Consider the following 56,464-nt stretch of genomic DNA (forward strand, 5'->3'; position numbering starts at 1 on the left):
AATATAGCAATTTTGGAGCTCCTAACCAAGTAATTTTTAACTCCGTAAAGTAGTAAAAGTCTCATTAAACGTCCTGCTAGTTATTTTTGTTATTTCATTCCATTCGGATTTAACCAGCCTACTAGGAGATAAACTTGTCCTTATCGCGACCCCTTTGGTCGTCTCGATTTGTTACCCATTTATTCAAATGGGCACAACCACCCGTTTTTCGCTGAAGTTGTTTTTTGGTTTTCTATTGTTTTTTACGACCTTTTACCTGATTTTAAATCTAAACTGGCCAACTTTCAACCTCCCCTATTTCATGATTTCCGTCCTTTTGTCGGTTCCTTACGTGGTCTTGATGGAAAGGATATTCCCCCCCATCCCGCAAAAAGCCGAGTAGTATAATCGCACCCCTACCCTTTGCATAATATGGTGGCGAATGCTTCGGCGATATATTGAGTTATGTTTATGAGGTGAGGCTCGCTTCGGATTCGCCGTTTTGGTGAGGAGGGATGGTAAATTCCACGAATCTTAAATCTTATGTCTAACGTCTTATGTCTAACATCTCACGTCTCACATCTAATTATCCTCCCACATAGGCCATTTCGGCGATTATTGGGTATACTTGTAAGACCAATTCTTTTTCCTTATGATACCTTCCTTCCAAATGGTTTACAGACGCCTTTTGCTTACCCACCTATTGCTGTTCTTTCTTTTGCTGGTTGCTGTGGCTCAGAACGAGCCTAAGGGGATTTTCCTGACCTGGCAGCAGGATCCTAGTACAACCATCACGATTGACTGGCATACCGAACCTTCTGAACCAAGCGAATCCCTGCTTCAGGTAAGACCGCTCGGAGGTGAGTGGAAGGACGCTAGCGGGATGCAGTTTCCATTTCCCCATAGCGACCGTACCATCCATCGGGTCGAACTGAATCAATTGATCCCCTATTCCACCTATGAGTTTAGGTTCAAAGGTTACGATCGCATATACTCCTTCCGCACCCTGCCTTTGCACAACTTCCAGCCGGTACGGTTTGCAGCTGGTGGCGATACCTCCCACGGAGATATGTTTCGGCAAATGAACGAGGCTGTCATGCGTTATGACCTGGATTTCATTGTCTGGGGAGGTGATTTGGCCTATGCCAACGGTTTGGCGGAAAACGTGGATCTCTGGCACCGTTGGTTTGACCGCATTAAAACAGACCTAATCTCCTCGGAAGGTCGGGTGATTCCCATCGTCGTGGGCATTGGCAACCACGATGTGCTAGACCATCACTACCCCGGATCGGAGTCTCAGATTGACAACAAGGGATCTGGCATGCCCGGTTTTATCGCCAAGGTAAAGCAGGGCCGCATGGAGGAAGCTACCGACGAGTCGCGCCTGGCCAAAGGCCCCTTTTTTTATCGGTTGTTTGCATTTCCCGGACAGCCCGGCTATGGCGTGCTGGATTTTGGTGATTACCTTTCCTTGATTATTCTGGACAGTTCGCACAGCAATCTGATCAGCGGTACACAGACCGCATGGCTAAAGCAGGTATTGGCGAACAGGACACATGTCCCCCATCTCCTACCCGTGTACCACAAGCCTGCCTACCCCTCGTCTAGGGTACAGCCGGGTGGAAAAAGAAACCAGTTTTGGTCAGAGGAGGTACTTCGCAATTGGGTGCCGCTATTTGAAACTCATGGGGTTCGGGTGGCCCTCGAAAACGATGACCATACTTACAAGCGTACCTTTCCGATCCGTGGTGACCAAGTAGATCCTCAAGGTATTGTCTATATCGGGGACGGTTCCTGGGGGGTGTCCAAGCGGAACCCCAAGACTCCAGAGGAAGTTTGGTACCTGCAGAAGTCTGCTCAGGAAAATTCGGCGATCATCGTAACCTTACATGGACCCCACCAGCATTTTTTGATGATCAATGAAAACGGGGATGTCATTGATGAGTATCCGGAATCCGTGAAATAGGGTTGGGAACTACCGGTTGATACCCTATTAAAACAGCGAAGAGCTGCCTCAAGGATGAAGCAGCTCTTTACTATTTATTGGTGGTTTTAGATGATACCGGTTTACCTACTCGCCGTCTGCGTATTCCGGTTTTCCAACGGATGTTGTTGCAATAGCTCGGTAGGCGAATAGAAGCCTGATTTGCCCTTGGTTGCTTCCCGAACCTCTTTTACTTTGGCAGGAGAAATGGCAGAAGCACTATTTCCGAACGAATTCCTCACGTAGGTGGCTACCGATGCGATGTCTTCATCGTTTAGCATACCTCCATAGGGCGTCATGGGAACCTGACCTGGGTAGGATTTGCCCAATACTTCTATCGGGCCCATCAAACCGTTTAGTATGATTTTTATCAGGCGCTCTTCACTACCCAGTACCCAACGCGTTCCGGCAAGTGGCGGAAAGCCAGAGGCTGCCAACCCTTTACCATCTTCCTGATGGCAGGTAATACAAAAGCCCTCTTTACCATAAATCACTTTTCCTTTTTCATACAATGCCATTTCAGCTCCGGATAAGTTATTTACAGCCTTAGGAGCCTCCGTGGGGGCGTCCGGTGTCTTGCTCTTGAATTCAATGCTCCCACTTGCACTGATGATAACGTCACTAACAGAGAAACCATTCAGGTGTGCCAAGGATGTCTCAAATGCTTTGATCATCCAGTCATCTTTCGGATGCTCGTTAGCTACCTGTAGAATTTCAAGTCCACTATCTTTATCCAACCAAGAAGCGGCTACGATCGCTTCTAGACGGACTCTTCCGTGTTCGTCTGCGGCGGCCTGCTTCAACAGGTCAATTTGATCGGCCACTTGATGTCCCGTGTATCGCAATACTCGGGTAGCAGCAGCCCTCGCATGGAAATCCTTGGAGTTTAACATTTGCTTTAACAGGTCTTGATCCACCTTATTTAGACCCCAGGTAACCCAAAGCGCTTCCAATACATGATGTTCATATTTTGGGTCGTTCTTGTCCAGATTGCCTACCCAAGCTTTTATTTTGGAGGTAACCTCGTTTGCATCTCGGCCTCGTAACTCAGTTCTTGTGCGGTAGCGAGCCCTAAACTCAGGTAATTTGAGGTTTTCAAGCAATTCATCAATAGATGCCCCGTGAATCTTTGGAGGTGTTACCAATGGACGGGATGGATAGGTGATTCGGTATACTCTTCCGTGCACGTGATCTCTTAGCGGATCGCGGGCGTTGTGCTGCATATGGCCTACAAGGATATTATGCCAATCGATGAAATACAACGATCCGTCCGGAGCAAACTCCATATCTACCGGCCTGAAATTTCGGTCGTCACTTTTTACCAGATCCAATCGATGGCGGCTGTGGTAGCCGGTGCCGTCGTCTTCGATTGCATGCTGTTTCATTCCCAAGAAACCAATGGTGTTGTTGATCAACAGATCACCCTGATGCTCGTCGGGAAAGTGGCGGCTAGATACAAATTCCAATCCAGAGGTAGGTCTCACTCGGTGGGCATCTTCTATTAGGTTGAACCCTTTGTGGGTAGCCACCCCATAGCGCGGCTTTACCGAACCTGGCATCATCCAGCGAACGTCCGGCCCGGAGGTTTCGGCGAAGAAATTCTGGCCCCAGTCATCAAATGCAATCCCCCATGGGTTTGGTATGGGTAATTGGGCGGTGCGCTCCAAGTGTTTTCTAGCAGGGTTGTATCTATAAAACCCCCCATTTGTAGCGCGTACCGGTCCATAGGGAGTTTCTACATTGGTATGTAAGAATACGCCTTCTCCCATGTAGATTGCACCCGAAGGGTCTGTCACAAAGGCACTGATGTTATGGTGGGTATCGTGATCGTCGAAACCACTTAATAGAATTTCTTTGGTATCGGCGTGGTCATCGCCGTCCAGGTCTTTGAGGATAACCAGATTGATTCCCTGAGATACATAGACTCCTTCAGGAGCAATTTCCAATCCAATGGGAAGGTGCAGGCCATCTGCAAAAACAGTCTGCTTGTCTGCCTTTCCATCGTTGTTCGTGTCCTCTAGTATGAGTATCTTATCGTTTGGCTTTGGATCTCCCGGTTTATAATGAGGATAGCTGGGCATTACGGCTACCCAAAGCCGTCCTTTGTTGTCAAAAGTCATCTGAACGGGGTTAGCCAAATCCGGAAATTCAACCTCTGAGGCAAACAATTCCAATTTATACCCCTCAGGTACATGGATTTGATCCAACGCATCTTGACCATAAAGGTATTCCAGACTACCGTTTCGCTCTGGATTGTAATTGGTTTCGATTTCCGGCAATTCGCGGGTGGTGGCATCCGCTGCCACAAGATCAAACTGCTCTCCCTTACTTGCCGCCCAAATGGCTTGGTCCCTGTTTGCGGTCATCTGTCGAATTTTCTCCAATTCATATGGGTAGTTATCCGGTCCGAATGGATTGTACCTGCGGCCAAAGACATGTACCCCATTGGGGATTTTGTAGTCGTTATGCCACATCCAGTTTTTTTCCATAACGGCCTCGTGGATCGATGCCCTGTATTTCTCAGCCTTTGCTTTGTTTTTGCCAAACAGCTTATCTGCCAAGAAAACAGAAAACTTTTTGTAGCCTTCTTCATTTAACTGGAATCCATCTATCGTCAAGGGTTCCTTACTTGAGTCATACCACTTCTTAGAAGGCTCAAAGGCATCTACAAAGAATACCTGATTTCTCTCAGCCACTTCTTTCATGGCGTCCGTATAAAGCTTTATATTATCGTTTTCCTTCACCCCGTCAGGCAGATCGTACAGCGCGGAGAGGTCCTCGAAAGCAATGGGTGAAACCAGCGCCAATTGAGGTGGAAGGTTACCGTTGTAACTCTGTCCTTTGGTATGGTCAATAAAGGCTTGAAGCTCTTCTTTCCACATTTCCAGCGCATCTAGGCCACCAAAACTCTCGTTATATCCAAAAAAGCCTACAATCACATCTGCCTTATGGTTTGTCAGCCATTCGTCAGGGTATTCCAAGTGACCCTCACTACCAGAGGGCGTAGCTAACTCCGTCTGGAATTTTTCAGCACCCGGAAAAGCCCAAGGGGTTTTTCTTCCTGAGTGAGCTCTAAATCCAGGTGTATCACCCGGGTCACACATGTTTCGGATATACAACAGTGAATCCGGATAGCGTACATGCATTTCAGTTTCAAACAGCCCATAGTCCATCATTCTGGAGCCCAGGTTATTGCCAATCAGCATGATGTGCTGACTTTTTCGGAGATCCAAGGTTTCCTCTTCCGGTCCACAGCTGAACATGAAAGCCGCAATGAGCAGGTAGGCCAATCCCCTGGCCAGGTTAGTTCGTTTTTTCATTTGGTGGTGTATTGGGATATATTTTAAGTTAACGAGTTCGGTGAAAACACCGATCAATTATGGAGATAAAAGATTTGCGGTTTATAAACGATTTGCCGAATAAGCTCGAAATTCCGGAAAATACCATCCTGTACTTACCTGCAATAAAGAAATCATATTCGCACCAAGTTCAATACTAAAATAAATTTTAGTCTTTTCCAAAGGCTATTATGTGGTCGGCTTTGAAAAGATCCATGGTATTTACCTTTGATTTATCAAGAAAAGTGGTTATTCTTAATTTTTAAACAACTATGAGTATATCACGTATTGGGCTCTTTTTGGGCCCTCTCCTCTTCTCAGCGATCTTATTGCTTGTAAAGCCAGCCGATCTTTCCACAGAAGGCGTATCCTTGATTGCGATAACTGCTTGGATTGCAGTTTGGTGGATTACAGAAGCTATTCCTATTGCGGCCACCGCTCTGCTACCTCTGGTCTTATTTCCGTTAACCGGTGTTTTAGGCATAAAGGAAACGTCTGTAGCCTATTCGGATCCCATGGTACTCCTTTACATGGGTGGATTTATGATTGCAGTTACCATCGAGCGTTGGAATCTACATAAGCGGATCGCGTTAAATATCATTGCCCTGATGGGTACCGATATGAAACGAATTATTTTTGGTTTTATGTTGGCGACAGGTTTTCTGTCCATGTGGATATCAAACACAGCAACTTCATTGATGATGCTTCCCATAGCAGTGGCAGTCATTACCCAAATGGGAAGCCAACTGATGGATGCAAATTACACACAAAATACCGTTGGAAGGGCGTTGATGTTGGGAATTGCCTATTCAGCCAGTATAGGGGGTATGGCAACCATCATTGGGACACCAACCAACATTATCCTGGTAGGGGTAATCAGAAAGACATACGGTATCGAAATTGGGTTTAGCGAGTGGATGATGATAGGGCTGCCTGTTGCCATTGTCTTGCTGGTGGTGTGTTGGTATTTTTTAGTCAATGTGGCATTTGATCTATCCCTAGCTAGACAAGCGACCGGAGGCAAAGAAGAAATTATCCAACAGCTAAAAGCACTGGGAAGAATATCCCGTGAGGAAATGCGCGTTTTGATCGTGTTTATGTTAGTTTCTGTGGCATGGATTAGCCGAACATTTCTCCTTCAGAAGCTCATCCCCATACTGGACGATACCATCATTGCTTTGCTGGGGGTGCTCGTGCTGTTTGTACTACCTTCAGGAGGACCTAAGGGCGAACGCTTGCTAAGCTGGGAAGTAGCTGAAAAAATTCCGTGGGGAATTCTGATCCTTTTTGGAGGTGGATTGGCACTAGCCATTGGTTTTCAACAGACCGGTCTGGCACAGTGGATTGGTCAACAATTTGTTTTATTACAAGATGTGAGTTTCTGGCTATTTCTGTTACTGGTAATTGCTGCTGTTAACTTCCTCACCGAAATTACCTCCAATGTGGCTACTGCTTCCATGCTATTACCAATTTTATCGGCAGTGGCATTGGCTATGAACGTACATCCCTTTGGACTGATGATAGCCGCAACTCTAGCCGCTAGCTGTGCATTTATGCTTCCTGTGGCCACTCCGCCCAATGCCGTGGTCTTTGGTTCAGGTTACTTGACCATTCCCGCTATGATGCGCACGGGATTTTGGATGAACTTGGTGTCTATAGCGTGCATTTTATTACTGATTCTGTTTTTTCTTCCCTTCGTTTGGGGTATTGACTTAGCTGGATTTCCTTCTGAATTACGCTAAGCGCCCGTGAAGATGCATGGCAATGATCTCGGAATACCGAAATAAAAAAGGGAAGCCCTTTGAATTACCGAATTCAAAGGGCTTCCTTTTTGTAGTAAGAGACTTTGTTGTAGGAAACTGATTATCTTTCCAACCAATTTGGACCGAGTAATTCACTCAACTTCTTGTCGTATTCCTCTATCTTCGCTTCGTTTTTAAGGCGGGTATGGATCTGATATAAGATCTCCATGATGTCGGTATTATCAGGCTTTAGATTAGAAGCTCGCGTGAAATAAGGAAGCGCTTCTGCATAAAGGTCATCAGCCTCTTTTACCATAATCGGAGACTTTTCCTCCCACTCCTCATCGGAGAGATTATTGACTTCAGTGATGATATTTCTGGCCTTTTCAAGATACAAGGCCCCAGCATAGTAATTGCCTTCAAAGAAATCTGAATCTACCGCTACCGTCTTTTTGTATTCAGCAAGTGCACCGTCAATATCTCCGGATTTTTCCTTCAGGTATCCGTATCTCAACAAAATGGCGGTGTTTTCCGGATCATTTTTAAGTGCAGATTCTATTGAGGTCATTGCCTCATCCATCTTATCAAGCTGTAACAATAACTGGATTTCGAATTCAGCTAAGCCTTTGTCATCTGGATAGATGTCTCTTGCCTGAGATACAAGTCGATAGGCCTCCTCCGGATTATTATCTTCGGCAGAAGCGATTTGAATCAAGAAGTAATAGGCATTCAATTTATTATACTCCTCAATGTCCAAAAGCGAAGTGAAATATTTTTTAGCACGCTGGGACTCTCCTACCATATTGCCGGTATACCCTGCATTAAATACGATCGACGTATCCTTTGGATCCAAATCTGCGGCAAGAGCAAAAAATTCAAAGGCCATTTCCATGTCATCGTCTTCGTAGCGGTCTATCGCCTTATTGAAGGAAGCATTCTTCAACCGATAGATTCCCTGCCCCTGAAAGTTTTCCGGCATATCCGGTACCACTTCTTTAAACAGGTCTTTCGAAACCTTCGTGGTCGAGTCCATTCCTTCCATTTCGAAAGTCTTGAAGAAACTTTCCTTCGCCGATTGACCATAATCCAACGTCTGCATGGTGTTTGAAGAATCGCCTTCAAACATCATCGTCTCTATTTTACCTTTTAATAGGTAAGTGTCCGATAGCCCCCCAGTCTCGGGGTCCTGAAGCGCTGATTGAATCTCCGTGTACGCTTCTTCCAAGGCGCCCCGCTTCATATTCTTTTCGGCAGATTTGACGACTTTCTTTTGACCAAATGCTAGCGTAGTGGCTATTCCAACCAAAGCTAATGATAAAATTAACTTTTTCATGTTTGTAGTTTTTAATCTAATTCGATTGGTTCTTATGTTAAATTAACTAAATAAAGGTTATTGATTTTTCTATTCATTGGATTCGGTAGCTACATCGTCAGAAGCCAACCCACCGGATCCACCGGAAGGATTCGAGTCGGAATCCCCCTCTTCCTGGTTCTCCATGATGTTTTCGATTTTCTCGATGGATGATATCTCGTCGTTGTCATTCAAGCGAATAAGCTTCACCCCTTGTGTCGCCCTCCCCATGACCCGGACACCGGATACCGGAGTGCGTATGGCTATACCAGATTTGTTAATGATCATCAAATCATCAGTATCTGCTACTTCTTTGATAGCTACCAACCCTCCTGTCTTTTCGGTGATATTCATGGCCTTTACCCCTTTTCCCCCTCGGTTGGTGATTCGATATTCCGAAAGGTAAGAGCGCTTTCCATAGCCTTTTTCCGAAACAACTAACAGCGTTGCATCCTCTCTAGAAACACAAACCATGCCAATTACATGGTAATTGCCATCCTCTAGGTTGATCGCTTTTACGCCTGTCGCTGTCCTTCCCATGGGGCGAACCGTTGATTCGTGGAAGTGTACAGCCCTTCCCGAACTGGCAGCGATGACAATATGGGAGTCCCCATTCGTAAGCTCTACATTTACCAGTTGATCTTCATCCCGGATATTCAATGCGATGATTCCATTAGAACGAGGTCGGGAGTATTGCTCCAAGGTAGTCTTCTTGATGACACCGTTCTTGGTAATCATCACAATATAGTTATTGTTGATATAATCTGCATCATCCAGATCAGAAACCTGAATAATAGAGCGGATTTTATCGTCACTTTCTATGTTTATTAGATTTTGAATGGGCCTTCCCTTTGAGGTCTTACCCCCTTCCGGTATACCATACGTCTTCAGCCAAAACAATTTGCCCTTATCCGTGAAAATCAGCAGGTAATTGTGGGTCATGGCGGTGAAGAGGTATTCGGTAAAATCATCATCCTTGGTCGACACCCCCTTGGATCCTACGCCTCCTCGGCTTTGGGTTTTGTACTCCGTCAGCACGGTACGCTTGATGTACCCCTGATGGCTTACTGTGATAACCACCTCCTCGTTGGGAATCATGTCTTCGTAATTGAAATCCTCGGCATTGTGCTCGATCGCAGTCCTGCGTTCGTCTCCATACCGGTCTCTCATCTCAGCAAGCTCTGTTTTGATGATGTCCATTCTTCGGTCCTCGTTGGCCAGGATTTCCTTGAGGTCTTCGATAAGTAGGATCAACTCATCGTATTCCTTTTGGATCTTTTCCCGTTCCATTCCGGTCAAACGTTGCAAACGCATGTCGAGGATTGCTCGCGCCTGAATTTCGGATAGTGAAAACCGCTCCATCAACCCGGTTCGGGCGGTCTCTGGATCCCTGGAATTCCGGATAAGGGTTATTACCTCATCCAAATGATCCAGCGCTATAAGGTAACCTTCCAAAATATGCGCTCGCTTTTCAGCTTCTTTTAGCTCATACTCCGTTCTCCTGACAACCACTTCGTGCCGATGGCTCACATAGTGCACGATAAGGTCCTTTAGGTTGAGCGTGTAAGGTCTGCCTTTCACCAGCGCCACGTTATTTACACTGAAGGAGGTCTGTAATTGGGTATGCTTGTATAGGTTATTCAATACGACATTGGGCACCGCATCTTTTTTCAGTTCATATACGATCCGCATCCCTTGTCGATCCGACTCATCCCGGATGGCCGAGATGCCGTCTAACTTTTTCTCGTTGATAAGCTGGGCTGTTTTTTCTACCATGCCCGCTTTGTTTACCATATAGGGGATTTCGGAAATGATGATCATCTCCTTGCCATTGTCTTTTTGCTCCACATTGGCTTTGCCTCGTACGATGATCCGGCCCCTACCGGTTTCAAACGCCGATTTTACACCGTTATACCCGTAAATAATCCCTCCTGTGGGAAAATCAGGCGCAGTGATGTACTGCATCAATTCCGACACGGTGATATCCCGATTATCCACGTATGCAATGATGCCGTTTATCACTTCGGTAAGGTTGTGGGGTGCCATGTTGGTAGCCATCCCTACCGCAATACCGGAGGCACCATTAAGTAGCAGTGCGGGTATTTTGGCTGGTAAAACCACCGGCTCCTTTAGACTGTCGTCAAAGTTGAGTTGAAAGTCAACGGTTTCTTTGTTGATATCGATAAGCAACTCTTCGGCGATCCGCCGCAGACGGGCCTCGGTATACCTCATCGCCGCCGCATTGTCCCCGTCTATGGATCCAAAGTTACCCTGAGGGTCTACCAAGGGATACCTAAGAGACCAAGGCTGTGCCATCCGCACGAGGGTTTCGTATACCGCCGAATCGCCATGGGGGTGGTATTTACCCAAAACCTCACCGACAATTCTAGCGGATTTCTTGTAAGGCTTATTATGGGTGACACCCAACTCCTGCATTCCAAAAAGTATTCGCCTGTGTACTGGCTTTAACCCATCTCTGACATCTGGGAGGGCTCGGGAAACAATCACTGACATCGAATAATCGATGTAAGCTCCGCGCATTTCCTCCTCAATATTGATTGGTATGATGTTCTCGTTTTCTCCTTGAGCCATATTCAAAATTATTCTCAATAATAAATGGCAATATACGCAAAACCGGCGGTTTTAGAAAAAGATAATTTTACCTAAACGAAAAAACCATGGTATTTAATTTATATTCATGCAGTTACTTTAGTTTGTTTTTAAGAAACCTCTAGGCCACATTGACCAAATGTACTACCATTGGCCCACTTTGCGGTGTTGCATATTCCAAATGGAACTTCCGCGGTACTCTACCCCATTGTGCAAATGCTTCATTACCACGCCGCATCCTGGCACTTTACAGCGCTTGGTGGCCGGCAACCGCAGCGCTACACCCAACTGAACAGTAAAGAGCTGTTGTTTGATTTGCTGAACCTCTGTTGGCTCCATGCCTTGAATGTACGTAAACTCCCTAAATGTAACTGAGGGACGGACAAACATCTTCGTGTATTCCGAAAACTCCCTTTCAATCCGAAACCCTATGGAATAAAATGGTTTATCAATATTCAGTCTACCGTCATAAGCTTGTCGAAGAAATAACTGTCCAAATTCGGCGTCAACCAGAAATCGCCAGGGATAGTCCTGTTCCATGCGAAGCTTACGCTCAGATTGCATGTAATGATTGGAACCGGCGTATTTTCGGTATTTTAAGTTTAGAAAAGACTGTCGCTTTCCTGCATCGTAAAGTATCAAGCCCACGGAACCATAGAGCTTGTCAAAGGTGTAGGTGTTACTTCCAAAATTAAATCGGAAATCTTCCACACGAAGCGCATCCATATTGCCCCATTCACGCCCGTATCCACCGCCAATTTCGATTAGATCAACTAGATTTAACTTTATCCCCATCTGAAATGGAAATCCAAGATTGCCTCCGCGAAAACCAAGCGTGTCACCTTGATTGATATCAGATACTGTCTCGGTGATTACAGAAGTGATGGGATAGGTGGTTGGATCCATACTGGCAAAACTCATCGAATTGGTATGATAGCCAACGCCTCCTCCAACTTCAAAAGAAAATCCTCCCAGGACGTTTCGAAATACATTTCCCAGCTCACTATCACTTTTTCTCGTGCGGTTTTTCAGTTTACGCTCAATTCCGAAAATATCTTCGTCTTGCGCCGGCGCCGGAAGGACAAATAATAAAACCAACCCCAGCTGAATCCACCAAACTCTGCCTTTGCTTCTTCCCATAATCGCTTATTTTGTCGGATAACAACTTTTCATAACCAAACGTTTTGTTTGCATCGCTATTACCTAACGAAGATAAATAAAAAAACCCTCCAAATATAGAGGGCTTTTGGTTGATTTTTCAACTGAAACAAGGCTTAACTATCTGCACTGACGCCATCTTGCTCGGATGTGCGCTTCTCTTTAAGTTCTGCCTGTAGGCTATCGACTTTTTCTTTGATTTCAGGATTTTCCTTCATGGCTTTGTTCACCTTGTTGAAAGTCGCCACACCAAGGACTTCATCATTTTTGATCAGATCTATTTTAAATTCCCGGACTTCATCCTGCACAGAACTCATAAAAGCAAGAATTCCTTCATAGGCGGCTTTCTCTTCTTCGGTGATTTTGATTTCAGCCAATTTGTCTGCATCGTCCCAAGCCGATTTGATTTCATTGTACCTGCCGGCACCGTCAATCACTTCGTTGTTACGGATGAGGTCAATCAACTCGTCGTTTTTCTGTTCGAAAAATGCCATCACAGAGTCTTCCATTACCGCAAATTTCATTAATTCCTCTTCTGTTATTTCCTCCGCCTCATCTTGGGCGAACGCCTGGAAACTCATGAAACCTACAAATAGGAGTGCTAAGAACCGTAATTTTTTCATATAGCTATCTTTTTTGATTAAACTTATTTACTAATTTCGATCTTTTCAATTAGTATCACAAATTTTACCGCAAGAAATGCGCCAAAAGTTTCTTTTCTCCCCTTAATTTTGACTTTAAGCAATATTTTTTAGGTTATTAATGGTTTCGATTGGATTTTTAGAAGTAAAAATAAAATTTCCCGCTACCAGGATATCTGCGCCGGCCTCAATCAACGCCGATGCATTCGACATGCTAACGCCCCCGTCAATCTCAATCTGGGCCTTAGACCCGGTCTGCACTATCAACTTTTTCAGGTTTTCGATTTTGGTGTAGGTATGTTCGATAAACTTTTGTCCCCCAAACCCCGGATTGACTGACATGAGACAAACCAAGTCCACTTCGTGAATGATGTCCTTCAGCAACTCTACAGGCGTATGGGGATTCAATGCTACCCCTGCTTTGCAATTCAACCTTCGAATCTCGTCCAAGGTGCGGTGTAGATGATTACAGGCCTCATAGTGCACTGTAATGTGGGCGGCGCCTGCTTCTTTGAAGCGCTGTAAGTACTTATCTGGATCAATAATCATCAAATGCACGTCTAAAGGCTTCTCGGCATGCCGATGAATGGCTTCCACGACCGGGATACCTAAAGAAATGTTGGGTACGAATATTCCATCCATCACGTCTACATGCACGTATGAAGCATCCGATTGATTTATCATTTCTATTTCTTGCTGTAGATTTGCAAAATCTGCGGCCAACACGGAAGGGGCAATAAAAGGTCTCATAGCTTTTCGGGTTAGGAGATTACGGTTTTTTCATCGGGCACGATACTGTAGATTCAAATGAATCTAGCAGCAAAAAACGGGAAATTGAAGACCAAATCCTTACCTTTTTAGCAACTTATATCGCTCTGACCAGTTAGTAGCTTGAAATTCAATTATGTACAATCCAGGCACTACGTCGTTCATTTGAAATTCCAATGGTTGCTTCTCCTGATTAGATGCCAATAGCCATTCGTTGATCAGGTTTCCTGAACTGGAAATCAGGCGAACACAACAGGTGTTCGTTGGTACATTTTTCACAAACAATCTATCCCCTTCCAGTGGGTTGGGATAGAGACGGAGTTTCTGTTCGGCTAGGATTTCTTCTTCCTTTCCCTGCACCACACCATACATGGCTCTTTCGTAGTTTGGAATTCCATAGCCAAGTTCCATATTTGGGTTAGCCGCTAGGTGTCCACTTAGCATCAGCTTTTCTTTCAGTTGTGCCATCCGAAGGGTGGGATTTGCCTGCCACAATCCTGCTGCCAACGCGGCAATCTGAGGTGCCGAAAAAGAAGTTCCACTGGAAAAGCTGGGCCCCGTAGCATAGCGCCACAAATTTACGCCGGTTCCGTAGGCCACCAAATCTGGTTTGACCCTTCCATCTGCGGTGGGGCCTACCGAACTAAAACTCGCTTTTTCCAGGCTGTTTGATATAGCCCCTACGGCGAGAACACCAGCCGCATCAGCCGGTGCTGTCATGGTACGCCAGCTAAGGTTCCCTTCGTTTCCATTGCTGGTCACTACTAGGATTCCCTTTTGGGCGGCCATTGAGGCACCTCTGCTAATGGTAGCCGTAAGGCCATCCATATCCTCTTTCCCGTAGTTCATGTCTACATCGTCAAACTGGTTATAACCAAGTGAGCTGTTGATAATATCCACACCCAAGCTGTCAGAATATTCAGCTGCTCTGACCCAATTGTATTCTTCAATCCTAAATTCAGACGCTACATCTTCAGTAATACATAAAATAAACGACGCATCATAGGCACCTGCAAGGAGTTGTTCGTGATTGGATGCTATAAGCGATAAGGCACCGGTTCCATGGGTATCGTCTTTAAAAACATCCGATGATGCTGGAATAACAAAATCCCTCGTGCCAAGTATTTTGCCGCCCTCAAAAAGGTGCTTGAATGCCGGAATCACATCTACATGTTGAAATCCTGCATCAAAAACGGCAATACGTATCCCACTACCGGTGTATCCATCCAAGTGCATTTGCGGAATTCCAAGCAATTCGTTTTGAAAATCATATGGCTGGGATTGTTCTTCCACCTTACGAAGGGATCGTGGGGTTTCTGAACTCATTTTCCCACTTTCTACACTCCCTTTTCCGGATCCTCTACCTATCAGCAAAACTTCGGACACAAATGGTAGTTTGCGGATTTCTGAGATTACCGGTTCTTCAGCTACTACCACCGAGGCGTTTAGCCAATTTGTGTGGTAAAGGATTTTTGTTACCTTGGGCTCGACTATACTCACATATTTGGGGGAAACCGGCAAATCTGTACTATCTAAGCGGATTCCCTCCCGCTCCCGTCTCGCCAAGGCCTCGGATGTCATTAATTCTCCAGGCCGATCCAAGCTATAGTGTTCCGTGGGCTTATATCGGTAGTGGATGGCATACCGATCCTGTGCATCCGTTTCCTGAATTAGCAATACGGTAGTTACGAGTAGAAAAAATGCTTTTTTAGAGAATTCCATGGGTCATTAGTTTCAAATGAATAAAACGGCCACTTTGAATGATTTGTTGCCCAAGGCAGTCACTCCTCGAACAATAGCGGTATACTTCTGAGTAGCTCTCCACCAACCCAATGTTCTCGGCATACACCTCGTAACGGTTATCGCGAAAAGTAATCATGTCATCATCTTCCATATGGCGAACCAATGCAGCGGATGGAAAAACCCGTTCACCTAGTGAATAGCTTCCGACCTGCTCAATCGTAAAAGACTCACTGGGGCGCGAATTCAGGGCATTGGAATCCCATTCTCCCAATAGTCTTATTGGGTAAACTAATCTGATTTCCTGCAAATTGTCCATGAGCCGAATGAGCCGGTTATCAGCTATCCGCAGTCCAAAAGCCAGCTCGTTTACCCACACCTGCCTATCGAGGGATTTTTGCCTGATTACCCGGAAAGCTGCTTGGCCTTGTTCGTTGAGGAATTCCTCCGTGATCTCGTCTCGGTAGTAGTAACGGGTATCTTCAAAATCATCTTCGCCAAAAAACACCCGTTCATCCACCTCATATACCCAAAACCTACCTACCTGTAAGGGAGAAAACCTGGGCAAAAAGGATTCCGGCTGTTCACGTTCTATCCAGTCGCAGGATAGCAAATAAAAAGTACTGGCCATTAAAAAAATCCATTTCATCCACTTCATCATCTGCTTGCAATTTTGTATTCATACACCCCTGCCTTGTCACTTTTCGAAGGTCGACTCCCCTATCCTATTCTTTATTCATCCCGCCGCCCGCGGTGAAAACCTAATCATTTCTTGGGAAACCGGTAAATGATATGTTAGCCAATTCAGCTATCTTTGACAAATTCAGAAAATTTACACAATTTATCCGAAAATGGCGCTAAAAACTTTTGTAAAAATAAGTACCGTGAGCAACCTCAGCGACGCTAGGTACTGTGCGGGGATGTACGTAGACCTGATGGGCTTTTGTCTGGAAAAACATCAAGCTGACTTTTTAGGTCCAGGAGCGTATAAGGAGATTACCGACTGGCTTTTCGGGCCGGCGTATGTAGCAGAGTTTGATTCGTATGATCCGGAAAAGGTACTTGAAACCCTCTCTCAGTACCCTGGGATCTCATTTATCCAAGTCACCAAGGAGATTTATCTCCCGATGTTATTTAACAGTGGTTATCAGTTGATTCTTAAGAAAAACATTGCCGAAACGGCAGACCTTAGGGAGCTGATCCCGCTTTCCCAGCAACTGCAACCACACGGAATTCAGCTTTTATTGGAAAGCGATCGGTTCATCAGCTTGAACGAAGAAATACTGGGGATAGTCCGTGAATTGGCGGCAAAGTGTGCGGTGATCTTGGGATTTGGCCTTGAAAGAACCAATGTAGAGCAAGTTTTAGAGCTAACGGGGATTAAGGGCATTTCGCTGCGAGGTGGTCAAGAAATCAAACCTGGCCTCAAAGATTTCGACGAATTGGCAGATATATTGGAAGTATTGGAAACGGAATAGCGTGACAAGATCTTACCTTACTTAAGCTGAAGAAAGCGTGAAACAAATGTACTTGATGGTTTCTCCCTTTTCCGAGAAGATCTTTTCATACCGTGTTTTTATTCCCAAGTGATCCTCTTTCCATTCGGAAGCGTAAAAATCACTTGTGTCCTTTAGTATTCGGGTATTGGGACGGTCGGCCAGGATTTCCTTGGTGTATTGGTAAAGGCCGGTGTTATCCGTTTTAAAATGGATCAATCCCCCCTTTGCAACTAAAGTTTCATACATGTCCAAAAACCTCTGTGAAGTAAGGCGACGCTTCTCATCCCGGTCCTTTGGTCTAGGGTCAGGAAAAGTGATCCATAACTCGGCGATTTCTCCTTCCGCAAAAAACGTATGCAACTGTTCGATTTGTGCACGCAAAAAGGCTACGTTTAGCAGTTTTTCCGCAATAGCCATCGTGCTGCCCTTCCATATACGGGATCCTTTGATATCTACCCCTATAAAGTTTCGCCCTGAATGACTCCTGCCTAATCCGACGGTAAATTCCCCCCTGCCACAGGCGAGTTCTACCGTGATCGGCTGATCATTTCCAAAAAAATCCTGCCACCCGCCTTGGATGTTTTCGTAGATTTCTTTACCGGGTTGTACGACGTTTTTATTCTCTTCGTTTTGGCGAAACCGCGCTAACTTATTTCTTCCCATAACTATAAATTCGCTATTTCAGCAACCACAAAGGTACTGCCTCCAACATAGATCAAATCATCATCATCAGCCCGTTGAAGGGCCCAATTCAGCGCTTCGTTCACATCTTCTATCACCTCGCCTAGCAAACCAAAGGCACCCGCCTGATTGGCCAATTCCTGCGCTGTCATGGCCCTTGGAATAGTCGCTTGGCAAAACACATAGGTGGCGTCCGTCGGTAAAAGAGACAATACGGATCCCACATCCTTATCTTTGACCAAACCTAGAATTATCCAAAGTCGCTTATAGATCAATTGTTTTATCTGTTGAATAATCACTTTAAAAGCATCTTCATTATGACCTGTATCACAAATAGTTAAAGGTATTTCATTGAGACGTTGCCATCGCCCTTTTAATCCGGTATTTGGCACCAAATTTCGAAGCCCACGCTCAAGTGAGTCGGATGAAACAGGTAGTCCCAACTGTGGAAGCATCTCGGCCGCCATCAGGATGGCTGGTAAATTCTGTGCTTGATAATCACCTGCCAACCCAAATGTCATTGTTACTCGCCCCGAGCTGGATTCTACGAAAAAGGCTCTTTCGTTTCCTCCGGGTAAATAGGGCCCGGGAGATGCCCGTATCCGCCGATCCGCAAAATAAATCGGTGCCTTTAGTTCATGTGCTTTGGCTGTGAAAATCGGTTCGGTTTCCTCCTGTGTAGTTCCTATTATGACCGGAATGCCAGTTTTAATGATGCCCGCCTTTTCAGCTGCAATCTCTGGCAACGTATCGCCCAAGAACTGCATATGATCCATACCAATATTGGTAATGACGCATAGGATTGGGAGAAGCACATTCGTACTGTCCAGCCTACCTCCCATCCCCACTTCGACCACTGCGATATCTACCTTTTCCCGTGCAAAATAGTCAAACGCTAGTGCAACAGTCATCTCAAAAAAGCTGGGCTTAATCTGCTCAAGAAACTCCTTGTTTTGGGCAACGAAATCAACCACAGCCTTTTCGCAAATCGGTAGGCCATCTACCCTGATTCGCTCGGTAAAGGATTTTAGATGTGGCGAGGTGTATAGACCAACCTTGTACCCCTGCTCCTGTAATATGGAAGCCAAGGCGTGGGAGGTACTACCCTTTCCGTTTGTGCCTGCCACATGGATACTTTTGAAAGCTCGCTGGGGATTGCCCAAGTGACCACAAAGAGCCATCGTTGGCCCAAGATCTTTTTTAAAAGCTGCCGCACCGATGCGCTGAAACATGGGCAAGGCATTGAACAAATAGTCCAAAGTCTCCTGATAATTCATTTGCCTCGATTAGTCGACTTTGATGATAAAGGTGATGCGTCCGGTGGAAAAATCGGCCGTAGGGTTGCCGCTTTGGCGCTTAAATGAAAGCTGATTCACAACTGTTCGATAATAACTAAGGACTTCATTGGAAACATTGTATTCCAACGGAATAGCTTGTTGGATTCTGCCATCCTGATCAACCGTAATTCTGAAGACTATCCGCCCGTTTCGGGTGGATACCCTGTCTTGTATATCTGGTTTGGATGCAAAATCCCAACCGGCCAAGTCCAAGTTATATCCAGCCCCATCACCAGCGTTTCCCCTACCTGATTGCAGAATGGAGCGTCCGTCAACCGTGCCTTGCGGATTTCCTTCATCTCCGGGACGCCCGGTGCTGCCCTGATTGCTTCCTGTACTCGGCCGATTACCGGTACCGGTAGTACCACCTGCGCCAAAGATCGCTCTAGGGTCTACTGTTGGCTTTTCGGCTGCTTTTGTTTCTGTCTTTGGGGCTTCCGCTGTAGCCGGTGCGGTAGCGGGAGGGGTTTGTGCAGGCTTTGCACTGTCTTTTACTGCCTCAGCGGTAGTCTCAGCACCTCTGAGAGGACTTTCGACCCGCGATTGGGTTTCTACTTGACGTTGGGATTGGGCCGGTGCCGGTCTGGCCACCGAAGTCTCCGGCGCCGACTTTGGTACCGTAGCTTGGGTTACCTGCTGTGCTTGCTCACCCGGTGCAGGTGGCTCTGCTACTTGCTCCCTCGTTTCTGCCGGTGGTGCAGTAGTTTGTACATTTCCAGAGCCTGTATCCGTAAAACCCAAATTCAATTCCAGTCCAAACTGGGGAATAGGTGGTACCGGTTGGCGCCAAACAACGATGAAATACAAGGCAAAGAGCACAAGTAAATTAAGTATGAACGTGATGATCATAGCTTTTCTGCGATTATTTGCTTCTTCCCGATTTGCTTCCCAAGCGTTCATTAACTTACTTAAATGGTTTGGTCGCGATAGACACATTTGCTTCCAAGGTAGCGGCAATACCACCTATCTCTACCAGGTATTCTACGGGCACTTCTTTATCTATATGAAGTACCACGTGACCCTTTGTATCACGTAATAGCATTTCCAATTCCGCTTTGATTTCTTCCCGGGATACCCGCTTGTCATTTACTGAAAATCGCAGATCCTTCGTGACACTTACGGTTACCTCCTGCATCACAATATCCGATGTCTCACTGGAGGGCAAATTGACCGGGAGCCCAGAGGGAGTAATAAAAGAGGATGTCAGCATGAAAAATATCAACAACAAAAAAATAATATCCGTCATGGAGGACATGCTGAATGCGGTTTCGATTTTATTTTTGGATTGCAACGCCATAATCGTTATTTCTTTTCCTGTAGCATGTCTATAAATTCGATGCTGGAGTATTCCATGTTGTGGATCAACTTGGACACTTGAGACACAAGGTAGTTATACCCCAGGTAGGCTAGAATTCCCACCACCAAGCCGGTAGCGGTAGTAACCATCGCTTCATAAATCCCTGTTGAGAGCAACTTCGGCGATACCATACCCTCTTCCTGGGCCACCCCTATAAATGCCCGGATCATGCCCGCAACCGTACCGAGAAATCCGATCATCGGGGCCGCCCCGGAAACAGTAGCAAGCAGGCCCAAATTCTTTTCCAACTTATAGATCTCAATCTTTCCCACGTTTTCGATAGCGACCTCGATGTTTTTGAGGGGGCTACCTATTCGCTCCAATCCTTTGATAATCATCTGTGCTACCGGGGTACTTTCTCCTTGGCAGATCATTTTTGCCTGCTGTACATTGCCGCTTTGAACCATCATCTTTACCTGATCCAGCAGGCCCTTCGGTGTTTTCGAAGCCTTCTTCAGTGTAATGATCCGCTCCACAAAGATGTACACAGCCAATACAAACAAGAGGTATAGGGGAACCATCATGTAGCCACCTTTGATCATCAAATCAATCAGCCCAATGTCGGAACTGCTATTTTCAAGCTGTGTGAGTGTATCGACTACCAGTTGGTTGTCGGTAGAAAGTGTTTGCAAGAATGTCATATTAATATTTCAAAACCCATAAATTTTCTTCAAAATCACCCTGTATACGCTCGATGACCGTAAGGGCTTCCGCAACGCCGGTATGCGCATCTACGGCTAACCGGTAAAAATCAATATCTCCATAGGGATGAATCAAATAGGTTTTAAAGCCACCTTCATTTAGTTTTTTAGAGTAATCTTTGGCCAAGTCGTCGTCAATAAAGCTACCCACCACTACAAAATAACGTGGAGAATCCCCTCTCGATGTAATTTCAGTTAAATTTAATTCTTCTGTCGGCTTTTTGGTTTCAGACGGTATTTCCGGCACCTCAGACGGCGTCTCGGAAACAACTGGCGGCTGCGCCTCTACGGGAATTTGGCCCAAATCTGTTGTTTGCTGCCCCCTATCTTGTGGTGTAAACCACCCCATGTAAAACCCTATACCTGAAACCGTTACGAGGATCAAAAGAAGCAATATAACCAGCCACCCCGAGCGGGAACTTACGTCGTTTTGTTCCGGCTGGTCTGCCGATGGTTCCGACAAATCATCCACCGGGTCAGGCATAGGTGCCCCTGATGTATTTTCCGCGTCATTTTCTACAGGCTTATTCTCCTCTAGTGGAGAAAAGCTTCCTTTTGGCAGTCCGAAATCATCGTCTTCGGATGAGAAATTATTATTGGCAGAAGGCTCTTTGTCAGACATATCAAAAATAGTAAGCTGTTTGAATATACTAAACTAAGGTAAAACGGTCAAATAGCCAATTATACACCTAAATTAAGCAATCAACCTTACGGCGAACTGGGATCAGAATTTCATGGTGATACCACCGATACCCTGGATTCCACGTACTGGATAGTTCCAAAAGCGCTGATTCGATTGGTTCAGTAGGTTATTTCCAATGGCAAACACTGAAAACCGCGGGGTTATTCGGTAGTCGAATTTTGCCTGTACGTCCAAAATTGGTTTCAAGGTGGTACTCACATCCGACTCCAAATTAATGGCTGAAATCCCCCCCATCAGGTGGGCATTGAACTGTATCGTCCACTTGGAGTCTGGCTGGAAGGTATTGTGCACTTTAACTTCCCACTCCGGGCGATGCCACGGACTGGTCAAATCGGTTAACGTATATTGATAATAGTTAATTTCCCCGTCTACTTTATACATCCCTTCAAAATTCCACTCAGCAGCTATATGATAATTCAGAACCTGGCTGACTTCGTCGTAGATCAACTGAAACCGGGTACTGTCAACGGCGCTATTTCCAAAAAAATGCATGTTGGAAAAATTTCCGTATTTCACCCCTGCCTTGTAGTGCATTTCATCAAGAATTTTCCCAGATACGCCCAGGTCTACCTCGTAATTTTGAATGGTATTTCTCAGCTGTTCACTTGGGCCTAAAAAGGGATTTTCCCGAACAAAATCATAGTACGTCTTCCGCAAAACATCGCCTTTGTAAGAAGCATATACGCCAAAGCTCTGCACCGGATGGTAAGAGATATCCGCTAGCGGGTACACATGAAAATCCTTGGTTTTATTGGGAACCACGTCGTTCTCGTGTATCACATTGGCTCCTACTTTGAAATGGATTCCTGCCTTTTGGTAAACCGCAAAAGGTTGCAGCTTAAAGTAGTTCCGATTTATACCTGTATATCTTTCGTCAGAAGGTGAGGTAAAGAACAACTGTGTATTTATGCCTCCGTGAAGGTTTTCATTGGCACGGAACCCTACCATAGCCTGTAAGCTAGCTTCGTGTTCCCTTGCCAAGTAATTATCGTTAAATAGCCGAAGATTCAAGGTCGCCTGATAATTAAATACATCGAGTTGCTCAACTTTCCGAATTCCTACGCGTCCGTAGGCCGTGTGTAATACCTGGGCCAAATCGAAGGGTTCGTTGCTAGAAAGCGATCCTTCAGAGTATCCATAGAAATGGTATTTGTCCCGATCGTACCCAAAATCACCGAAGATTTCCAAATCTTCCCGAAAAAGAGAACCATTCAATTTAACTTCTGTGTGATCTTCTGCCGAAGAGGCCCCGTCAACGGGCCCCCGATAGAATCCCTGATGTTTTAGTTTCACACCAAAGGTGTGTTCATCATCAGGCAGGTTATTGAGGTGGATTTCTGCTAAGGGCGAGCGAAAATTCCCATAACCCAGCCTGGTAAAGCTATGATAAGCATCTACAGGTGGTTTGGGAAAATTCCTTGCAAAAGGCTGAATAGCTACTGTAACTGGCGCCATGTCCAGAAAAAAGTCCTTGACTGCGTAGGTATAATTCCCTTGGCTCCCTACACTGGGCAGGGCGGGTGGTCTTTCGTTTATCCGGTTTTGTGTGGGCAACGTTAATACCCGGTCCTTTCGGATAATAAATTCGGTATCCCTTATTTCCCCCCTCTCGGCCCCTGGAGTTGTCTCCTGGGCATTTAGTAAAAATGGAGAAACAACTCCAAAGCTTGTGATGAAAAGTTTTTTTATTAATCGGTTCATATTCAGTTGATCGTTCTTAACAGTTGGCTTGCCTCTTCCTTTACCTGATCATTGGGCGAGTTCTCCACAATGGATTCCAACGTCGCCTTTGCCTGAAATGTCTCATTCAATTTAAGGTAATTTTTTGCCAGTAGAATAAACTGCTTACCATACCAAAAATCATACGGGCCGAAAGGCTGTGATTCGTCAAATACCAAGTCATTAGAAGCCGCGAACATCCCTGCCTCGTGGTAAGAAAATGCCATAAGGTATAGCGCCTCCGCTCCCTGCACGGTCTTAAAGGTGGAATACAACTCCTTAAAGGTGTTTCTAGCCTCGTTTACCAATCCTTTTTCCACTAGCGATTTTCCCTTGGTCAACAGCGCCTTCGGTGTGGCATCTATCGTAATATCTCCCAGTTCCACGATCCGGTCAGCATAAACCACCGCGGAGTCATACTGCTGGGTTAGGTAGAAGGCATCCGTTAGGCTGCTGAGAGATTCGTATTCTTCCAACTTTGTACGGGCATTTTGCATGCTGAGACGAAGAAATCGAATAGCTTGCATGTAATTGCCATTTTCATACTCCAAGGTTCCGATTCGCTGTATAGCCCTATTTTTAAGGGAGATTTCCTGTGTCTTCTCTACTTGGTAAAAGTACTCCAATGCTTTATTTCGGTCTCCAATGCGAAAATAGGAATCTCCAATAAAAAACTGGGCCTCAGATAGCTGAGTTGCATTGGGATAGCTTCTTATGAAGTTTTCAAAGGCACGGATCGCCTCGTTGTAGGTTTGATTGAAAAACAGGTTTTTGGCCGTCTCAAACTCCAATGTCTGTAGCGAGCTGCTGCCTGGATTAGTCCGTTTATAGTTGCTCAAATAGGTGGAAAATTCGCCAGCTCTTCCCTGCAGGGTGAGGCTTTCCTGCAAGCCTACCAATGCGGATTCTACATTTGCCGAATTGGGGTGGTTATCCAAGATGGCTTTATAATCTCTGATCGCTCCTTCATAGTCTCGAATGGAATAATTGGCCACGGCCCGCCCTTCCAGCGCATATGGGATAAAGGGACTATTGGACCGGTTGGAAATCAGCTCGGAGAACCCGGTCCGGGCATCCTCGTATCGGGTCATTTCCATGTTTATCTGGGCCCGCTGGTACAAGGCATCCTCATAGTAACGGCTGGAAGGAAAGCCATTGATTACCCGATTTAATTGGTCTATGGCCTCATTGTTCCGGTTTTCAAAATTATAAATCACACCCACGCGAAAATAAGCATAGTCTGTATAAGGATTATTTTCTCTGATCGCCCGGTTAAAAGTATCCAACGCTTCCCTAAACTTTTTTTGCACATAATACGTGTCTCCCAGTCGAATTAATGCATCGTCGTAATTTTCCCGATCCCTATTATTCCTCAGTTTATCAGTGTACGCCTTAAACTGAGCCTCTGCCTGGGGATAGCGTTGAGTATTGTAATAGGCATAGCCCAATCCATAGTGGGTTTTTATCAGACTCTGGTCCTGTGCCGCGGGCCTCATGGAAAGAACGGCTTCGTACGCTTTAATTGCTTCTTCCGGTTTATTGTTGACAGCGTGTGTTTCCCCTTTCCAAAACTGGGCCTGAACTGCCAGATTTTTATCAATCGGAAAGGTTTGGGATTTACCTAGCATTTGCAATGCACTGCCATACTTCCCGTCCCGGTAATACACCATCGCCTGATAAAAAGCTACTTTTTGATAGGCCGCTTTTATACGTTCTGACTTATTGGGCATCTTGTCCATGTGCTCAATTGCCCTAAGGTAGTTGTTTGTATTAATCAGTGCATCACTAAGCAGGTTTTCTGCTTCCCGTGCATGTGCTCCGTTTCGGTATTGGTCTAGATAGGAATCCAAGGCATTTACGGCATCCTGGAAACTGCCACGCTCCAAATTCACTTTGGCATAATTCAGGAGGGCTTCCTCTTTGATCTCCTGGTCAAAATCCGCCTTGTACGCCGCGCTAAAGCTATTCGAAGCAAACTGGGGGTTATTCAATTTAATATAGGCATGGCCCAAGTAATAGCTGGAAACCTGTCCTAGCCGATCATTTCCGAGGGCAACTTCCTTGAAGTAGTTGCTGGCCTCCGCATATTTGCCGACATGGTAGTGGGATACGCCTGCTTTGTATTGCTGTTCCCGCGTTAAACTGCCCTTGTTGGAAGCGGTAAATGCCGCATAATTTTCGGCAGCCAGTTCGTGGTTTCTTTTTTCAAAATAGGCTTCTGCCAGTAGTAACTGTACGTCTTCTTTCTTTTCCAAGCCCTGCCTTTCCAAAATTCCCGGTGCATATGCAATCAGCTCATCGTATTGTTGGCGCTTATAATAAATGGAAGACAACATATACGGAACTTTTCCTGAATAGGCTCGTGCCTTCTCCGCTTCTTTGAAATCCCTAATCGCCTCCTCATCTTGCTGCTGCACCATGTACGCATACCCCGCATAATAGTACGCATCCGCAAGGTAATCGCTGCGGTAGCGTTTGGCTTCTTCCAGGTAGGGAATAGCTTCCCCGTATTTTTTCAGCATAAAAAATGAATAGCCCAACTTAAACAGCACTTCTGGCTTTCTCTCTCCATAGAGTGCCTCTGAATCGATACGACGAAAGGTTTCGATGGCCTTGGTGTAGTTCCTCGCAAGAAAATAGTGGTTTCCCAATTCGATTGCTGCATCCGTTGTTTGGGGTTCGTTGGGATTATCTAAAATAAAACGCTCCAATACAGAGGGTCCATCGGGATTATTGGATTTTAGCGCCGAGGATGCCAGATAATATTCAGAAGCCACCGCCTTGTGTTCCGAAAGTTCCCCGTTAAGAAGCCTGCTGAACGCAATCCTAGATGCCGAGAATTGTTCTTTTTGGTACAATTCAAGGGCATCGTTGAAAAGATTTTCCGTGCTTCTTTGATATAATGTGGACTGTGCAGATCCCTTATAGTGGAAAAACAACACAAAAAAAACAATCAAATTATGCTTCATACATACTGTTGGGCCTAGTGCAGAATTTTAAATATCAATTCTTTTAAAATTTGGGAATGCGGCAAGTTGTTGCTTTCAACACCCTTAGACTGCAAATCCGCTTCTTTTAGGTATGTGAAGATATCAATAACCTTGCCTAATGAGTAATTTTTTGCTGCCGTGAGGTACTCTTTGATAAAATAGGGGTTGACTTTCAGTACACCAGCCAATTGGCTATCGGGAAGGTTTTTATTTCCGTAGACCAATAGTATCCTGTTAAAGTGCGTGAATAGTACCGTAATCATGGGTATTAACGGATTCGCTTTCGGGTTTTGACTGAAGTAATAGATAATGGCGTTGGCCTTCGCTACATTTCTAAAACTGAGCGCATTGGTGAGTTCGAAGATATTGAATTCCTTGCTGATTCCAATGTATTTTTGAATGTGGTCCACGGTTATCATCACCGGCTCCGAAAAGTTGATCAGCATTTTATCAATCTCGTTGGTGAGTACCTCTAAATTGCCGCCAATCGACTCCGCTAGAACCTGCAAGGCTTTTGGTTCAATGGTAAATTTATGCTCTTTGATGTAGGCCTCGATATACGGAATAATTTTGTATTCAGAAATCCGGCTGGATTTGACCAATATGGCATGTTTGTCCAGTTCTTTGGCTAGGGCCTTTCTTCCATCCAACGTCTTGTGCTTGTGAGCAAACACCAAGATGGTGCTCGGAAGGGGATTCTTTACATAACTAATCAATAAATTATCTACGTCCTCTCTCCCTAAACCTTCTATTTGCTGGGCCTCCTTTACGATTACTGCCTGTCGGTCAGCCATCATGGGAAAGCGCTTGGCATTGTTGATGACTGTACTCATAGTCACGTCTTTTCCATACATGACTACCTGATTAAACCCTCGGTCATGGGGTGGTATAGCATGTTGTTCGATGTAGTGGGTTATCTTGTCAACGAAGTAAGGTTCCTCTCCTTGAATAAAATAGACAGGAGCAAATTTCCCATTCTTTAGATCCTTTAAAACAGTTTCTGGAGTACTAGCCATGAATCAGGTTATCTTCGGTCAAAGATAGCGAAAATTGGCAATACCTTGTTACGATACACTAGGATTGGCAGCCTCGAAAAGGATATATTCCGGAATTAGTACCCCAAATCTTATGCTACCGGTGAATCGCCCGCCATGGACAAAGTACCCTCCTAAGTCCGGTAGAAAATTACCCACAGGACTGCTCAAAATCGATGATAACCGGCAAATGGGTTGTATTGTGCCTGAACAATTTCCAAATAAAATTTGTATGTACTATATCTAATTAACCTAAACCATAACGCAAATCGTGAGCAGGATAGCAGAAGGAATCAGCAATTATAAGAAAGGGAAATTCGAAGAGGCATTGCGCCTTTTTGAACTACATTTGGCTTCCGACCCGAACGACGCAACCGGGTTGATCTACAGGGCACGGGTGTTTTCCCGCATAGGTAGATTTGACGATTCGCTAGCTGATTTTGATCGTTTACTGACCGGCAATCCGTTTGATTGTGATTTAATCAGTGATCGTGCAGTGGTTTTACACTTGATGAAGCGTAATCAAGAAGCCCTGTCAGAGCTGGATAGGGCACAAAACCTTGACCCCAAAAATCCCTACCGTTATTCAAGCAGAGCGTTTTTAAAGGATCGCATCGGAGACCTACACGGTGCCTTAGCCGATTATGAAATTGCCTTGGAGTTGGACCCGGAAGATGCCATTTCGTTAAACAATAAAGGAATGGTTGAGGAGCGGCTTGGATACCTATCAAGATCTAAGAAAAGCTTTGAAAAAGCCGACGCGCTAATAGGATACAAACCCAACCAAGATCACCCTCAGCTCAAAGGTGAAAATCCCGTGAGACGGGATATCCCAATTGAAGCTACCGGTGAAACCGAAAACACGGTCAATCAAAAACGATTAACCGTAGGGCACCTGTGGGATACAATCAAAGGGATTTTCACGCAATCCCACACCCGAATGGAGTTTTGGGAATTTCTGAAAGGGGGCCTCAAACGTTCTTGATCACATAGAGGGGCTTGTTGATGAAGTAAGACATCTTACGCGATAGATTCTTGGTAAACAAGGATTCAAACCACGATTTTTTCTTACTAAGCGTAAAAAGTACATCCCCCTTGGCAGAAATCAAGTAGCTCTCCAAGCCTAGGCCTGGATCATCCCTATAGGCTTTGAGCACAAAATTGGTCTTTTCATATTTGATAAATGGATAGATTTCTTCAATCATGGTCTGGTGAAGTGCCTTATCTATAGTGCGCAGCCTGGTTCCAACATGCACAATATCCACCTCACAATTGAAATAGCCAGCCATTTCCACTACTTTCTGAATAGCTAATTTATCTTCTTCCAGGTAGTCTGTCGCGTATACCAGTTTACGCGGCTGCCTGAAATAAACTTTTCTAGGAATCATGAACACATCCTGCAAAGCGTTTTCCACAACTTTGCTGGCCTTCGTTCCTATGAAATTTTTTTTAAAGTCATTTACTCCCTCCGTTCCCATCACAATCAGGTCAACAGCATGCGTATCTGCGTAGTCCAAAATGGTTTGAACCGTTTTTCCTTCTTTTATTACCGTTTGACAATCGTTCAAGCCATTTTTAAGACTCTCCGATTTGACGGTCTCTGCCAAGCTGGTTAGTTTAACAGCTGCGAAGCGGTGCATATCGCTAGGTTCTTCCGAGTTCGCCAACTTTTTGTAATCCTCCAGATTGGGCACATGGAAAAGTATCAATACCGCCTCATAGTGCTCACCTATCCGGGATGCATATTCAATCGCGTTCAGGGAGCATTCCGAAAAATCTGTGGGGCAAAGTATGGTAAAAGGTCTCGTAGGCATAGGCATGGTAGGTTTATGGTAGGCTTAATATCCTTGTGATAGGTCTATTTGATTGGCAAGGGGCTCGTAAGCGTGTAGTCTTCGGCGGTTTTCCAAAATCTGAGGTACGGCAGCTTCGTACATGGTTATGCATGCGATATGTGGAGTGATCATAATTTGGGGATGATCCCAAAAAGGATGTTCCACCGGTAAGGGTTCTTGAATAAAAACATCCAACAGCGCACCGGAAATCCATCCTTCAGAAAGCGCATGAAGTAAATCCTCTTCTACCAGGTGCTTTCCTCTTGCCACATTTATAAGATAGGTACCCGGATTGAACCGACGGAACAGGTCTTTGTTGAGAAAGCCTTCGGTCCTTTCGGTAAGCGGTAATAGGCATACAATGACATTTACCCTTTTTAAAAAGTCATCTAGCGCTTCCCCGTGGTAGTAGGAATGCCTGTAACCTTCCTTTGGACTATTTCCGTACCCACAAGCAGGTATTCCAATTGCAGCCAACTTATCCAACACATCTCCTCCCAACTGACCTGTACCTAGTACCCCTACCGAGATATCAATTTCAGGATTACTCATGTCCCAGCTTTTTGTCACCTTATCCGCTTGGTATCGGGTAAACTGCCTATGATAATTTAAAATACCCATAATCACGTAGTTCGTCATGCTGTACGTAAGCCGAGGATCCACTATCCGGGTTACTGGTATATTCTCTGGTAAATTCGGGTCGGCCACGATATGGTCTACCCCCGAACCCATAGAACATATTAATTTCAGATTTGGGAAGTCTCTTAAAAGACCATGGGGATGTTGCCACACCACCACTGTGTCGACTTCCTTTGCGTTTTTTATGTCAGGGTAAATCTCCAACGTAAGCTCGGGAGCCAATTTTTTAAAGGTTTCTTTCCAAACGGGTATGTCTTTTTTGTAGGGGGCAATTATCGCTATGCTCATTTAAAGAATCTGTGTTTTAATTGTCGTCAAAATTCAACCAATTCCAAAAGCTCCTTGATCCAAAAACCACTACAGCAAAGTTAATCCGAACTTCGCAATTGATTTTATGGTTCCTTCTTCTTTTTACATAAATTTGCCCAGCGTTTGCATAAATAATATAGCACTGAGGTATACACAATCTGGAACCGGTGATCAAGTTGAAACCAATATAATTAATATACCATATGAAAACAAAATATTTTATTTTACTGGCAGTGGCTTTTATGATAGCTGCGTTTGGCGTTAATGCACAAATACAAATGCCTCAGGCTAGTCCTCCATCAAAAGTAACCCAATTAGTGGGTCTTACCCAAGTATCTTTGGAATACAGTAGGCCAAGTGTCCGTGGCCGAAAGATATTTGGTGAGCTTGTACCCTTTGGGGAAGTTTGGCGAACCGGTGCGAACTCGGCCACTACCTTTGAGTTTTCTACCGATGTGATGATAGAGGGTAATCCACTTTCGGCAGGAAAATACGCGCTGTATTCTATTCCGGGAAAATCTACTTGGACGTTGATATTTTCTAAAAACACAGGTTTATGGGGGGCGATCGGCTATGATTCCAAGGACGATGCTTTCCGAGTCCAAGTACCTGCTTTGAAATCGAAAATAAGTGTAGAGACTTTTCAGGTTGACTTCACTGACATCACAGACACGGGTAGTACCGTTCGCCTTTCATGGGAAAAATCCGGTGCCGAATTCCGCATTGAAACCGAAGTGGATCCCATTGTCATGAAGCAAATCGAAGAGCAGGTAATCCAAAAAACACCGAGCAATCCCGGGATATATTTTCAGGCGGCAACCTACTACTTCAATACCAACAAAGACCTCCAAAAAGCGCTGGAGTGGGTTACCAAATCGGTAGAGGCTGATCCGAAGTACTGGACTGTTCATCTGAAAGCAAAAATTGAACAAAAGCTGGGATTGAACGAAGCAGCACTTAAGTCTGCCCAGACCAGTATGGATATGGCTAAAAAGGAAAATAACCCCGACTATGTGGGACTAAATGAAAGATTGATCAAATCGATCAAATAGACAAACCAAAGAGGCTGTTTTTTTTTGAAACAGCCTCTTTTCCTTTAATACCAATAGCGTGACCTCCTAGTGTACATACGGTTATTTTTTCTTCCGCTTTTTCGGCATCCCCAGCTGTATGATTGCCGAGATGACCAGCATCAAGATACTACCGATTGCATTATACCATAAATACCCGATATTAATCGGAACACCCAGTAGTTCACCGCCGTTATTGAAGTGAATCAGCAAAATGACCGCTTCGGTAATCAATGCCGCCAAAAACACGGCGTGACCCCTCACCCATTTCATAAAAAACGCCACCAAGAATATGCCGAGAATTGTACCGTAAAAGAGGGAACCAAGCAGGTTCACTGCCTGGATCAGGTTTTCAAAAAGCGTGGCATAGGTAGCAAAGGCAATCGCAAATCCTCCCCAAAGCACGGTAAACCACTTGGAGGATTTCACGTAGTGTCCCGAGGCCCTGTGTTGATTGATGGACCGCTTGTAGATATCCACCGTAGTGGTAGATGCCAAGGCATTCAACTCAGAGGCGGTAGACGACATGGCTGCACTGAAAATGACAGCAAATAGCAATCCGATGATTCCTTTGGGGAGATAGTCCATCACAAACCGCATAAAAACGTAATCGGTATCGTTCGTTTCGCCTAATGGGTCATTTTTCAGAATCAATTCCTTTACTTGCTTACGGATAGATTCCTGTTCCTTTGCGCTGTCCAAAATGCGGCTTCTGAGCAAATCAGTCTGCGCGGCATCTTCCTGCTTCACCGCATCCAACATGTCAAATATCTGGGTGTTTTTTTGCTCAAAGGTAGCCTGATACCTCGTTTCCAGTTCTTGATATGCTGTCCAATAGTCACTCTCCTGCAATTTCTCTACCTGTACCTGGTTGAAGAAAACGGGGGGCTGGTAAAACTGATAAAAAACGAATACCATCACCCCGATGAAAAGAATTATAAATTGCATCGGAATTTTCAAAAAACCGTTCATCATCAATCCCATACGGCTTTCTTTTAACGACCTTCCCGTCAGGTACCGTTGTACCTGTGACTGGTCCGTGCCGAAATACGAAAGAAACAAAAACAAGGCTCCGGTCATCCCCGACCAAAAGTTGTAACGGTCTGAAAGGTTGAAATCAAAGTTTACAATATTCAACTTATCCATTTTACCGGCTACATGAAGCGCTTCTGTAAATTTTACAGGAAGCATATAGATCACCAATATCCCTGCCAGGATCATCCCTCCCATCATCACAGTCATTTGTTGCTTTTGGGTAATGGAAACTGCCCTGGTACCACCTGAGGCTGTGTAAACGATCACCAATACACCGATAAAAATGTTGGTAAAAGTCAGGTTCCAGTTCAATAAGGTAGAAAGTATGATGGCCGGGGCGTATATGGTAATGCCTGCTGCAAGGCCACGCTGTATCAAAAACAGGGAAGCTGCCAAGGTCCGTGTCTTGAGGTCAAACCGGGATTCCAAAAACTCATAGGCTGTGTACACCTTAAGTCTGTAATACACCGGAATAAAAAAGATAGACAGCAAAATCATGGCGGCGGGAAGTCCAAAGTAAAATTGGATAAAACGCATCCCATCCGAATAGGCTTGACCTGGAGTACTCAAAAAGGTGATTGCCGAAGCCTGCGTAGCCATGATGGAAAGGCCAATGGTCCACCAGTTCATTTCATTGCCTCCTTTCAGATACCGTTCCATGGTGGATGGACCGTAGGTTTTATATACGCCATACCCTACGATGAGAGCGAGTGTTCCAAAAAGTATGCTCCAGTCTAAGGCACTCATGAAAAGCTTTGGGTTAACAGGTAAAATAGAAAAACCAGGATCGCCAGAACAAGCATTTGACCCGCATACATGCGCATCCAGAGCCCTCTTTCATGTTTATTTTTCACCACCCTGCTCGATTAAATTCACAAATAATTTAATGGCCCCCGGAACGCCTGCGGGCAATAGTCGGAACCAGGATATTCCGGAATATGCAAATGTGCCTTCTCCCACATCTGCCAATAGTAGGGAACCTTTAGAAGGGGACTCACCAGAATCTGCCAGTTCCAGCGGGGTCACATAACGGCTGTCCCACTCACCTGCAAAATACAGACCCCGTTCCTGTACCCAACCATCAAAGTCCTTCATCTCTATTGCATTTGGAAAACGCATCACCGGGTGACCCTCAAAGTCAGGATTGACTGCCGAATTCTCCACAGCAACCCGGTTTCTGGAAAGGGTAATGGGAAAGGGCCCCAACGTACGGGTCAATAATGGTGATGAAGTATTGTACTGAATGATCAGGTTACCTCCTTGTTTCACATAATTCATTAGGTTGTCCACGTTATCGGCCAAAACCTGATTTACGTTGAAGGCTCTGATGCCAACAATGACCGTACTATAATGGAGGAGTCGTTCAAGAGAAAGTCCTCCGTTGTCCAACAAATCTACCTGATATCCTAATGTGGCCAACACGCCAGGTACGTCGTCTCCAGCTCCTGGGATGTAACCAATACGTTGGGGCGTTAAGCTCAAAGCCAACCGAATCAGGTTAAACTGGGCGGGCGGAAAGTAGGTGAGATTTGGGATGTGTTTGTAGCTAATTCGTCTCGTTCCTTGCTTATACACTCTTCCATCAGCTGTAGTGTACTTCACTCCGATAGTACTCTTTTCGGGTCCATCATGACTCATCAGACGAACATGATAGATGATTTTTCGCCTTTCTCTTTCCTCCTTAATAGTTAGTATCTCTACATCAGTTTCCCTAAGCCCGTCAAAGGAAAGTTCGCCCGGCAATAGTTCATCTTGGAAGGATACTTCAACGGTAAGTTCATCACCCCTACCGTTCAATAGAAAAAGGTTATTTTTTGATAGCTCCAAAGAAACCTCCGGAAGTATCGTAAAAGGCTGCCTAATTTCTCCATCCACTTGGTCGTTGTATTTGTAAATAAGGGGAACTTCCACGGTAATCGGCCTTCCTTCAACGGTTATTTCAAGGGTACCGGAAATGGAGGGTTTGTTAAAAGGCTTCCCAATCTCCGTTCTATCCGGGATAGTATACAGGTTGTCTCTTGGTGAACTGTCCAACCAATAAGGCTGTGATACGGAAAAGCTAGTTGGGATTTTTAAGGATAGTGTAGCATCCAAGGGGATATTTCCAGCTACGGATTTCTCCAACGCTAATACTTGATCCAATACCTTGAAGGATGAAACATCCAGCTTTAAACTGGAAGGATTATTGACAACCAATTTGGCACTCACTTCGTCTGTAGGAAATGAGAGTTCCTTGTTGGCCAAAAACTCGGCTTTGTAACCCAAGCAATTCAATATTAATTGATTAACAGCTTGCTGTTTTTCCGCTACCCATATTTCACCAGAAGGCAATGTTGACAGCTTGTCTTTGATAATAAGCAGCGCTGGCACATTGTTTTCTGGGTGTCTAAAATCAAAATTTTCCAACAGAGCATCCACTGACTTTTCAATGGCCACACCTCCCGAAACAGTTTCCCATCGGTTCTTAACTCCGTCAAATGGACTATCTTTAAACGCCTCTCCCTTTACCAACTCGATGAAATCGTCGCTGCTGCCTACTTGCGCGGTTGATCCGAAACCCTGCGATTTGTGCATGGTTCTACTGTCAGCAGCGATTTGAGAATAGCTCGTTCCCAGAAGCGGATTTACCTCTCCTACTTCAAAGCGGTGAAATAATTTGCCTTGCTGTGGTTCGTACTGACCACCCCAACTATAGGCGTTCCAAAACACACGCTTAGGTTGCCATGGCTTTACCCATTTTAATTGGTCTGAAAAAATGGTAGGGTCTGCTGCTTTTTCAAACGCTTCCAATGATAGAATGGCAGAAGTGGTATGGTGCCCATGCGTGGTCCCTGGCACATCACTAAATCGGTTGATCACGATATCCGGCTGAAACTTCCGGATGATCCACACCACATCGGAGAGTAACGTCTCCCTGTCCCAATTATTTAAGGTCTCATCCGGATGCTTGCTGAAACCAAAGTCAATGGCACGACTAAAAAACTGCCGGCCACCATCCGTTTCTCTGGCCCTTATCAGTTCTTGTGTACGGATCATTCCAAGCTCGATCCCAAGTTCCTTTCCTATCAGGTTTTGCCCTCCATCACCTCTAGTAAGCGAGAGGTAGGCAATTTCAGCATGTTCCCTGTTGGCCATGTAAGCAATCAGGCGGGTATTTTCATCGTCAGGATGGGCTGCCACATAAAGCACCCGCTTGGTTTCCTTCAATTTCAGCAGATCATGATAAAGCTCAGACGAGGTCTGAGCCACAAGACTACTGGAAACTACGAAGAGAGAAACAAAAAAATAGCTATAAAGTATAAGGAAATGTTTCAGTTTCATTGGCGTTGGTTTAGGTAGACAAACTACGGTATGCGAGGGTAAATTTAAACTTTATTTATATCAACGGAAATAATATCCTGTAATAACGTGGCGGAGGGTTTAGCGGTTATTGGGTTTTTTCCCGAAAATAAGTTAACTTATTTGCAAATTAGCTTCCACTTAACACAACCCCAATAGCCATGGCAGCCAACTACGATCACCGGGATATACCTGGAAACCCTTCGACCGCTGCATCAAGCAACGTTAGATTAAACGACCGCAGCAACGGCCGTCCGCTCAAAATACTTACGGATGATGATTGGGACTTTTGGGTTTCCAATGGATACTTGGTACTTCGCAATGCGGTGCCATTGGAATTTACACAGCGTACCGCGAAGTTGCTTTGGGAGTTCGAAGAAAAGGATCCTGAAGATCCCGATACTTGGTATGCTCCCAGCAGGGCCGAAATGAAGATGACGGAACTCAAAAACAGCGGCATGGTTGAGATTTATAACCATCAGTATCTCTGGGATATACGTCAATATCCCAAGGTCTATGAGACCTTCTGTGATATATGGGGCAGGGATGAACTGTGGGTTACCATCGATCGGGCCAATCTAAACCTACCTGCCAGGCCAGGATTTGACTTTCTAGGCTTCATTCATTGGGATTATGATCCGGAAACCAAGCCTCAAAATGTGCAGGGGCTCGTGGCATTGAACGATCAAACTGATGAAAACGTGGGCGGTTTCCAATGTATCCCGGAGCTTTATCGGACATATGACACTTGGAAACTGACGCAGCCGACAAACCGTAATCGCTTTATTCCGGACATCTCTGGTTTTGAGGTCACAAAGGTGCTCTTAAAAGCAGGAGATCTATTGATCTTCAACAGTACTTTGCCCCATGGGATCCGTCCAAATCGTAGCAATAACAAGGTACGAATGGCGCAGTATGTATCCATGATGCCAGCCGAAAACCACCATAGTGACCTGAGGGATTGGCGAATTAGATCATGGAAAGAACGGCTTACACCTGAGGGGTATGCATTTCCTGGAGATCCCAGAAACTGGGAAAAAAACCGGTATCCGCAGGCGGAACTAACTCCACTTGGCAGAAAATTACTTGGCATTGATCTGTGGTAACTACACTACATCGTCCACCAATAGGTAAATTTTAAAGCTACAGATCGGTTCTTTACGTAAAAAGGGGCCGGAAGGTAATTATCGGTAAACACCAAGAAGATATCAGAAGCCGGCTTGAACCTCCATTGAAACCGCGTATTGAGGTTGACATTGTTGATCTGCTCGTTATACTGAACAAACGCCGTAAGAAATATGGTATTGGTGAATGTAATGTCTGCCCTTGGCCCTACCAACCAAAACGAGGTACGTGCCCAAGGTTCCGGCAGGAGGATATTATTGTAATTTGCAGAAAGGGATAACCCAACATAGGGCTGAAAACGGTACCCAACTTCTCCCATAAAATTGTACCTGTTTCCATTTGCATAGTAGCCTCCGTATTGCGTAGAGGCTGCGTATGTAAACAAGCTTTGGGGCTTGGAAATATACTCTGCACCGAAATTATACCAATTATGGTCGGTAAATGCATCCAAGGTGTTGCCGCTGAAATTGGTTGGATCGAATGGCGCTTGAAGTAAGATGCGGTTATATTCTCCGAAAATGGTTAAATCTGCCTGAGTTCTAAACCGGGTTGTATAACCGATCCGGGTAATATTATCCGTCTGATTCAAATCCATATTGTAATAAAGCGACGTGTTGGCCACGGGACCGTGTCGCAGGATGCGCTTGCTCTTTGGGAAAAACAAATATGCCAAATTGGGATTTACCCGGTAATATCCCACCCTAGGCACAAAGCCTACCTCGGCGGTGTATTCCGGAGATACGTACTCGTGACGCCACTCTGCCGTCAATGATCCAGAAGAATACCGTAAATTAGCGGCGTGAACCATTCCATCCCCTTGACTTCCAGGGCTAAATGATTTTAGCATCATCACTTTTCCTGTCCAAAGGTTGTTGGAGGTTGCCAAATTATACTCTAGCCCCAGGTTACGGTTAAAATCTGAATAATTTGCCTGGACTGGTTCGGTGGTGGAAGCCGCATCAAATGCCGTTTTATTGATAAAAATCACACCTATATTAGAGCGCTGCGCGACCCGACGCTGCAGGGAAACCACGCTAAAATTCTGCGAGGGCAAACCGGTTTCTTCCACCGCGCCTGTTTGCATATTCATAGCACCTATGCGCCAATCCTTGTTTATTTTTCCGCTCAATCTTGCACCAAATTGGATAGGGGCATCCAATCCAATCCTTCTTGAAAAAAACGGCCGAATATTTTCGTAACCAAAATTGGCAAACAGATCGCCATTTTCGAGAAAAAACTGCCTTCTCTCCGGAAAAAAGAGTTCAAACCGATCTAAATTTGTCAATTGCCTATCTACCTCTACCTGGGAGAAATCCGGATTGACTGTCAAGTCTAAATTTAAAGAAGAACTTACAGCAATTTTGGCATCCACACCTACCCTATTCTGGTATCTAGGGTCTGCGTTGTTTTCAAAATCGTTAACCGAACCGCCCATAGCATAGGGAATCACTGAAATATTTGCCCCTGCTTCTGGAGGCGCCTGATCCCACATCAAGGAACCGGTATATGCCAAGGATGCTGAGGGAAATTGCCTTGGTACCGGTGCCCAGCTGGATTTTTCAGTGGTTTTAAGGTCTAACCTGGAAAAATTAATACCCCATTCCGTGATGCCTTTTTTGTATCGGATAGACTTAAAAGGTATGGAAGCCTCCCAAATCCATTTATCGTCGTAGTTTTGGACCTTAGACACCCACTTGTTGTCCCAGCTTAGATCCACTTTGCCACCTTCGTACATGATGCCGTCCCATTGAGCCCCAGCGGCATTTGCTCCAAAACTAAATCCGTTGGTTTGATCGTCAAACGGATCCATGAACAGCAAAAAATTATCATTTTTCCCAAAGGAAAAATCGCGGCGCAGAGATTCCACGTAATAAGGTCCGGGAACCGCATGAAAGTTGATCACGAGTATGTACAAATTCTGATCATCATAGGTCATTCGCACATCTGTCCTAACTTGCGAAAAGCTGGTATCCATGGGCAGAATCATGTAAAAGTCAGTAGCTACGTCTGCATCAGCCCAGCCCTGCTCGTCCATCACTCCATCTACCTGGATTGGTGAAGAGGATTGCTTTATGGGCAATTGGTATTGCGCATTTATCTTTTGGCCAAATGCCTCGGAAGCAAACAAGCTCAGAAGCACTACGGGTAATAATGCGCTTAAACGCCAAATAATGTTCATAAGATTTTCCCTAGGATGAAAAGGAGCGCAAGTTTAATGAATTTATATTAGGCAAAACGGACGGGGCAAGGAAAACTGCCATCCTACTGGAACAAATGATCCATGTTACCCTGAAATAAGTCCGCAAGTTGGCGAATTCAACAGAAGTAAGTGCAGCTAATTTTATTTTCCGCTAAAATCAGTTTTGAACGGAGATTACCTTTGTGTTACGGTTTGGCTTACCTTGCCGGTGGATTTGTGTTTTAAGATCAACTTATGATCACCGTTTGGAAGTATCTCGCGCTTTATAAGGTAATGATTTTCGTCGTATTCGATGAACCCGCTCGTTTGAACGTCTCCTTCCTTGCCGCGCCAAATATCCAATAATACCGGTTCCCATTTTTTTGATTTGGCTGATAATAAGGCTGCGTCTAATATCGCATTTACCACATAGCCATCGTAAAATGTTTCCAATGGCTCACTTCCATTTTCCAGAGAATCAAACATATCGGTAAACATGTGGGGATACCCTAGTTCATGGGCTTCGTCACCCACCGGAAACAACCAGCCAGCATCTGATTCAGCCTTCTCCGCCACGTAACCACCTGCTTTACCCGTAGTGAACATTTCAAAGCCCGTTCGGAGGAAGCTGTTTAACCAGACTGTCCCCTCGGTACCCATCACTTCGTCGCGCAGGTCCATGCCTCCTCTAAAGGTCCAACTAACCTCGAATTGACCGATCGCCCCATTTGCATATCGCACCAGGCCGATTGCGTGATCCTCCGCATCAATGGGATGTACCTGCGTATCGGCCCAACACATCACCTCTATCGGCTTGATATCCTTTCCAATGAAATTACGTCCTATTTCCACACAATGGCAGCCCAGATCGATGATGGCACCCCCCCCGGACTTTTCCTTGTCCCAAAACCAATCGCTATGCGGGCCGGGATGGGCTTCCCTGGACTTCGTCCAAAGTATCCTCCCCAAGCTACCCTCCTGCACACTTTTCAGCGCTTTCAAAAATTTCGGCGTATAACACAAGTCTTCCAAGTAGCCACCAAATACCCCGGCACGCTCCACTGCTGCAAGCATTTCTTTGGCTTCCTGTGCGTTTCTACCTAGAGGCTTGGTACAAAGAACCGGCTTCTTTGCTGCGGCACAGGCTAACACTGCCTCCAAATGCCGATGGTTTGGCAACGCAATAAGCACCACTTCGGTGTCGGGATGATCAATGGCAGTCCGCATATCCGAGGTAAAATGTGCTAGCCCATAGTCCGCAGCAAACCGTTCTGCATTTGCCTCTGTAGGAGAATAAACAAGGTGAATGTGGTCTTTTCTCCGCTGTGCGTGCAGGGAATCGGCATAAAATCGGGCGATAAAACCCGAGCCCAACATGGCTATCTTCATCTATTTCTTATTTTTCAGCTGTCTATAAATTACTTTACCTTTACATCCGATTCCCACCCGGTACCCTTCAATGCCGGGTCTCTGTCTTTGGTCAGGAAATCCGCCTTAGAAAGGGATTCTACCTCCCACTCAGTAACGGCCTGGTCGGGCACGGTTTCCAAAGGAACCTTCCAGGCAGGGGATTTCTCGCTGTAAGCTAAATTGTCCAACGTATTGTAGCAGGCTATCAAAGACCACCGGGGGTGGTCGGAGAGGTTTGCCTCCGATCGGTGTAAAATATTGCTGTGAAAAAACAAGGCATCACCCGGGTTTAGTTCGCAGTATACTAACTCCATGGTCTTTAGTGCATTTTCGACCATGACCATGTCCGCCCCTACCTGTTCACCGGCAAATCCATGATTTAGCCGCCCCATGCGGTGGGATCCCTTGATTACCTGGAGACAGCCGTTTTGCCTATTGGCCTCGGTGAGTGCGATCATGACGCTCATCATCCGATCGGGGAAAATGAACTGGTTCTTATACCAGTAACCGTAATCCTGATGCCACTCCCAAGCACCACCTACCTTGGGTTCCTTCTGCATCAGCTTGGAGTGAAAATGACATACCGGTGAATCTCCACCCATCAGCTGATGAACCCGATGCACCATCTTCTCTGTTCGCACTAAGTAACCAAAGGGATCTTTGCCGGGAGTAAACCAAAGAGAGAGACGTGTCTTTTTGCCGGATTGATCGTTGAGATCCATCGCATTGGTGCGCATGGCATCATCCTCTAGGGCTACACTGTAAAGACGGTCTACCTCTTTCCTCGAACAAAAATTTCGAACTATCAAATATCCATCCCGCTGATATTGCTGCATCTGCTCTGGATTAAAGGGGAATTTGGGTTTATTCATTTTCCGTAAAGGGTTATTGGCCTCCCAAGCTGCATACCGCTAAGTAGACAGCGTTGATTTGGTCGGTATGCCGGACATAGTTTCGACTAAAGTTAACTATTATTCAAAGAATCTCAAATCCCAACTTGTGCTCTTTTATATTTGGGGCAGCATTCGCTTAAATTACACGCTGTGATTCACCATTTAATTCCAGAGAATGATGTCATTCGATTGCATGAATTGCTTTGCGCAAGAAACTGGATCGGTGACTACAACGCCGAGAAGCATCAAATCCGATATGAACTGCAGGACTGCACCCTCTTCCTACGCTTACCACTGCAGGTAGTCTATCCAATAAACCCGCTAACACAAAGCCTTCAGGTTTTAAACTACGTGTTGGTCATGGTGGAATCTGGTTTGGCGGCAACGGGGTACTTTGAAGACAGTGAAACAGTGCATCACAAAGTATTTCGGGCTTACATGGTACGAAAGAAACAAGGAAAAAGCCAACTCAAACACTTGAAAACAAAAGGAAAGTCCCGCGCAGGATCACGGGTGCGACTAGCCGAATCCCTGCAGTTCTTTTCCGAAATCAATGAACAACTGACTGCCTACCTGGCCAATAACCGAGTCGATAAAATTGCAGTTTCCCTATCCAAAACGCTGTTACCTTACTTTTTTGGGGCAAAGGTTCCGCCTCCTTTTGACAAGTCTGACCCTAGAATCTACGAGATTCCAAAGCACATTCCAGATTGCAACTACGAAAACCTTATGCAAGCCCATTGGTTTTTACGAAAGGGGGAGTTAAAATACCCTAGCGCCCTATCGTCTACGGTAGATCAGTTATTAACACAACTCCGTCCAATGGAGGACGATAACGAATTGGATGATTGGTGAAAAATACCCCTGGAAATTTTCACGTTGAAAAAAAAATTTGATACGCTACTTTGTGGCTATCTTTAGCCTGAAATTACAATTAGGATGAAATACGACATAGCGATTATCGGAGGCGGAATCGTCGGACTGGCTACCGGACTGAAAATAAAGCGGACAAACCCGAAGATTTCCGTGGTGGTTTTGGAAAAGGAAAAGGAAGTTGCCAAACATCAGACCGGAAATAACAGTGGAGTGATCCATTCCGGCCTTTATTATAAGCCCGGCAGCCTGAAAGCAACCAACTGCATAAACGGATACCATCAGCTAATCCGTTTTTGCGAGGAAGAATCCATTCCCTTTGAGATTACCGGAAAGGTGGTCGTAGCTACCAAAAAGGAGCAAATCCCTCTCCTGAACAACCTATTGCAGCGCGGTCTCGAAAATGGCTTGGTTGGAAGCCGGGCGATCACTTTGGATGAACTAAAGGAATACGAACCTTACTGCCATGGGGTGGCTGCGCTTCATATTCCGCAGACGGGCATTGTGGATTATAAAAAAGTGGCGCAAGTATATGCCCGAAAATTTCAGGAACTCGGTGGAGAACTGCTCTTAGGCCATGCTGCGAAGGACATTCTGTCCACACCCACCGGAGTGGAAATCATCCACGATTCGGGAACCACATCTGCCAGACTGCTAGTCAATTGCGCCGGTCTCTATGCAGATAAGATCGCCGAAATGCAGCAGAAGTCTCCCCTAAATCTTCGAATTATTCCGTTTAGAGGGGAATACTATAAGATTAAGAAAGAACGCGAATATTTGGTTAAAAACCTCATATACCCCGTTCCGGATCCGAACTTCCCTTTTTTGGGAGTGCATTTTACACGCATGGCTAAGGGGGGTGTGGAGGCAGGTCCGAATGCCGTCCTCGCATTTAAAAAGGAGGGATATCGTAAGTCTGACTTCAACCTAAAGGAATTTATGGAGTCAATTACCTGGCCTGGTTTACAGAAGGTAGCCAGAAAATATTGGAAAACAGGCCTTGGAGAATATAAACGGTCTTTCTCAAAGCACGCCTTTACCATGGCCCTACAGGAGTTGATTCCGGATATACAGGAAACAGACCTAGTAGAAGGTGGCGCCGGGGTTCGGGCCCAAGCTTGCGACCGGTCGGGCGGATTGGTAGACGATTTTGTGATCACGGAAAACAGTGGCAGCATCCATGTCTTAAATGCGCCATCACCGGCGGCTACCAGTTCCCTGTCTATCGGAGATACCGTCAGTGAGTTGGCGTTAAAGCGGCTTGATCCGAAATAAATTCCCATACCCGTCTTTCGGACCAGGTAAACTCCCGCCCACTAACCATAAAGCCGGTATGTCCACCTCTTTTTGGCATTTCCAAAAACAAATGTGGATGGTTTTCTGCCATCGCTTCGGGATAACAAGCTCCTTCTAAAAGAGGATCGTTCAGCGCATTTATAATCAAGGTCGGGACTTGAATCTGTTCCATCCATCGGTCTGCACTGACAGATCGGTAAAAATCGTCCGCATCTCTAAATCCATGTAGACGGGCTGTGAAGTGCGTATCAAAGGTGTCAAAATCCTGCACACGATCCAATAGTTGCAGATCGATTAGATCCGGATATTGTAGGGCTTTGCGGCGGACTTTGGATTTGAGTTTCCCTAAAAATCGGTTTTTGTAAAATCGGTTTGACCGGTAGCGTAATGTGGCTGCACTCGCAGGTAGATTGCAGGGAGTCGAATACACAGCTGCCGCCTTAATAATGGATGGAAGATCCGAAGCTTGCTCACCTAAATACTTCAATGTCTGCGCACCACCCATACTTATACCACTCAGATAGAGTTCATTATACTTATTCAATGAAAGTACATGTTTAACGACTAAATGAAGGTCATCGGAGCATCCGTGGTGATACAAGACTGGTTTGAGATTCATTTCACCACTGCAGGATCGATTATTCCATACCAGCACATCCATACCTTTCGAGTTAAAAAGTTTGGCTAGTCCCTTGGCATAGTGGCGATCAGACCCACCTTCCAGCCCATGCGAAACGATCAGTAGCCTGTCCGAACCTACAATCGCCCAATCCAAGTCCAAAAAGTCGCCATCTTCTGTATTTATCCGCTCCCGGACATAGGATAGGTCTGCCACCTTTCGAAATAAGCTTGGAATGATGGTCTCAAAATGACCATTGAGGCAATAGGCTGGCGGTCCTTGATAGGATGAATGTTTGACTAAAGGCATTATAGACGGCTTTCCACTTCCTCTAGCAAGTCCTGTGTATTTTGCATAAATTTCGCCAAGTGATCCGTCAGATCTTGATCCAATCCACCGGCACCCCCGATCAGTCTTTTTCCTTCGCTCAAGGTACGGTTGACAACCTCCAAGCCAAACAAAAACAACGTAGGCTTTATTTTGTGCCTCGCCTGCCGAATCAAATCCGGGTTTTTTTGGGTGATACCCTTGGAATAGGTTTCCCTTAATTCCTTTACCGCTACCACAATAGCTTGAAACAGCTGCGTGCGAAATTCCTCGTCACCTTCAACCATGTCCTCAACCTTCTCATAGTCGATATGCCGTAAGTCCGGTACCATCATGTTTTCATTGATTAACAGAGGTGCCAGCAATATATCCCGTGCTCCAGGCGGCTTGAAAATTAAATCCACCCGTAATACCATCGATATCCATCACTTCTCCCGCAAAAAATACCCCGGGCACCAATTTACTTTCCATGGTACTCGGAGAAATTTCCTCCAAGGAAACACCTCCAGCTGTTACAAATTCTTCTTTAAAAGTTGTTTTACCATCAATATTGATGGTAAATCTAAATAGATTTTCCAATAATTTATTGATTTGCTTATTAGAAATTTGATTCCAAAGGTAATCTGGGTCTATTTCGGCCTTTCCTAAGAGAAAAATCCATAACCTCGAAGGAATTTGAAACAAAGAATGGGCGCCTACCTTGCGCTTCGGATGGCCCTCTCGGTAAGCCTGCAGATCGGAGCGAAGGGTGTCCTCCCTGAAGCTTGCATCCCATCGGATTTGAGCTACAGCCTGGTAGGATTGCCCATGTAGCCAAGCCGCCCCATAAGCCGACAACTTCAGTACAGCCGGACCACTGACTCCCCAATGAGTGATCAGAAGAGGCCCCTCATACGCTAGCTTGGTACCTTCCAGCCGAATGTGTACACTTGGCATCGAAATCCCCATCAGTGACCTGACCGAATCTCCCGGAGTATTGAAAGTAAATAAGGATGGAATCGGTGCTACTATCCGGTGCCCCAATGAAGCAATAAAATTATATGCCGTAGCTTTGGGATGACCACCACTCGTGATGATCACCCTGTCAACGATTTCTTGGCCTGACTCGGAGATCAAACAAAACCCTTGTTCCAATACCCTTATTTCCAAAATGGCGCTTTGGGTCTTAACCGATACCCCCAATCGATAAGCTTCCTCAAGTAATGCATCTATTACCGACTGTGAATTATCAGAGATCGGAAATATCCGGCCATCTGCTTCTGTTTTCAGCGGAACCTTGTGATTTTCAAACCAAGCAATGGTGTCAGAAACCGAAAATTTGCCGAACACTTTCTTTAGAAATTTTTCTCCTCTTGGATAAAATCTAACCAGTTTGGAAATTTCACGGCAATCATTCGTCACATTGCACCGGCCTCCCCCCGACACTTTCACTTTGGAAAGCAGTTTGGTGGATTTCTCAAAGACAATGGCTTGACCACCGGATGCCGCTGCATGAATCGCCGAAAAAAAGCCGGCAGCTCCGCCGCCAATCACTCCTATCCTTCGCATTTGCCAAAAATACAAATAACGGACTGTTAAGATCTATTAACGTGGAAAAATAAAAAATCTAAGCCAACTTTGTTGCAATATCCTAAACTTGTAGATAGTTTCGTGACCAAAAGCATGGTTTCGATTATTCGGTGAATGAGACCACTATCTACCTATTCCCGCCCAAATGAACATACGCATTCAGATACCTTCATGCTGCATTCTGCTGTTGTTATTAGTTGCCTACAGCAATTCAACGGCACAAACAGGTCCAAACCTGGGGACCACCTCCAGGCTAATGAATCAGGCCCTACAGGCAATGGAAAGGGAGGAATACGATGCTGCCAACGAGCTATTCCGTCAAATTGTTGAGAGTAATGCGCCTATTCCGCCTGAAATGCCCTATTACTTTGCCGAGACCCTTTTCCAACTCGGTCAATTCAGCAACAGTGCCAATTTTTTGCAAAAATATTTGGACTTGAATGGCTTCAGCGCTGAGCATTACCAACAAGCGAAAGCTTTACAAACGAAATTAGAAAAGCCACTGGCAGAGATAAAAGCCTGCGAATTCTGCGACCGAATGGGTTACCGCTTTACTACGTGCAATACCTGTAATGGAAAAAAGGAGGTGCAGCAGGACTGTAGCATGTGCCGGATGGCCGGCGTGGTAGGCTGTAGCCGATGCGCAGGGAAAGGGGTCGTTACCAAAAAGAATGTATTCAATATTTTGGAATATTACGACTGTGAACGCTGTCATGCCACTGGCAGACTTAGTTGCCCCCGTTGTGAAGGCACTAAAGTAGAGTTTGGAGCCTGTAAAACCTGTGAAGGCGATGGCCTAATACCGTCTGACCAGATTTGTTCTCACAAAGAAAACGAAGCCTTGACCAATTTTCAACCAGTCCGAACAGCGTTCAAAACACTAGGTTTTCAATTTGTATCCATAGGAAACAAATAAAAAAGAAGGCGACAGAAGTACATTCCATCGCCTTCTTCAGATTGCACTAGTTATTGGCAATAATTGGCCACTGCTTCATTAGCACCTTCAAAACTCAACTGCACTGCTTTTCGCAAGTCGTTACAGGCCAACTGCTTTTTATCGGTCGCTTGGTGCAGCATGCCCCGATAATAGTAATACTGCCCGTTTCCAGGGTTCATCTTGATGGCGGCGTTGTATTCCCGTAGCGCTTCGTTAACATTGCCCAGCTGATGCATGGCACGCCCTTTCATAAAATAGGCGGTAGAAGGAGCACCTGAAATGCTTACCGCATTATCTGCGTACAAAAGCGATAACTCGTAGCTCTTCTTCTTATGGTATAGGTTTGAAAGACTGAGCATGATCTGTGTATTGCTTTTGTCAGATTCAAGTGCCCGTTTAAAACTGGCCTCGGCTTGATCTAAGTCACCGATCTCTTCGTATGCCCTTCCCCGATTGTACAGCGCTTTGACATTCTTGGGCTTGGTCTCCAAGAAGGATTCATAGGCCCGAATGGCCTCCTCATATTGTTGATTTTGAAAATACATGTCGCCCTGTGAGGAGCTATTCCCCCCACAGGCCGTCAATAAAAGAAACGAAATACCAATTACTACTAGTCTTTTTGATATATGCATCATTCGAACTTAAATTAAACTGCCACATTGTTTTCCCGGAGCGCTTCGTTCAGGGAAGTTTTGAGGTCAGTAGAAGCTTTCCGCTGCCCAATAATAAGTGCGCAGGGAACCTGATAATCACCGGCAGCAAACTGCTTGGTAATAGACCCAGGAATGACCACTGATCGGTCTGGCACATAGCCGCGATATTCCTTTGCCTCGTTACCGGTAACATCGATGATTTTGGAACTGGCAGTGAGCGTTACACCCGCACCAATTACCGCTTCCTTTCCAATCCTCACACCCTCTACGATGATCGCTCTGGATCCGATGAATGCCCCGTCTTCCACGATTACCGGTGCTGCTTGAATCGGCTCCAGTACACCTCCTATACCCACACCACCACTCAGGTGGACATCTTTGCCTATCTGCGCGCAGGAGCCAACGGTGGCCCAGGTGTCTACCATGGTTCCGCTGTCCACATAAGCACCGATATTGACGTAAGAGGGCATCATCACCACACCTTTAGCAAGAAACGAGCCATATCTGGCCACCGCGTGGGGAACGACCCGAACACCCTGCTTGGCGTAATTGGTCTTTAGGGCCATTTTGTCGTGAAATTCAAAAGGTCCCACCTCTATGGTGTGCATCTTTTGTATGGGGAAATACAAAATCACCGCCTTCTTTACCCAGTCATTCACTTTCCAGGAACCATCCGATTCGGGCTGGGCCACTCTTAAAGAACCATTGTCCAAGTCAGCGATCACCGTCTTAATGGCAATCTGTACATCCTTTTCGTTCAATAATTGCCTATTGTCCCAGGCATTTTCGATGATGTTTTGCAAATCCATAAACCTTGTATGTTGATCGTTAAATTTTAAATACATTTGTTAGGTACGATATTCCATTCCTATCAGCGCAGCAGTCTGGGCAAAAGATCCAGTTGACACGCCGATGATTTTGTTTTCCCACTTGGTAAAAATGGCTGAATCCAAAAAGATCATCCTAGCTTCCGTGCTCAAACCTGTGGACGAGCCGCGCATGTTTCACAAGCTCGGCCTTTCACTGCGTGAAACAAATAAATACCGCCTTTACATCCTAGGATTCCCCGCAAAAAAACCTTCAATTTTTCCGGAGATCACCTTTAAAACCCTTTTTAGTGGGAAAAGGGTCAGCCTCTCGCGACTTTTGGCAGGCCCACGCCTGATTTGGAACATTTGGAAGCTAAAACCTGCGTTGGTCATCGTCACTACCTACGAACTGCTGCCCGCGCTGTGCGTTGCCAAATGGATGAGGCCCTTCAAAGCAGTTTACGATGTGCAAGAGGACTACGCCCTCAATATTCTGCACAACCAAACCCTACCCCGCCTTTTCCAACGCCCGATACACGACCTCATCAAGTTCGTCGAGCGCCTAGGCGATCACTGTGTAGATTGGTATCTGCTGGCAGAATATTGCTATTTAAAGGGCAGGCAAATGGGCCCCAACCATACCATTTTGGAAAACAAATACCAAGGGAGCGTACAAGCAACAGGTCCGGTGAAGCTGAACCGATCGGCAGGAATACACTTTATCCTATCCGGCACGTTAACCGAAGTGTATGGTGTGGAAACCGCCATGCGCTGGTTTCAGGTACTCGCTCTATCCGAGCCCCAGCATCGGCTTACCGTCATTGGACACTGTCCGCTCGATGCCTATCATAAGAGGCTTCGAGAGGTACAAGCCAATTGCCCCCAAATTCAGCTCACGACCTCTTCTAATCCCATACCGGCCGAAGCCATTAGGCAAGCAACCGAAGACGCACAGGTGTGGTTAATGCCCTACCAGCCTATCCCTAGTATTGTTGACAAAATGCCCACCAAGCTGTATGAAGCGCTTGCGCATGGGATACCTGTTCTGATCACACCCAATAACCCTTGGGGGTTGTTGTTAGAGCGGTACCATGCCGGACTGCCTGTGGACTTTCGCCGCATGGACCTGTTGCCAGAATGCATGCATAGGCTTTCCAACACCCTTTTTTACACCACCCATCCTGGGGCTGAAGTTACCTGGGAATCCGAAAAGGCCCGGTTTCTTGAAGTGATCGAACACCTTCTCACAAGTGTTCAAAAACACTAATTGTACTATTTTGAGACACCCAATTTCAGGGGTCGAATAGGTCTGCCATAGACATAACCTATTGTATAAGAATACTTTAAGTTTATTTTTAGGTATGACTAAAATATATTTTAGCGTTATTTAATTTGTTTTTCACATTGATTTGGGAGTTATCCACAGCTGTTTTAGGTTGTATTAAAACTTATTTTTAGATTTGCCTAAAATAAATTCTTACCTTATGAACCTTACTCCTGCTGAAGAAAATTACCTGAAGGGCATCTACTCCCTTGGGGTTTCCCGCAACGGTGATATCTCGACGAATGAATTAGCTGCCCTGCTGCAAACCAAGCCCGCTTCGGTCACGGATATGCTAAAAAAATTGGCCAAAAAAGGCATGATCACTTATGTGAAATATCAGGGCGTAAGTGTTACCACTGCCGGCAAAAAAAAGGCCTTGGAAATTACCCGGCGCCGGAAGCTTTGGGAGGTGTTTTTAGTGGAAAAGCTGCGCCTGCAATGGGATGAACTTACTGAACTCTCAGACGCACTGGAACACGTCTCTTCCCCCCTTTTGCTTCAGCGCCTAGATGAGTACCTGGGTTATCCCAAGTTTGATCCCTTTGGCGATCCCATACCCAACGAGCATGGCGAGATGAGCGAAAATCCAAGGGTAGCCATCCTCGATCTTTCGGTGGAACAAAGCGGTAAAATCATCGGGGTAAATGACAACAGCAGCAGTTTTCTAAAATATCTAGACAAAGCAGGCATATACATCGGTGCCAAAATACTAGTGTTGGACAAGGTGGACTTTGACGGTTCTATGGAATTGTTGATCGACAATAAGCGTAGGCAGTTTATTTCCAAGGAAGTGGCGGCCAATATACTTTCCATGGTTTACTGAATATTGTTTAATATAATTAACTAATCGTAACCTATTGGTAAAAAAGGAATTAATCCCGATGGTTGACAGTATTTTTTAACTCAATCGGCACTGTACCCTGACTGGAATATACCTTTAGCTTTAACTGTGAAGTGGCTAGTTGTCCTGAAGTACGCAAGCAGGCTTGAATAGACAAACCCTTCTTTGATTTCATTAACCTAAATTCAAGTAAATTAACCAGTTGATTTATTGATTGTTGGCCAGCTATTAATTACGTGATTATTCAGTCAATTTTTTTAAATATTATTTAATATTGAAAAATCGGGTAAAACGAGATAACCATCACAGCACACTTCATCGCACTTAAGAACCTTTCTATTGGCATAAGCGTTAAAAAAGAAGCAAAAATTACTATTATATTTGCCACAGTTCGTTCCCTAATAATCAAGCGAAAATGAAACAGCTATTGATCATGGGGCTGTTGTTGTTTACCGTACAGCAGTCCATGGCACAGGATAAAATCCAGTGGTATTCTTTTGAAGAAGTAATTAAATTGTCGCAGGAGAATCCAAAGATGATTTTGGTAGACGTGTACACTGACTGGTGCGGCTGGTGTAAGAAGATGGACAAAGAGACCTTTACAGACCAGGCGGTCATATCCTATGTCAACGAGAATTTTTATGCCGTAAAGTTAAATGCCGAGGACAAAAGGACAAAGTTCAAATTCAGGGGAAAAGAGTACAGTGAAGAAGATATGGCGCGAGCCATGCAGGTAAGGTCCTACCCCAACTTTGTGATTATGGATGCTGCTATGGAAAATATTACCCAACTGCCAGGGTACCGGGAAGCCAATCCTTTTGTATCCGCACTCACATCGTTATTGGAAAATTTTAATCCTTGATGACTCAATCCTTTGGTGCGGCATCCGATACCATTGTCGCCTTGGCAACTCCCCAGGGCGTGGGTGCCATTGCCGTGGTGCGTCTTTCCGGACCCCAAGCAATCAACATCGCCAATGGCGTTTTCCACGGCAAAAACCTGGAAAAGCAGGAATCCCACACGATTCATTTCGGGACCATTCGCGATGGGGAGCAGTTGATCGACGAAGTGCTTGTTTCTATTTTTAAAGCCCCCAAATCCTTTACGAAAGAAAATGTCGTGGAGATCTCCACTCATGGTTCCTCTTACATTGTCAACCGACTGATCAAGTTGCTGATCAAAAAGGGAGCCCGCCCGGCTAAGCCCGGAGAGTTTACCCTGCGGGCATTCCTCAACGGTCAGTTTGACCTGGCACAGGCAGAGGCAGTAGCAGACCTGATCCATTCCGATTCGGAAGCCTCTCACCAAGCAGCCCTGCATCAGATGCGGGGTGGTTTCAGTGGGGAGATCAAGCTGCTTAGGGAGCAGTTGATTCACTTTGCTTCCATGATCGAGCTGGAACTCGATTTTACCGAGGAGGACGTGGAGTTTGCCAGCCGTGAGGATCTACGTGTGCTGGTGGAAAAATTACTGCGGGTAGTGGAACAGCTTATCGCAAGTTTTGACTTGGGCAACGTGATCAAGAACGGGGTGCCCACGGTAATCGCCGGAAAGCCAAATGCCGGAAAGTCTACCCTACTGAATGCCCTGCTGAATGAGGAAAAAGCCATTGTCTCTGATATAGCCGGTACCACCCGTGATTTAATAGAAGACGAGATCAACCTAGGCGGGGTCATCTTCCGCTTTATCGATACGGCGGGGCTTCGGGAAACCACCGATACCATTGAAGCCATTGGCGTCAGCCGTACCCAGGAAAAAATGAAGAGTGCCTCCCTGATTCTTTACCTTTTTGACCTCGGTGATACAGACCTGGTAGAGATCAACCGGGATATCAATAAGCTGGAAAACCTTGGGGTTCCATTCCTTAAAGTAGCTAATAAAATAGATAAGGCTAATTCTCAATTTATCAATGAATTAAAAAGTATTCATCCAGACACCATTTTTATATCTGCGGGTAAGAAAGAGAACCTGGAGCAACTGCGGGAACGTATCCTGGAACTGGTAAACCTGGACAAATTCAAAACCGGCAATACGGTCGTGACCAATATCCGCCACTACGACAGCCTGACCCGCACGAGGGAATCTTTGCTGGACGTGCTTGGCGGTCTGGATGCAGAGGTAACCAACGATTTCCTGGCGATGGATATACGCCGTTCACTCCATTACCTGGGAGAGATTACCGGAGAGATCACGACAGAAGATTTATTGGCGAATATTTTTAGCAAGTTTTGTATCGGTAAATAAAAATACCATAGGAAATTAGGGAAGATCACCTAGCCTAAACTACCTGGGAAAACAGGCGTGGGATTACTGCCTGCCTGTTTTTAAGATCGCATCGGGGCTGTAAGTGTCGTGGAAAGAAAAGCGGAGCAGCAGGATCTTCCCAAAGTCAGGGTTTAATGGAGAATCTGGGAATCGAGAATGATTATACGAATGATTTTTCAGTCGTTAATACTTATTTTTTAGATTAGTGATGGCTTTATCAGGCATTAATGGTGGTTTTCTTTAGATTCCTGATTGATATATTCCTGATTTACCCTACTTTTACATGAGATATAATTCGAAAATGCCAAAAATCAACTATTATGAATGATAAAGCATTCAGAAATTGGCACTCTATGAGTGATCATGCCCTAGCGGCACATATCGGAGCCTTTATAAAACATCACCGGCTGGAGCAGAACAAAACGCAGGATGTACTTTCGCATGAGGCGGGCATCAGCCGTTCTACCCTCAGCTTACTGGAACGAGGTGAAACCGTAACCCTGGCCACCTTCCTACAGGTGCTTCGGGTACTGGATCAACTGCAGGTAATGGAGGCTTTTGAAGTGCATCCCCGCATCAGTCCGCTGGCTTTGGCGAAAGCCGAGCAGGAAAAACGCAAAAGAGCAAGAAATACCAAGACACAGCTTCCTGAAAAATCAGATTGGTAAAAAATGAATACGGCCTATGTAAAGATATGGGGCGAATTAGTGGGGGCGGTTGCCTGGGACGAGGCTACCGGCTATGCCACTTTTGAGTACGACTCCAAATTCAAAGCCAAAGCCTGGGATTTGGCTCCTTTGCAAATGCCCATTCAAGAAAAAAGAAGTGTTTACTACTTCCCCGCCTTGCGCAAAAAGGCAGATCCTGCTTTAGATACCTTCAAGGGGTTGCCTGGCTTATTGGCCGATGCGCTTCCCGATCGGTACGGTATTGAACTCATCAACTTGTGGCTTGCCCAACAGGGTCGTCCGCTGGACAGTATGAATCCAGTAGAAACATTGTGTTTCCTAGGTACTCGGGGTATGGGCGCCCTAGAGTTTGAACCAAGTACCCTAAAGGAAAGCAAAAGGGCCTTTTCGGTAGAAATTGACAGCCTAGTGGACATAGCCAGGAATATGTTCACGAAAAAGGAAGCATTCGTAACCAACTTGCAGGAAGACGAAGAAAAAGCCCTACTTGAAATTTTGAGAATTGGTACCTCGGCCGGTGGCGCAAGGCCTAAGGCGGTGATCGCTTACAATGAAAAAACCGGCGAAGTAAAATCAGGCCAAACCAATGCACCCAGGGGTTTTGAACATTGGCTGGTAAAGTTGGACGGGGTGAGTGATGTACAGTTGGGGGTCAGCGAAGGGTATGGCCGGGTAGAAATGGCCTATCACAACATGGCTGTGGCCTGTGGCATAGAGATGATGCCTTCCCGGGTATTGGAAGAAAACGGCAGGGCTCATTTTATGACCAGGCGTTTTGACCGGGAAGGAGGTTCAGTTAAGCATCATATCCAAACCTTTTGTGCAATGAAGCATTTTGATTACAACCTGGTAACCAGTTTCAGTTATGAGCAGTTGTTTCAAACCATGCGGGAACTGAAGCTATCCTATCCGTGTGCGGAGCAGTTGTTTCGTAGAATGGTGTTCAACGTGATGGCCCGTAACTGCGATGACCATACCAAGAACTTCGCCTTCCGATTAAAAAAGGATGGAAAATGGGAGCTGTCTCCTGCCTATGATGTTTGCCATGCCTATCAACCCAAGCATCAATGGGTAAGTCAGCACGCTTTGAGCATCAATGGCAAACGCACCAATATCACGAAAGACGATTTACTGCTAATCGGTAAATCCATTAAAAATAAGAAGGCAGCAGAAACCATTGAGGAAATTAGCACTACCATAGGCCAATGGAAAACATTTGCCGATGAAGTAAAGGTATCTCCCCGCTTGCGTGATGAAATTGCGGCCACATTGATCCAATTATGATGCTTCCATGGCCTTTGGGATGGGAGCTGATAGATCGATTTTTTTTTAGGGCTTGGTGTTTTTTTCTTTTTCCTACTGCGTCAAATCTCCTTACCTTGCGGAAAAATTTAGGACATGGAAATCTTTCTCGCCACCGAAACCTGGATAGCGTTAGCTACCCTTACATTCCTGGAAATTGTCCTAGGAGTGGACAACATTATCTTTATTTCCATTATTTCCAACAAACTCCCCGAGCACCGGCAGGAAAGAGCAAGGATCCTGGGACTGGCCTTCGCCATGGTATTCCGGGTAGGATTGCTGATGGGTATTTCCTACATCATCAAATTCAACGATCCCCTGATTACCTTGTTTGATTTCAGCTTGAGCGGCAAGGACCTTATTCTGGCTTTTGGGGGCTTGTTTCTGTTGTTTAAATCCACGCTTGAAATACACCATAAGATGGAAGGAAAGCCGGAGGAAGTGAAGGCCAATTCTGCCAGCGGTTTTTCCCAGGTGATCTTCCAGATCATCCTGTTGGATGTGATATTTTCCTTCGACAGTATCCTTACTGCGGTGGGTTTGGTGAAGGATGTGGTCATCATGATCATCGCCGTCGTTATTTCTATGGTCGTGATGATGCTGTTCGCCGGTAAGATCAGCAAGTTTATCAACAAGCATCCGACACTTCAGATTCTGGCCCTTTCCTTTTTGATCCTCATCGGTTTTATGCTGCTGGTAGAAGGATTCCACATTGAGGTGCCCAAGGGATACATTTATTTCGCGGTGTTCTTTTCCCTTGGCGTGGAACTGGTCAATATGCGGATCAGAGGGAATATGGACGGCAAAAAGGTACACTTGAACCCACGGATTAAGCAGAAGTAATGCAGGGGTTCCGCAATCAGGTATTGCCAAAAAAGGCGGGGAATGGTTCTCCGCTTTTTTTATTGCTTGGGTATTATTGGAAGGTGGAGTATCAGGACAATACCCAAGAGGCAGCCTTGCCCGGCATTTTGGAAAAATGATCCATCGCCGCCGGCAATTTTTCACGAATCAATAAAACTTCACATAGTAAATCCACAACCGGAAACTGCCCTCCTGCTTGTCTGCCAAAATAAAGCCTATGCGCTGAATACCCTGTAATAGTCGGGGATCCATACCACGCTGCATCGTTTGGCCCATTCGGTTGATTTCCATTTCTGCTAAGGCAATCGAAACAGTCTCCCAGTCGCGGGTACTTGCTGGAAACGATGCCCTGAATTTGGGCAGGTAAAAGGGGGTATCCTTTTCGATCAACAATTCAAACTTCCGGTCGGTATCGGATTTAAAACGGATTTCACAATGGGTAAACTCCGAAAGATCGTAGTTGCCCAAGGCACTGCGAAGGGATACAAAGCCGCCATTGTTTTACAGGGATACGGTACCTGAAAACAACACTGCGTCCCCGTCCAACCTTGCCTGGGATTGGGAAAGCCCTCCCATGACCCCATCGTTGATGACAGTCCAGTTACCAACATCTTTGGTTTCCCCAAAATCAATCATCAAAGGAGTTTTCACGATCGTCGAATTTCCATTTACCAAAACTATCCAAAACACCAGATACTTCCACATACATGGTAAAGTAGGTTACCCCATACTTTGTTTGAAATGGGTATAGTATGATCAGAATAAGCCGGGCGGTGAGTGGTCTAGCCCCGTCCGCTAGCGAAAAACAGCATCAGATTATATCTGGATTTCTTTCTCCCATTGGGAGATAGTAGCGCGTATGTCTAAGTTTACCAGTCCTTTTTAGTGCTCCGAGGGCTACCATTTCCGCAAGATCTCTGGTTGCAGTAG

The 56,464-nt window shown here is 45.4% G+C and carries 46 protein-coding genes and 1 pseudogene; 17 read left to right on the forward strand and 30 right to left on the reverse strand.

The features are described from left to right. Positions 1-631 precede the first annotated feature (631 nt). Entirely contained in the window at positions 632-1,945 is a 1,314-nt protein-coding gene (locus tag IAQ59_RS19700) for a purple acid phosphatase family protein (RefSeq protein WP_209332574.1), read from the forward strand. Positions 1,946-2,046: 101 nt separating this feature from the next. On the opposite strand, the gene IAQ59_RS19705 is transcribed toward IAQ59_RS19700, so the two are convergent. Next, entirely contained in the window at positions 2,047-5,283 is a 3,237-nt protein-coding gene (locus IAQ59_RS19705; RefSeq protein ID WP_209332575.1) for a PVC-type heme-binding CxxCH protein, read from the reverse strand. 290 nt (positions 5,284-5,573) lie between these two features. On the opposite strand from IAQ59_RS19705, the gene IAQ59_RS19710 reads away from it, so the two are divergent. Next, complete coding sequence (locus IAQ59_RS19710; protein ID WP_209332576.1) at positions 5,574-7,043, forward strand: SLC13 family permease; 1,470 nt, start codon at positions 5,574-5,576, stop codon at positions 7,041-7,043. Positions 7,044-7,164: 121 nt separating this feature from the next. Here the strand turns inward: IAQ59_RS19710 and IAQ59_RS19715 are convergent, their stop codons facing one another. The 7 genes from IAQ59_RS19715 to IAQ59_RS19745 form a co-directional block, all read right to left on the reverse strand. Then, positions 7,165-8,376 (reverse strand): tetratricopeptide repeat protein, encoded by a 1,212-nt coding sequence (locus IAQ59_RS19715; protein WP_209332577.1) that lies wholly within the window; start codon positions 8,374-8,376, stop codon positions 7,165-7,167. 69 nt (positions 8,377-8,445) lie between these two features. Beyond that, positions 8,446-10,986: a DNA gyrase subunit A gene (gene gyrA / locus IAQ59_RS19720; RefSeq protein ID WP_209332578.1), complete on the reverse strand. Its 2,541-nt coding sequence runs from the start codon at positions 10,984-10,986 to the stop codon at positions 8,446-8,448. 162 nt (positions 10,987-11,148) lie between these two features. Then, entirely contained in the window at positions 11,149-12,144 is a 996-nt protein-coding gene (locus IAQ59_RS19725) for a hypothetical protein (protein WP_245189726.1), read from the reverse strand. 134 nt (positions 12,145-12,278) lie between these two features. After that, positions 12,279-12,785, reverse strand: a complete 507-nt coding sequence (locus IAQ59_RS19730; protein ID WP_209332579.1) for a hypothetical protein — start codon at positions 12,783-12,785, stop codon at positions 12,279-12,281. A 114-nt stretch (positions 12,786-12,899) separates the two neighbouring features. Beyond that, on the reverse strand, positions 12,900-13,553 hold the full coding sequence (gene rpe / locus IAQ59_RS19735; protein ID WP_209332580.1) for a ribulose-phosphate 3-epimerase: 654 nt from the start codon (positions 13,551-13,553) through the stop codon (positions 12,900-12,902). 99 nt (positions 13,554-13,652) lie between these two features. Then, positions 13,653-15,293, reverse strand: a complete 1,641-nt coding sequence (locus IAQ59_RS19740; RefSeq protein WP_209332581.1) for a S8 family serine peptidase — start codon at positions 15,291-15,293, stop codon at positions 13,653-13,655. Then, positions 15,280-15,972 (reverse strand): hypothetical protein, encoded by a 693-nt coding sequence (locus IAQ59_RS19745; RefSeq protein ID WP_209332582.1) that lies wholly within the window; start codon positions 15,970-15,972, stop codon positions 15,280-15,282. The genes IAQ59_RS19740 and IAQ59_RS19745 overlap by 14 nt, the downstream gene beginning before the upstream one ends. Before the next feature lie 190 nt (positions 15,973-16,162). Here IAQ59_RS19745 and IAQ59_RS19750 point away from each other — a divergent pair, with 190 nt between their 5' ends. Continuing rightward, a complete protein-coding gene (locus IAQ59_RS19750; protein ID WP_209332583.1) occupies positions 16,163-16,789 on the forward strand; it encodes a beta/alpha barrel domain-containing protein in 627 nt (208 codons plus the stop codon). Between the two features lie 21 nt (positions 16,790-16,810). On the opposite strand, the gene trmB is transcribed toward IAQ59_RS19750, so the two are convergent. The 9 genes from trmB to holA form a co-directional block, all read right to left on the reverse strand. Beyond that, positions 16,811-17,473, reverse strand: coding sequence for a tRNA (guanosine(46)-N7)-methyltransferase TrmB (gene trmB / locus IAQ59_RS19755; RefSeq protein WP_209332584.1), 663 nt, complete (start codon positions 17,471-17,473; stop codon positions 16,811-16,813). Positions 17,474-17,475: 2 nt separating this feature from the next. Beyond that, complete coding sequence (locus IAQ59_RS19760) at positions 17,476-18,768, reverse strand: bifunctional folylpolyglutamate synthase/dihydrofolate synthase (protein WP_209332585.1); 1,293 nt, start codon at positions 18,766-18,768, stop codon at positions 17,476-17,478. A 9-nt stretch (positions 18,769-18,777) separates the two neighbouring features. Continuing rightward, positions 18,778-19,728, reverse strand: coding sequence for an energy transducer TonB (locus IAQ59_RS19765; RefSeq protein WP_209332586.1), 951 nt, complete (start codon positions 19,726-19,728; stop codon positions 18,778-18,780). Positions 19,729-19,732: 4 nt separating this feature from the next. Further along, positions 19,733-20,125: an ExbD/TolR family protein gene (locus IAQ59_RS19770; protein ID WP_209332587.1), complete on the reverse strand. Its 393-nt coding sequence runs from the start codon at positions 20,123-20,125 to the stop codon at positions 19,733-19,735. Positions 20,126-20,130: 5 nt separating this feature from the next. Beyond that, positions 20,131-20,826, reverse strand: a complete 696-nt coding sequence (locus IAQ59_RS19775) for a MotA/TolQ/ExbB proton channel family protein (protein ID WP_209332588.1) — start codon at positions 20,824-20,826, stop codon at positions 20,131-20,133. Between the two features lies 1 nt (position 20,827). After that, the gene (locus IAQ59_RS19780) at positions 20,828-21,508 is read right to left on the reverse strand and encodes an SPOR domain-containing protein (protein ID WP_209332589.1); all 681 of its coding nucleotides are present in this window, start codon (positions 21,506-21,508) and stop codon (positions 20,828-20,830) included. 102 nt (positions 21,509-21,610) lie between these two features. Continuing rightward, positions 21,611-23,290 carry a TonB-dependent receptor gene (locus tag IAQ59_RS19785; protein WP_245189727.1) on the reverse strand — a complete coding sequence of 560 codons (1,680 nt, stop codon included), beginning with the start codon at positions 23,288-23,290 and terminating at the stop codon, positions 21,611-21,613. 2 nt (positions 23,291-23,292) lie between these two features. Further along, positions 23,293-26,277 (reverse strand): tetratricopeptide repeat protein, encoded by a 2,985-nt coding sequence (locus tag IAQ59_RS19790; protein ID WP_209332590.1) that lies wholly within the window; start codon positions 26,275-26,277, stop codon positions 23,293-23,295. A gap of 14 nt (positions 26,278-26,291) precedes the next feature. Continuing rightward, positions 26,292-27,314, reverse strand: coding sequence for a DNA polymerase III subunit delta (gene holA / locus IAQ59_RS19795; protein ID WP_209332591.1), 1,023 nt, complete (start codon positions 27,312-27,314; stop codon positions 26,292-26,294). A gap of 289 nt (positions 27,315-27,603) precedes the next feature. Here holA and IAQ59_RS19800 point away from each other — a divergent pair, with 289 nt between their 5' ends. Continuing rightward, positions 27,604-28,317: a tetratricopeptide repeat protein gene (locus IAQ59_RS19800; RefSeq protein ID WP_209332592.1), complete on the forward strand. Its 714-nt coding sequence runs from the start codon at positions 27,604-27,606 to the stop codon at positions 28,315-28,317. On the opposite strand, the gene IAQ59_RS19805 is transcribed toward IAQ59_RS19800, so the two are convergent. Continuing rightward, positions 28,304-29,146 (reverse strand): universal stress protein, encoded by an 843-nt coding sequence (locus tag IAQ59_RS19805; RefSeq protein ID WP_209332593.1) that lies wholly within the window; start codon positions 29,144-29,146, stop codon positions 28,304-28,306. The genes IAQ59_RS19800 and IAQ59_RS19805 overlap by 14 nt on opposite strands. A 24-nt stretch (positions 29,147-29,170) precedes the next feature. Continuing rightward, the gene (locus tag IAQ59_RS19810) at positions 29,171-30,094 is read right to left on the reverse strand and encodes a 2-hydroxyacid dehydrogenase (RefSeq protein ID WP_209332594.1); all 924 of its coding nucleotides are present in this window, start codon (positions 30,092-30,094) and stop codon (positions 29,171-29,173) included. A gap of 224 nt (positions 30,095-30,318) precedes the next feature. Between IAQ59_RS19810 and IAQ59_RS19815 the strand changes: the two genes are divergently transcribed. Further along, complete coding sequence (locus IAQ59_RS19815) at positions 30,319-31,167, forward strand: DUF2911 domain-containing protein (protein WP_209332595.1); 849 nt, start codon at positions 30,319-30,321, stop codon at positions 31,165-31,167. 81 nt (positions 31,168-31,248) lie between these two features. Here IAQ59_RS19815 and IAQ59_RS19820 read toward each other — a convergent pair whose 3' ends face one another. Both IAQ59_RS19820 and IAQ59_RS19825 read right to left on the reverse strand, forming a co-directional pair. Next, complete coding sequence (locus IAQ59_RS19820; RefSeq protein WP_209332596.1) at positions 31,249-32,967, reverse strand: sodium:solute symporter family protein; 1,719 nt, start codon at positions 32,965-32,967, stop codon at positions 31,249-31,251. 96 nt (positions 32,968-33,063) lie between these two features. Beyond that, entirely contained in the window at positions 33,064-35,541 is a 2,478-nt protein-coding gene (locus IAQ59_RS19825; RefSeq protein ID WP_209332597.1) for a PIG-L family deacetylase, read from the reverse strand. A 179-nt stretch (positions 35,542-35,720) separates the two neighbouring features. On the opposite strand from IAQ59_RS19825, the gene IAQ59_RS19830 reads away from it, so the two are divergent. Beyond that, positions 35,721-36,665, forward strand: a complete 945-nt coding sequence (locus IAQ59_RS19830; protein ID WP_209332598.1) for a phytanoyl-CoA dioxygenase family protein — start codon at positions 35,721-35,723, stop codon at positions 36,663-36,665. A gap of 5 nt (positions 36,666-36,670) precedes the next feature. Here IAQ59_RS19830 and IAQ59_RS19835 read toward each other — a convergent pair whose 3' ends face one another. From IAQ59_RS19835 to IAQ59_RS19845, 3 genes are all read right to left on the reverse strand, one after another. Continuing rightward, a complete protein-coding gene (locus IAQ59_RS19835; RefSeq protein ID WP_245189728.1) occupies positions 36,671-38,863 on the reverse strand; it encodes a DUF5916 domain-containing protein in 2,193 nt (730 codons plus the stop codon). A gap of 195 nt (positions 38,864-39,058) precedes the next feature. Then, on the reverse strand, positions 39,059-40,252 hold the full coding sequence (locus IAQ59_RS19840; RefSeq protein ID WP_209332599.1) for a Gfo/Idh/MocA family protein: 1,194 nt from the start codon (positions 40,250-40,252) through the stop codon (positions 39,059-39,061). 29 nt (positions 40,253-40,281) lie between these two features. After that, entirely contained in the window at positions 40,282-41,145 is an 864-nt protein-coding gene (locus IAQ59_RS19845) for a phytanoyl-CoA dioxygenase family protein (protein ID WP_209332600.1), read from the reverse strand. A 171-nt stretch (positions 41,146-41,316) separates the two neighbouring features. Between IAQ59_RS19845 and IAQ59_RS19850 the strand changes: the two genes are divergently transcribed. After that, a complete protein-coding gene (locus IAQ59_RS19850) occupies positions 41,317-42,021 on the forward strand; it encodes a hypothetical protein (protein WP_209332601.1) in 705 nt (234 codons plus the stop codon). Positions 42,022-42,105: 84 nt separating this feature from the next. After that, positions 42,106-43,314 carry an L-2-hydroxyglutarate oxidase gene (lhgO, locus tag IAQ59_RS19855; protein ID WP_209332602.1) on the forward strand — a complete coding sequence of 403 codons (1,209 nt, stop codon included), beginning with the start codon at positions 42,106-42,108 and terminating at the stop codon, positions 43,312-43,314. Here lhgO and IAQ59_RS19860 read toward each other — a convergent pair. Genes IAQ59_RS19860 through IAQ59_RS19870 form a run of 3 tightly spaced genes read right to left on the reverse strand, consistent with a single transcriptional unit; the run spans position 43,277 to position 45,829 of the window. After that, the gene (locus tag IAQ59_RS19860) at positions 43,277-44,263 is read right to left on the reverse strand and encodes a YheT family hydrolase (RefSeq protein WP_209332603.1); all 987 of its coding nucleotides are present in this window, start codon (positions 44,261-44,263) and stop codon (positions 43,277-43,279) included. The genes lhgO and IAQ59_RS19860 overlap by 38 nt on opposite strands. Then, positions 44,263-44,616, reverse strand: a complete 354-nt coding sequence (locus IAQ59_RS19865) for a hypothetical protein (protein ID WP_209332604.1) — start codon at positions 44,614-44,616, stop codon at positions 44,263-44,265. The genes IAQ59_RS19860 and IAQ59_RS19865 overlap by 1 nt, the downstream gene beginning before the upstream one ends. Positions 44,617-44,620: 4 nt before the next feature. Beyond that, complete coding sequence (locus tag IAQ59_RS19870) at positions 44,621-45,829, reverse strand: BaiN/RdsA family NAD(P)/FAD-dependent oxidoreductase (RefSeq protein WP_209332605.1); 1,209 nt, start codon at positions 45,827-45,829, stop codon at positions 44,621-44,623. A 166-nt stretch (positions 45,830-45,995) separates the two neighbouring features. Here IAQ59_RS19870 and IAQ59_RS19875 point away from each other — a divergent pair, with 166 nt between their 5' ends. Further along, complete coding sequence (locus IAQ59_RS19875) at positions 45,996-46,766, forward strand: outer membrane protein assembly factor BamD (RefSeq protein WP_209332606.1); 771 nt, start codon at positions 45,996-45,998, stop codon at positions 46,764-46,766. 50 nt (positions 46,767-46,816) lie between these two features. Here the strand turns inward: IAQ59_RS19875 and IAQ59_RS19880 are convergent, their stop codons facing one another. Then, complete coding sequence (locus IAQ59_RS19880) at positions 46,817-47,422, reverse strand: tetratricopeptide repeat protein (protein ID WP_342450731.1); 606 nt, start codon at positions 47,420-47,422, stop codon at positions 46,817-46,819. An 11-nt stretch (positions 47,423-47,433) separates the two neighbouring features. After that, positions 47,434-48,249 (reverse strand): 2,3,4,5-tetrahydropyridine-2,6-dicarboxylate N-succinyltransferase, encoded by an 816-nt coding sequence (locus IAQ59_RS19885; RefSeq protein WP_209332607.1) that lies wholly within the window; start codon positions 48,247-48,249, stop codon positions 47,434-47,436. Between the two features lie 130 nt (positions 48,250-48,379). On the opposite strand from IAQ59_RS19885, the gene IAQ59_RS19890 reads away from it, so the two are divergent. The 8 genes from IAQ59_RS19890 to IAQ59_RS19925 all read left to right on the forward strand — a co-directional run bounded on the left by IAQ59_RS19890 (position 48,380) and on the right by IAQ59_RS19925 (position 55,653). After that, complete coding sequence (locus tag IAQ59_RS19890) at positions 48,380-49,516, forward strand: glycosyltransferase (RefSeq protein WP_209332608.1); 1,137 nt, start codon at positions 48,380-48,382, stop codon at positions 49,514-49,516. Between the two features lie 217 nt (positions 49,517-49,733). Then, positions 49,734-50,396 (forward strand): metal-dependent transcriptional regulator, encoded by a 663-nt coding sequence (locus tag IAQ59_RS19895; protein WP_209332609.1) that lies wholly within the window; start codon positions 49,734-49,736, stop codon positions 50,394-50,396. A gap of 433 nt (positions 50,397-50,829) precedes the next feature. Next, positions 50,830-51,276 (forward strand): thioredoxin family protein, encoded by a 447-nt coding sequence (locus IAQ59_RS19900; RefSeq protein WP_209332610.1) that lies wholly within the window; start codon positions 50,830-50,832, stop codon positions 51,274-51,276. After that, positions 51,276-52,658 (forward strand): tRNA uridine-5-carboxymethylaminomethyl(34) synthesis GTPase MnmE, encoded by a 1,383-nt coding sequence (mnmE, locus tag IAQ59_RS19905; protein ID WP_209332611.1) that lies wholly within the window; start codon positions 51,276-51,278, stop codon positions 52,656-52,658. Before IAQ59_RS19900 ends, mnmE begins: the two co-directional genes overlap by 1 nt. A 341-nt stretch (positions 52,659-52,999) precedes the next feature. After that, positions 53,000-53,347 carry a helix-turn-helix domain-containing protein gene (locus IAQ59_RS19910; RefSeq protein ID WP_209332612.1) on the forward strand — a complete coding sequence of 116 codons (348 nt, stop codon included), beginning with the start codon at positions 53,000-53,002 and terminating at the stop codon, positions 53,345-53,347. 3 nt (positions 53,348-53,350) lie between these two features. Next, positions 53,351-54,652, forward strand: coding sequence for a type II toxin-antitoxin system HipA family toxin (locus IAQ59_RS19915; RefSeq protein WP_209332613.1), 1,302 nt, complete (start codon positions 53,351-53,353; stop codon positions 54,650-54,652). A 114-nt stretch (positions 54,653-54,766) separates the two neighbouring features. Then, positions 54,767-55,513: a TerC family protein gene (locus IAQ59_RS19920; protein WP_209332614.1), complete on the forward strand. Its 747-nt coding sequence runs from the start codon at positions 54,767-54,769 to the stop codon at positions 55,511-55,513. Then, positions 55,513-55,653 carry a hypothetical protein gene (locus tag IAQ59_RS19925; RefSeq protein WP_209332615.1) on the forward strand — a complete coding sequence of 47 codons (141 nt, stop codon included), beginning with the start codon at positions 55,513-55,515 and terminating at the stop codon, positions 55,651-55,653. The genes IAQ59_RS19920 and IAQ59_RS19925 overlap by 1 nt, the downstream gene beginning before the upstream one ends. Positions 55,654-55,681: 28 nt before the next feature. Here the strand turns inward: IAQ59_RS19925 and IAQ59_RS19930 are convergent. Further along, positions 55,682-56,239: pseudogene (locus IAQ59_RS19930) on the reverse strand (CIA30 family protein). Positions 56,240-56,464 lie beyond the last annotated feature (225 nt).

Source organism: Lunatimonas salinarum (assembly GCF_017811155.1).
Lineage (GTDB): Bacteria > Bacteroidota > Bacteroidia > Cytophagales > Cyclobacteriaceae > Lunatimonas > Lunatimonas salinarum.

Bases quoted from the DNA above. Each gene is read 5' to 3' on its own strand.
- IAQ59_RS19880 (WP_342450731.1), bottom strand. From the start codon at position 47,422: ATGATGCATATATCAAAAAGACTAGTAGTAATTGGTATTTCGTTTCTT.
- IAQ59_RS19840 (WP_209332599.1), bottom strand. From the start codon at position 40,252: ATGAAGATAGCCATGTTGGGCTCGGGTTTTATCGCCCGATTTTATGCC.
- IAQ59_RS19865 (WP_209332604.1), bottom strand. From the start codon at position 44,616: ATGATGGTACCGGACTTACGGCATATCGACTATGAGAAGGTTGAGGAC.
- lhgO (WP_209332602.1), top strand. From the start codon at position 42,106: ATGAAATACGACATAGCGATTATCGGAGGCGGAATCGTCGGACTGGCT.
- IAQ59_RS19910 (WP_209332612.1), top strand. From the start codon at position 53,000: ATGAATGATAAAGCATTCAGAAATTGGCACTCTATGAGTGATCATGCC.
- IAQ59_RS19765 (WP_209332586.1), bottom strand. From the start codon at position 19,728: ATGAACGCTTGGGAAGCAAATCGGGAAGAAGCAAATAATCGCAGAAAA.
- IAQ59_RS19830 (WP_209332598.1), top strand. From the start codon at position 35,721: ATGGCAGCCAACTACGATCACCGGGATATACCTGGAAACCCTTCGACC.
- IAQ59_RS19750 (WP_209332583.1), top strand. From the start codon at position 16,163: ATGGCGCTAAAAACTTTTGTAAAAATAAGTACCGTGAGCAACCTCAGC.
- IAQ59_RS19785 (WP_245189727.1), bottom strand. From the start codon at position 23,290: ATGAACCGATTAATAAAAAAACTTTTCATCACAAGCTTTGGAGTTGTT.
- IAQ59_RS19845 (WP_209332600.1), bottom strand. From the start codon at position 41,145: ATGAATAAACCCAAATTCCCCTTTAATCCAGAGCAGATGCAGCAATAT.
- IAQ59_RS19875 (WP_209332606.1), top strand. From the start codon at position 45,996: ATGAACATACGCATTCAGATACCTTCATGCTGCATTCTGCTGTTGTTA.
- IAQ59_RS19915 (WP_209332613.1), top strand. From the start codon at position 53,351: ATGAATACGGCCTATGTAAAGATATGGGGCGAATTAGTGGGGGCGGTT.
- IAQ59_RS19770 (WP_209332587.1), bottom strand. From the start codon at position 20,125: ATGGCGTTGCAATCCAAAAATAAAATCGAAACCGCATTCAGCATGTCC.
- IAQ59_RS19815 (WP_209332595.1), top strand. From the start codon at position 30,319: ATGAAAACAAAATATTTTATTTTACTGGCAGTGGCTTTTATGATAGCT.
- IAQ59_RS19745 (WP_209332582.1), bottom strand. From the start codon at position 15,972: ATGATGAAGTGGATGAAATGGATTTTTTTAATGGCCAGTACTTTTTAT.
- IAQ59_RS19805 (WP_209332593.1), bottom strand. From the start codon at position 29,146: ATGCCTACGAGACCTTTTACCATACTTTGCCCCACAGATTTTTCGGAA.
- IAQ59_RS19885 (WP_209332607.1), bottom strand. From the start codon at position 48,249: ATGGATTTGCAAAACATCATCGAAAATGCCTGGGACAATAGGCAATTA.
- IAQ59_RS19725 (WP_245189726.1), bottom strand. From the start codon at position 12,144: ATGGGAAGAAGCAAAGGCAGAGTTTGGTGGATTCAGCTGGGGTTGGTT.
- IAQ59_RS19715 (WP_209332577.1), bottom strand. From the start codon at position 8,376: ATGAAAAAGTTAATTTTATCATTAGCTTTGGTTGGAATAGCCACTACG.
- IAQ59_RS19730 (WP_209332579.1), bottom strand. From the start codon at position 12,785: ATGAAAAAATTACGGTTCTTAGCACTCCTATTTGTAGGTTTCATGAGT.
- IAQ59_RS19870 (WP_209332605.1), bottom strand. From the start codon at position 45,829: ATGCGAAGGATAGGAGTGATTGGCGGCGGAGCTGCCGGCTTTTTTTCG.
- IAQ59_RS19700 (WP_209332574.1), top strand. From the start codon at position 632: ATGATACCTTCCTTCCAAATGGTTTACAGACGCCTTTTGCTTACCCAC.
- IAQ59_RS19810 (WP_209332594.1), bottom strand. From the start codon at position 30,094: ATGAGCATAGCGATAATTGCCCCCTACAAAAAAGACATACCCGTTTGG.
- mnmE (WP_209332611.1), top strand. From the start codon at position 51,276: ATGACTCAATCCTTTGGTGCGGCATCCGATACCATTGTCGCCTTGGCA.
- gyrA (WP_209332578.1), bottom strand. From the start codon at position 10,986: ATGGCTCAAGGAGAAAACGAGAACATCATACCAATCAATATTGAGGAG.
- holA (WP_209332591.1), bottom strand. From the start codon at position 27,314: ATGGCTAGTACTCCAGAAACTGTTTTAAAGGATCTAAAGAATGGGAAA.
- IAQ59_RS19900 (WP_209332610.1), top strand. From the start codon at position 50,830: ATGAAACAGCTATTGATCATGGGGCTGTTGTTGTTTACCGTACAGCAG.
- IAQ59_RS19920 (WP_209332614.1), top strand. From the start codon at position 54,767: ATGGAAATCTTTCTCGCCACCGAAACCTGGATAGCGTTAGCTACCCTT.
- IAQ59_RS19925 (WP_209332615.1), top strand. From the start codon at position 55,513: ATGCAGGGGTTCCGCAATCAGGTATTGCCAAAAAAGGCGGGGAATGGT.
- IAQ59_RS19790 (WP_209332590.1), bottom strand. From the start codon at position 26,277: ATGAAGCATAATTTGATTGTTTTTTTTGTGTTGTTTTTCCACTATAAG.
- IAQ59_RS19860 (WP_209332603.1), bottom strand. From the start codon at position 44,263: ATGCCTTTAGTCAAACATTCATCCTATCAAGGACCGCCAGCCTATTGC.
- IAQ59_RS19710 (WP_209332576.1), top strand. From the start codon at position 5,574: ATGAGTATATCACGTATTGGGCTCTTTTTGGGCCCTCTCCTCTTCTCA.
- IAQ59_RS19825 (WP_209332597.1), bottom strand. From the start codon at position 35,541: ATGAAACTGAAACATTTCCTTATACTTTATAGCTATTTTTTTGTTTCT.
- IAQ59_RS19895 (WP_209332609.1), top strand. From the start codon at position 49,734: ATGAACCTTACTCCTGCTGAAGAAAATTACCTGAAGGGCATCTACTCC.
- IAQ59_RS19760 (WP_209332585.1), bottom strand. From the start codon at position 18,768: ATGAATTATCAGGAGACTTTGGACTATTTGTTCAATGCCTTGCCCATG.
- trmB (WP_209332584.1), bottom strand. From the start codon at position 17,473: ATGGGAAGAAATAAGTTAGCGCGGTTTCGCCAAAACGAAGAGAATAAA.
- rpe (WP_209332580.1), bottom strand. From the start codon at position 13,553: ATGAGACCTTTTATTGCCCCTTCCGTGTTGGCCGCAGATTTTGCAAAT.
- IAQ59_RS19820 (WP_209332596.1), bottom strand. From the start codon at position 32,967: ATGAGTGCCTTAGACTGGAGCATACTTTTTGGAACACTCGCTCTCATC.
- IAQ59_RS19780 (WP_209332589.1), bottom strand. From the start codon at position 21,508: ATGTCTGACAAAGAGCCTTCTGCCAATAATAATTTCTCATCCGAAGAC.
- IAQ59_RS19705 (WP_209332575.1), bottom strand. From the start codon at position 5,283: ATGAAAAAACGAACTAACCTGGCCAGGGGATTGGCCTACCTGCTCATT.
- IAQ59_RS19740 (WP_209332581.1), bottom strand. From the start codon at position 15,293: ATGGAATTCTCTAAAAAAGCATTTTTTCTACTCGTAACTACCGTATTG.
- IAQ59_RS19775 (WP_209332588.1), bottom strand. From the start codon at position 20,826: ATGACATTCTTGCAAACACTTTCTACCGACAACCAACTGGTAGTCGAT.
- IAQ59_RS19890 (WP_209332608.1), top strand. From the start codon at position 48,380: ATGGCTGAATCCAAAAAGATCATCCTAGCTTCCGTGCTCAAACCTGTG.
- IAQ59_RS19835 (WP_245189728.1), bottom strand. From the start codon at position 38,863: ATGAACATTATTTGGCGTTTAAGCGCATTATTACCCGTAGTGCTTCTG.